Raw genomic sequence first — 55,355 nt, forward strand, 5'->3', positions numbered from 1 at the left:
GTGGTTGAACGCAAAAGCCCGGCTGATCAGGCCGGGCTTTTTTATTGGACTGCACTGGGGGAGTCGATTCAGGCGACGCGACGCTCGATCAGACGATCCGCACCACCTTCGGCCACTCGGCGTTCCATCAGACGATCAGAGCCACCTTCAGCAACGCGGCGTTCCATCAGACGATCCGAACCGCCTTCAGCCACTCGGCGTTCCATCAGACGATCAGAGCCACCTTCAGCCACACGGCGCTCCAGCAAACGATCCGAGCCACCTTCGGCCACACGGCGCTCCAGCAAACGATCAGAACCACCTTCAGCCAAACGGCTTTCAATCAACTTGTCCGAGCCGCCTTCAGCGACCAGGGTGTGAGCGGGTGTTGCTGCAAAAGCGTTAACTGCAAGAACCGAGAAAGCGATGCCGAGGATGGTTTGGCGTTTCATGATCGTGTGCTCCGGGGTGTAGTGGGTTTGTCTGGAGCCGATGTTACGCCGCGGATTTTTTATGAGAACTTCATTGGCGTGATGGTGACTATCGACGCCAGCAATGTGTGCCGCAACCCTTGGTTCAGGCGCCTGCAGCCCGAATACACAGCTCTCCGGTGGCACGGGTCAGGGCCAGATCGTGCAGGGCATCGTGGGTCAGACCCTGGCGCGCCTTGGCCAGCCAGGCCGGACAGTCGGGGTCGCGCCGATAGGGCACGAAGTCGGCGTACTGCTGCAGCAGGCGGCTTTGCAACTCGTCCAGCTGCGGGCGAATCTGTTTCGCCAGATCCGGTCGCGGCGTGTCCGGTGCACGACCTGCCGCCTGCCATTGCGCCAGCAGTCCGTACTGCACCAGTTTGTTGGCCTCCATTTGCGCGGCGATCAACTGGGCCACGTCTTCGGGATCGAGCTTGCGCTCGCTGGCCAGCGTCCGGGCATTGGCGATGACTTGCGCCTCGCGCGGGCTGTCCTGAATCGGCTTGCCGCTGTCCCATTTGGTCAGGGCCACGAGGTCGCCGATGTTCAGGCGTTCGTTCAGGGTGGTCAGCAAAGGACGCAACGTTTCGGCGGGCGCAGGAGCCTCGGCGGCGTGAGCCATGTGGCTGAAAAGAACCAGCAGGGAACAAGTCAGAGTATTTCGCAAAGGGGTCATGGGCAGGCGCGATCCACGGATAAGAGTGTCGCCATTTAAGCCTTGAGTGGACTCGATGTCGACCGACTTTAACCCGGCTATCTAGCGTAATATCCCTCGCATCTCCCACCCCGAGACGGATCCTCAATGCAAACCCCCACCGCCACCAAACCGCTGTGGCAAACCTACCTGCTGTTCCTCGCGCCGATGGTGCTGTCCAACTTTCTGCAATCGATGTCCGGCACGGTCAACAGCATCTACATCGGGCAGATGCTCGGTACGCAGGCGTTGGCGGCGGTGTCGGGGATGTTTCCGGTGATCTTTTTCTTTATCGCGCTGGTGATCGGGTTGGGGGCGGGCGCGGGGGTGTTGATCGGTCAGGCGTGGGGGGCGCGCGAGGCGCACATGGTCAAGGCGATTGCCGGAGCGACCTTGCTGTTGGGCGTGTTGATCGGCCTGGCGGCGGCGGTGCTCGGCAGCGTGTTTGCGCGCCAGGCGTTGCAGGGCTTGGGGACGCCGGCGGATGTGCTGGACGATGCGGTGGCGTATGCGCATGTGATGATGTGGATTCTGCCGTCGATGCTGGTGTTTGTGTTGTTCACGCAATTGCTGCGCGGGGTCAGCGACACCGTGTCGCCACTGTTGGCGTTGATGGTGTCGACGTGCGTCGGGCTGGCGCTGACGCCGGCGTTGATTCGCGGCTGGTTCGGTTTGCCGCAGTTGGGGATTCAGAGTGCGGCGTTCGCCGGGCTGGCGGGCAACCTGTCGGCGATGGCGTGGCTGGCGTGGCGGCTGATTCGCAAGCAGCATCCGCTGGCGCCGGATCGCGAGTTCTTCGCCGCGCTGCGGCTGGACGGTGCGATTCTCGGCAAGGTGCTGCGCATCGGCCTGCCGACCGGGGTGCAGATGATCGTGTTGTCACTCTCGGAACTGGTGATTCTGGCGCTGGTCAACCGGCACGGCTCGCAGGCCACGGCGGCGTATGGCGCGGTGACGCAGATCGTCAACTACGTGCAGTTCCCGGCGCTGTCGATTGCGATCACCGCGTCGATCCTTGGCGCCCAGGCCATCGGTGCCGGGCGCCTGGAACGCCTGGCGCCGATCCTGCGCACCGGGCTGTTGATCAACGTCTGCCTCACCGGCGGTTTGATTGTGCTCGGTTATCTGTTGTCGCACTGGCTGCTGGGCCTGTTCCTGACCGAAGATTCGACCCGGGCGATGGCGGAGCACTTGTTGCACATCATGCTCTGGAGTCTGTTGGTGTTCGGCTTCCAGGCAATCATCGGCGGCATCATGCGCGCCAGCGGCACGGTGCTGGTGCCGGTGGCGATCGCGATTATCTGTGTGGTTGGCGTGCAACTGCCGGCGGCTTACTGGCTGGATGGGCAGTACGGTTTGCAAGGCGTGTGGATGGCGTTTCCGGTGGCGTATCTGGGCATGCTGGTGCTGCAGACCCTGTATTACAAACTGGTCTGGCAGCATCAGAAGATCGAGCGTCTGGTCTGAAGAGGGCGAAGCAGGGCGGCCTGATGCACGTCGACGGTAAAATGACATGGCGTAACCGCGGGTTGTTTGCTTAAGTCAGTCGAGGCCTCGAAGGTTTGCCCTGTCCGGAGGATCCCATGCGTGCCCGATTCACCGCTGCGGCACTGTTTGCCTGCCTGTGCGTCATGAGTGCCGCGCAGGCCGCTGAATACACCCGCGTCAACACCACTGCCAGCCAGATCAGTTTCACCTACAACCAGATGGGCGCGCTGATGTACGGCACCTTCGGCAAGTTCGACGCGACGTTGCAGTTCGACAGCGACAACCTCGCCGGCGCCCACACCACGTTGCACATCGACCTCAACAGCATCGATGCCGGCAGCACCGACGCCAACACCGAGCTGGTGAAACCGGCGTGGTTCGACACCCAGCGCTTTCCCGTGGCGGTGTTCGAGTCCAGCCGGTTTACCCGGGTGATCGACAATCACTATCTGATCGCCGGCCAGCTCACCCTTAAAGGCATCACCCGCGAGGTGCAGGTGCCGGTCGAGCTGAAACCGGGCAGCGCGATCGGCATTTTCGACGGCGAACTGGTGCTCAAGCGTGATCAGTTCGGACTCGGTGCGGGGGAGTGGGCGGACACCGTGGTGTCGAATGACATCGCGATCAAGTTCAAGGTGGTGGCGCCACAGCAGTGACGCCAGTCGGGTGGGTCAGTAGGGGTGGGTCAGTAGGCCCGCCAGTGTCCCGGCACCCAGCGCCATTCATGGCCGCCCCAGCGGTAATGCCCGGCGACCCAGTGATAGCCCGGCGCAGGCATGACCGGTACGACTTCCACCGGTGGCGGTGGCCGATGCGGCCGGACCGGCTCGACGATGCAGCCGGACAGGGTGATGGCCACCAGCGAGGCGGCGAGCAAGGTTTTAATGCTTCTGGACATGGGCTGTTCCTGATAGATGAGGTGTACAGGTTGAAGGGAATTCAGCGCACCCAGTGCCCTTCAACCCAGAACCAGTTCGGCCCGCGCGCCTGCCAGTGCCCCGGCCGCCAATGCGCACCGTAGCGCACCGGTTGCCAGTGGCCGGGCAGCCACACGTAACCGCGTCCTTCCCAGCGCCAGTGGCCCTGATCCCAGGCATAACCGGAACGCGGCCCGGGCATCACTTCCATGCGCATTGGCGGTGGAGCTTGCTGAATGATCACCACCTGCTGGGCGAACACCGGCGCACTGGCCAGCGCCGCCAGCGCCATCGGCACCAGCAACAGGCTTTTGCGCCATTTGAACAGTGAACGCAAAACGTTCATGACAACTCCTCAAGGTCTGCGTGCAAAAGACAGCGCAGTTGAAGAATTGGACGCCAAATCGGCAAAAGATCCGGTCTGCGGAGGATGAAATTTTCTTCAGGGATGACCAGGTGTCTGGCGGGCTCGCCGAGCGCTAGGGCGCTTTCAGTTCACGGGTCAGTTCGGCCAGGAATGTGCGGACATCCGCTTCGTTGAGTTCGGCATTGATGCGTGTGCAATCACTTTCCGAAATCGGTGCGTGTGTCAGCCTGATCATCAGAGAAATGAGTCGGTAGTCTTGCTTGTTACCCAGTCCGGCATGGTTCTTGATGATCGAGGCGAGATCGTCGACTTTGCTCCGCTCTGCGGCGTGTTGCGCATCTTTGAGCGTGTCGAACAGGGCATGGATGTAAACATCGAACGTTCGGTAATTCTCGCCGGCATAGACGTCATCAGGGCTCTGGAATAACGCGAAGAGATGCCCATAGGCTTCGGGGTAGGCATGAGGCGCTTCAAGCGGTCCGTAGACATGTGCATAGCTATCGCCCAGCGCATGGATCAGGAAGCCGGTTTTCCAGTCCGACGTTGTGCCGGTCGCATACGAGGCAGCCACCAGTCTTTGCAGGCTGGATCGTCTGGCAGCGACGGCCTGGCTGTCGCCGCCATGCAACGAATGCAGCGAATTGACGATCTGGTGCCGCCAGGTTCGGTCGTAGAAGGTATTTTTGATCGAGACCGGAATCGCGTTGTAAGTGTTTATCGCGTCCGGCGCCTGAGAAAAACAAGTCAGTCTGTCGGCTCTGCTGCGTTCGACACCGGCCAGTTCGGCGATATAAGAAACGGTGTAGAAGTGTCCGCCCATTTGATAAAGCGGGATCAGATGAGCAGGAACCGCGAAGTGCTTCCGCAGAATCTCTGCTGTTGGGACATCCATGTGTGGCGCATTAAACGTAGGGCTGTCGGCAGCGGGGCAGATAGGCGCGACAAGGAACAGCAAGGCTGCCAACGAAAATCGAGGTCGTGTTTTCACTTCATGCTCCGAGCATCCTGATTGGCGCCACCCTGTGATAGCGGGAGCGGCCGTATCCCTCTCATCATGTTTGTAGTTCGCAATCTGCAAACACGCCAACGCGATACGGCATCAAAGGACGCACAGAGCATCAATAAAACCGGTCTTGCTCTTTCATGGCCTGAATCTGCCAGAACGTGCGGCCGGAGATCAGCAGGCACAGCAGCCCGAGCAGGAAGCCGCCGGTCATGATGTAGAAACCGGGACGATAGGTGTGAAGCTCGCTGGCCAGGGTGCTCTTGTCCGGTAGCCAGCGCGATACCAGCAGCGGCACCGGGCCGCCGATGTCGTATTGGGTGTGCTCGGCGTAACGCTCGTCCTGGTACTGGCCTTGGTGAATCTGGCCTTGAGTGTCGCTGTAGCGATAATGAATGATCATGCCGTTGTCGTTCATCATGATTTCTTCCAGCTCCGTGACGATGCCGCTGGTTTCTACGCCGTTGAAACTCAGTGCGCCATACAGAATGCCCTGCTGTCGCGCCATGCCGGCCAGCAGCAACACGACGCAGCAGGCGACGGTCATCATGACGATACGGTTGTAGAGGTGATCTCTTGCAGCTTCGCGGGGATAGAACATGACCTGATCCTTGGTAATGGCAGACGCCGGACGCCGCTGCATCGGCGCTGGAACCGGGAACTTTAGGCCCCGGTCGGGCCGGGCACGGTATGATGTCGCGGTTCGCCGGCAGCCCGACCGTCGGCAACATGTCTTTACCGCCGGAGTTCACCCGCCATGCCACGCATCACCCACTACAAATCCCCATGCCCTGAAAGCGTCAACAGCCAGATTCTGCAACTGGTGGTCGATTACCTGACCGACATCAGCGCGGTCGGACTCGGCCCGAGCAACCTGCTGTACAACGTCTATCAGTACGCGGTCGGCTATGAGGTGCATCTGTATCTGGAAGCGCTGAACGGCGAGAAGGGCACTGAGGTGGAATTGCTGGTTGCGACGGCCGAGGATGATCCGGAGCGAGTCATCGGTTTCCTCTTGTACCTGCCGGTGCAGGGCGATTGGGAGGCGTGCAGCGTCGCCTACATGGCCGTGCGTGAGGGGTATCGGCGACAAGGCGTGGCGCGGGCGATGATTGACGAGATGGTCACACGTTATCCGCATGCCGAACTGACCTGCAGTGTCGGCAAGGTGCCGTACTTCGAGGCGCTGGGCTTTGAGGTGATCGGCGCGCGCGAGACTCAGGTGCTGATGAGCACCCGGCATTACCGCAGCAACGGCTTGCGCGGCTTTATCGACACCACGCCGATCTACCGCTCGCTGGAGGTGCAGCAGATTCATACCTACCTGCTGCAGAAAAACGGCAAGCGCGCGATGCTCGATGCCGAGAAACAGCGTGACCGGCATCTGGATCAGACCACCCGTCACGTCGAGGCATTTGTCCGCCAGCGCCTGACGCTGCACTGATCGTTCGTCTGCCGCCAAAGCCCTTGTTGCGAGTTCCGCAGCAAGGGCTTTTTTGTGGCTATGAATTCAAGCCAGTTTCACGTTCATGGTGATCTGTGCCGTGAACACGTGTTTGCCTTCGGTATCGTGAATATCCACGGTGACGATCTTGTCGCCCTCGGTTTGCCAATCCACACCTTCGCCGCTGGCAACGGCCGTCACGTCGCTCTTGGCCTTGGCCAGGTATTGCACGGTCATGCCTTTGGGAATCCAGCGTGCGCCGGTCGGGATCGACACGTCGGTCATCATCCCGCCTGCGAGTTCAGCGGCATTGCACAGAGCAATTGCATGCACCGTGCCGAGGTGGTTGGTGATTTCGCGACAGAACGGCACTTGCACCGTTGCGGTATTGGCGCGCAGTTCGGATACCAGCGGGTTTATGGTGCTGAAGTACGGCGCAACCTGGCACGCCATCTGGCTGAATGCCTGGGGACCGGCGCTGTTGAACATGCTGAGAAACTGACTCATGGCGAAGCCTCATCGGGTGGTTTGCAGAATGATGTTCCGTTACAGAATAATATTCTGTAACGGAACGGTATTCTGTCTGCGGGAAATCTGTCAACCTGTGTCTGCTTTGATCAAGGGCACGAGGTGCCTTTTCCCATCCCATTTCAGCCTGTGAGCAGCATGGACACCGCCGATCTACTGGAACGCAGCTACCCCGGCCGCCGCGCCGAACTCAAGCGCGATATCTTTCGCAAGGCCCTGAGCCTGTTCAACGAACAGGGGATCGAAGCCACCACCATCGACATGATCCGCGCCGAGTGCGACACCAGCGTCGGCGCGATCTATCACCATTTCGGTAACAAGGAAGGGCTGGTGGCGGCATTGTTTTTCACCGCCCTGGAAGATCAGGCGCGCTTGCGTGACGCCTATCTGGACGCGGCGCAGACCACCGAGGAGGGCGTGCAGGCGCTGGTGTTCAGTTATGTTGACTGGGTCGAGCGTCAGCCGGAGTGGGCGCGGTTTCAGTACCACGCCCGGTTTGCCGTGACCAAGGGGCCGTTCAAGGACGAGCTGGCCGAGCGCAACAAGACACGCAATCTGCGTTTGCGCGACTGGCTGGCGGACTCCGGACGGGTTGCCGAACTCAAGGCATTGCCCGCCGAACTGCTGCCGTCGCTGATCATCGGCCAGGCCGACAGTTATTGCCGGGCGTGGTTGGCCGGGCGCGTGAAGGGGAGCCCGATGGCCTATCGCGAGTTGCTGGCGCAGGCGGCATGGCGCTCAATCCGTGGCGATGACGGCCCGGACAGCTGATTCGTGCAGACAAAAAAAGAGCCTCAAAGCTCTTTGATGGGGAGGAAGTAGAGCCCGTGAGGCTCAAGGTGCGCGTGAAACAAGGCGTGGGCTTGATTGGGGTTCAGAACACCCGCGCCTACGCAACGCTGGAAAAGCCAAGTCGCTGCGTAACTCCATCCTAGGAGTGCGTCGGGGTGGGCTCAAGTACCGTCAGTCGCACGGGCGGCGGCGCGTTCGACCATTGCAACGATGGTTGCGAACAACTCGTCGCTGGCCTCTGCAGCGCTGATTTCGCCATTGGCGGCGGCATGCGACAGCGCTTCGGCCGAGCCGAGCATGGCGCGCAATCCGGCCTGGGTGATCTGCCCGCCGTTGGCATAGGGCGCCAGATCACTGCGGCATTTTTCGAGGAAGATCGCCTCATAGTCACGCTTGATCCTCTCCAGCTCCGGGCTGCTTGCCAGCGCGGCAATCACCCCCGGAATCTCGTTGCCCTGCAGTAACACGCAATCGACATACGCCGAGGCAATCACCCGTGCAGTACCGGTCAATGTCGCCTCGGCATTGCCGATGGCCGCGTCCATCACCGCCGTCTGGCGAGTATCGAAATCCCGGTACAGCGCTGCGAGCAGGCCCGAGCGGGTGACGAAGTGGTCATAGACTACCGGTTTGGTCACGCCAGCCTGTTCTGCGAGATAGCCGAGGGTCAGGGCATCGGTGCCTTCGGCGCGGATGATCTGCCAGGCGACGTCGAGCAACTGACGGTTGCGGTCTTCGCGCGACAGGCGACGGCGCGGTTGGGCAGGGGAATCGGCTTCGGTCATTTCAGTGGTTGACATCGTTAATATACCAAACGTAACTTACTGTTCGTAACTTACCAAGAGTATATAGCCCTTGGTCAGGCAAACTTACAGGAGAATTCCCATGCATGCATTGATAGTTGTGGCGCATCACGAGCCTCGTTCGCTGACGCACAGCGTGGCGGCGCAGATTGCCGAGGGGCTGACCCGGGCTGATCCCGCCAATACCTGGGAAATCGCTGATTTGTACGCGGAAGGTTTCCAGCCGGTTTTCGCCGCGGCAGATTTCGCCGTGCATCACCGGGAAGCGCTACCGCCCGCCGATGTGCAGGCCGAGCACGCGCGGATCGACCGGGCCGACGCGCTGGTGCTGGTGTTTCCGGTGTACTGGTGGTCGATGCCGGCGCTGCTCAAGGGCTGGATCGACCGGGTATTCAGCAATGGCTGGGCATTTGATTTCGCTGGCGATCTCAAGCATGTGAAGAAACTGCAGCGCATGCGCGTGCATCTGGTTGGCCTAGCCGGTGCTGAAGAACGCGCCTACGAGCGCCACGGTTATGGCCCGGCGATGAAGGCGCAGATCGAGCACGGGATTTTCGATTACAGCGGGGCGACGGTGGTGAGTTCGACGCTGATGGTGGAATCGGAGATGCGTGATCCGCAGGAGCATTTGCAGACGGCGTATCACCTCGGCAGCCAGATGTTCAGCTGAAACATTGCAGGAGCTGCGGCGCGCTGCGATCTTTTGATTTTTAGAAGCAAGATCAAAAGATCGCAGCGTGCCGCAGCTCCTACAGGGTTTTGTGGTGTCAGCGGGCGCCGGGCCTGCCGGCCTTGGCGAGGGCCGCGAGCAAGGTGTCCTTGTCCAGTCCCGGTACCGAGTGGCCGTTGCCTGCGGTGCTGTCGCTGGCGAGCAGGGCGTTGATGATCGCTTCTTCTACCGCTTCGGTGGCAGCGAGGAACAGTTCGCTGATGTGGTCGTTGTTGACCATGCGCAAACCGTCGCAGGTGGGCGCCCCTTTGCCTTCGTATGCGGCCGGCGGGACGTGATCGTTACCGGTGGCGAAGGCGATGAAGATGTCACCGCTGTGGTCTTCGTTGCCGCCGCCGCTGCGCGCCAGGCCGAGGCTGGCCCGTTGCGCCAGACGCGTGCACTGGTGCGGCAGCAACGGCGCGTCGGTGGCCAGGCAGACCACGATCGAGCCCATCCCCGGGTGCGGCAGCGCCGCACGCAGGAACGGCGAATCCACCTGTTCCATGTAACGCCCCACCGGATAACCGTCGACCCGCAACTCGCTGCGAATCCCGTGGTTGGCCTGAACAATCGCGCCCACCGTCCAGCCCCCCTGTGCGCTGTTCAACCGGCGCGAAGCGCTGCCGATCCCGCCCTTGAACTCATGGCAGATCATGCCGCTGCCACCGCCTACTGCACCTTCTTCGACAGCACCGTCATGCGCGCAACCCAGCGCCTCGGCGACATGCTCGGGCTTGACGTGAAAACCATTGATGTCGTTGAGCAGACCATCGAACGTCTCCAGCACCACCGGCATGTTCCAGTAGAGGCGCCCGTCGTCCGGTTGCTGCTGACGATCCAGAGCGATCAACGCATCGCGCACCACGCCGAGGCTGTGGGTGTTGGTGAAGGCGATCGGACTGGTCAGCAGCCCGGCCTCGCGAATCCATTCAAGGCCAGTGGCATCGCCATTGCCATTGAGCACATGCACCCCGGCGAAACACGGTTGCTGGTTGGTCGAGCCGCGACGCGGTTCGATCACGGTGACGCCGGTGCAGATGTCGCGCCCGCCCGCGCTGCGCCCGCGCACATTACTGTGGCCGACGCGCACGCCGGGGACGTCGGTGATGGCGTTGAGCGGACCGGGTTGCAGCTGGCCGATGCGGATATTGAGGTCACGGGCACGGGGTTTCATCGATTGTCTCTCTATAAGGATCTGAAGGGTTCACGCCCTCTGTAGGAGTGAGCCTGCTCGCGATAGCGTCTCTGGATTCAACATCGCGATGACTGACTTACCGCATCGCGAGCAGGCACACTCCTACAGGGGAGTGTGCTGGGTTTACTGGCCGTTCTTGACCTTGCTCCACACCCGTGTGCGCACCCGTTCGGCGGCTTTGGGCAGCGGTTCAAGGGTGTACAACGTGGCCATCGCCGCAGCCGACGGATACACCGCCGGGTTGTCGCGCGTGGCCTCGGCCACCAGCGGCGTCGCGGCGCGATTGCCGTTTGGATACGACAGGTGATCACTGACCGGGGCGATCACTTCCGGGCGCAGCAGATAGTCGATGAACGCCAGACCCTGGGCGCGGTTCGGCGCGTCCTTGAGCAGCACCAGCGTGTCGAACCACACCGGCGCGCCTTCCTTGGGCAGGCTGTAGGCGATCTTCACGCCGTTGTGGGCCTGCTCGGCATTGGTCTTGGCTTCGAGCATCGCGCCGGACCAGCCCACGGCCACGCAGATGTTGCCGTTGGACAGGTCACTGATGAATTTCGACGAGTTGAAGTAGGCAATGTGCGGGCGCAGTTTGAGCAGCAGCGCTTCGGCTTTCTGGTAGTCCTCGGGGTGGGTGCTGTTGGGCGGCAGCCCGAGGTAGTGCAGGGCCACCGGGAGCATTTCCGACGGCGAATCGAGCATCGCCACCCCGCACTGGCCGAGCTTGGCGAGGTTCTCTTCCTTGAACACCAGGTCCCACGAATCCACCGGCGCCTTGTCGCCCAGCGCGGCGCGAACCTTGTCAACGTTGTAGCCGATGCCGTTGGTGCCCCACAGGTACGGTACGGCGTATTGATTAGCGGGATCGTTGTTGGCCAGTTTGGTCAGCAGGTCGTTGTCCAGATTCTTCCAGCCCGGCAGTTGATCGCGCGGCAGCGGGGCGAGGGCGCCGGCCTTGATCAGCGTCGGCAGGCTGTAGTTGCTCGCCACCACCACGTCGTAACCGCTGCGGCTGGTCATCAGTTTGCCTTCGAGCACTTCGGCACTGTCGAAGGTGTCGTAAACCGGTTGAATGCCGCTGTCGCGCTTGAAGTCAGCCAGGGTAGTGGGGCCGATGTAGTCGTACCAGTTGTAGACGTGCACGCTCGGCGCGTCGGCGGCACTGGCGGCGGATACGACGCCGAAACAGGCGAGCAGGCCCAGGTTGATATAGCCACGGTGACAACGCATGATGCGGCACTCCTGGCCTGCAGCAGGCCGGTGATGAACGGGAGTGCTCAGCCTATCGGCCCGGTCACGTCCGACCCATTCCCATCATGGGTTACTCAAAAGGGGTAGTGCGTGGACGCGTTGTTGCAGGAATTGCCGGTGCATCAAAGTCTGGCGCGGGTATTCGCGGCGGTCGGGCAGGACGGGTTCTGGCGGGCGCTGGTGGACACGCTGCGTCTGCTGGTGCCGCTGGACAACGCGCTGGTGGCGCTGATGCAGGCGGGGCAGGCGCCGCAATTGCTGATCGATTTCGACAGCAAGGGCCGGGCCGATGAGCAGGAAGAACTGGCCGGCTACAGCGCCGGCATGTACTTGCTCGACCCGTTTTATCAAACCGCCTCGACCGGCATCGCCGATGGCTTGCACAGCCTGGCCTCGGTAGCGCCGGACCAGTTTCTGCACAGCGAGTACTACCAGAGCTATTTTCGCTCGGTGGTTGGCGAGGACGAGTTGCAGTTCATGATCAACATCGAGGGCGGCGTACTGGGCCTGTCACTCGGGCGCTCGACGGCTTTCGATCTGGCCGAGCAGGGCCGCTTGCTGTGTGTGCGCGACTGGGTGCTGGCGGCGATGCGTCGCCATGTGCAGCTGTTGCCGCCGCAGGGCGCGGGCGCTGAACCGGTCGTGGGCGATCTGGCAACGCTGCTCGACCGCTTCGACGCCCGCCTGACTGCGCGTGAAGTCGACACTGCGCGGCTGATTCTGCAGGGCTTTTCCAGCAAGGCCATCGCCCAGCAGATGGGTATTTCGCCGGAGACGGTGAAGGTCCATCGGCGCAATCTTTATCACAAGCTCAATGTGAACGGGCATGGCGAGTTGTTTGCGCTGGTGCTGCGCCCATCCAACACCTGAACCACCAAAATCCCCTGTAGGCGTGAGCCTGCTCGCGATAGCGCCGGTTCATCCTGCACAGGGGGCGCTGACACACTGCTATCGCGAGCAGGCTCACTCCTACAGGGAGGGGCGTGTGTCAGATCAATCGAGGCGTTTGAAGACCAGGGCTTTCAGGCCGCTCTGCGGATCAACATCCGGAAACTCCGGCGGATTCTCCAGCCGCTGTTCAAAGCGCAAACTCGGTGCCTCTTGGGTCACGCCATCAATCAGGAAGTCCGGGCCAAACGACGGATCATTCATGCACGCCAGCACCGTGCCTTGCGCTGTCAGCAGCTCCGGCAAGCGGCGCAGCACGCGCTGGTAATCCTTGGTCAGCAGAAAGCTGCCTTTCTGGAACGACGGCGGGTCGATGATCACCAGGTCGTACGGGCCGCTGTTGATCACCTTGCCCCAGGACTTGAACAGGTCGTGGCCGAGAAAACTCACCTTGCTCAGGTCATGCCCGTTCAACCGGTGATTGTCGCGGCCACGGCTCAGGGCTGCGCGGGACATGTCGAGGTTGACCACATGGCTGGCGCCGCCTTCGATGGCCGCCACGGAAAACCCGCAGGTGTAGGCGAACAGGTTCAGCACCCGTTTGCCGGCAGCCTGCTCGCGCACCCAGTTGCGCCCGTAACGCATGTCGAGAAACAGCCCGGCGTTCTGCTTGCGGCCCAGATCGACGCGGTACTGCAAACCGCCCTCAACGATGCTCATCTCGTCAATCTCGTTGCCCAGCAGCCATTGCGCAGTGCTTTGCGGCAGGTAACGGTGTTGCACCAGCAAGGTGTGCGCCCCGGACTGTTGCCATTCGGCCGAGGTGCTGATGTCGAGCAGCAAGTGCTTGAGCGCGTCGAGCTGTTCCGGCGCCGGCTCCTTGAACAGCGAGACCAGCACCACGCCTTGCAGCCAGTCCACCGTCAGTTGTTCCAGTCCCGGCCAGCACCGCCCACGGCCATGGAACAGGCGACGGGTTTCGCTCGGTGCCGCGGCGAGTGCAGGCAGCAGATGGGCGCGGAGGGTGGCGAGGGCTTCTGGGTTCATCAGTCACGGTCGGCAAGCAAAAGGGCCGGCATTTTAACCACAAAATCTACCCGGTGAACGCCTGTCGCCAAGGGCCATTGACGACTGTTAAGAAAAGACCTGTATCAAAAATGAATTTATGCAGGGCGCGCTGCTCATACCAGATAAGCAGCGGATTCGAGCCGCTACATTGTTAATGCAATTCAGGGAGTGCCAGTTCATGAGTCCAACATCGACGGCGAGCGCGCACCTTCCTGGCGGGTTGATTCTGGTGGTTGAGGACGATCCGTTGATTCTGGAGTTTCTTTGCGAAATTCTTCAGGAGGAAGGGTTCAAGGTCGAGCCGCAGACCAGTGCTGATGCGGCGTCGCTGTATTTGGAAAAAAACGCGCCGGAAGTCGCGCTGCTGCTCACCGACATCACTATGCCGGGCATCCTCAATGGGGCCGATCTGGCCAACCTGGTCGGCGAGCGCTGGCCGGACAAACCGGTGATGGTCATGTCCGGTTATGAAACCCCGGAGACCTCCGGGGTCAAGCGCCCGGTGGCGTTCATCAAGAAGCCCTGGGCCATCGGCCAGTTGCTCGACTGCGTCGACAGCGCGTTCAAGTCCAAGGCCCCGCGCCTGCATTGAAGTACCGGGTCGAATCGCCGGGCAAAAATGCTACATTGCCCGGCCAACCCGCCCAGTCTTGTCAAAGGATGCGACCTTTTGTCTGCTCACGATAACGTCTTCGACCGCGCGTTCGGCGCGTTCCTGTTCGACATGGACGGCACCGTCCTCAACTCCATCGCCGCTGCCGAGCGGGTCTGGGCCGCGTGGGCTGAACGCCACGGCGTCGATGTCGAGACGTTCCTGCCGACCATTCACGGCGCCCGTGCCATCGACACCATCCGGCGCCTGAACCTGCCGGGGGTGGACGCCGAGGCGCAAGCGGCGTTCATCGCGCAGGCGGAGATCGAAGACGTGGAAGGGATCGTGCAGATTCCCGGGGCTGCGGTGTTTCTCGACAACCTGCCTGCCGAACGCTGGGCGATGGTGACGTCAGCGCCGCGGGATCTGGCGTTGCGGCGCATGGCAGCAGCGGGGATTGCCGAGCCTGCAGTGATGATCACGGCCGAAGATGTGACGGCGGGTAAACCGGATCCGGCCGGTTATCGTCTGGCGGCGAAACGCCTTGGGCTTGAACCTCGTGACTGCCTGATTTTCGAGGATGCCGCTGTCGGCATCCAGGCCGCTGAAGCGGCGGGCGCAGCGTTGATGATCATCACCACGACGCACCAGCATCCCCTCGAAACCACCCACGCAACCATCGACAGTTACGAAGCGCTCAGCGTCACCGTCAACAGCAACGGCCAGTTGCACCTGCAACCCAAATAAACCTGTAGGAGCTGCCGCAGGCTGCGATTTTTTGACTTTGATTGTGAAAAACAAGATCAAAAGATCGCAGCCTGCGGCAGCTCCTACAGGGGAATCAATAGATGCCGGGCAGGAGTCGCCAGCTGCGCGCGCAATAAGCATCGTACTCAGCGCCAAACTGCCCGCGCAGCAGCGCCTCTTCCGAATGGATGCGGGCGATCAGCGGGATCAGAGTCAACGCCGCCAGAATCAACCCGACGCTGGAACGAAACGCCAGCGCCCAACCCATCGCGTTGACCACCAGCCCCAGATAGCTCGGATTGCGCAGGCGCGTGTAAATGCCGTCAGTGACCAGGCGATGCCCCGGTTGAATCGCCACCAACCCGCTGAACCGCCGGCCCAGCACAAACACCGGCCACAGCCGCAGCGCGCCGCCGACGATAAACAGCAACGCGCCGAGCCAGCGCACGCCTTCACCGCCGAAGGTCCAGAAGTCGATGCGGTCGCAATAGGCCGGCAGAAAACCGCTGACCAGCCCGATCACCCCGAATGCCGGAATCACCCAGCGATTGGCCCGGTCCTCGCGCTCGCCGGAACTCATGTTCACGTCGGTGAACAGCGACGCCACCACCATCAGCACGGTGGCCAGCGCAATCACCACCAGTGCCCCATGGGCAAAGAACACCGCCGGCCCGCCAATGCCCCACACCGCAAGCCCCAGATAGGCGAGGGTGGTGAGCACCGCGACCACGGTCATTTGCGCCGACATTTTCATGGTGATCTCTTAACAGATGGCTGACATTTTCAGTGTAGAACGTCGCTGAACCCGTGAAGGCGTCGAGTCAATCAACACTGATGCTGGATGTACCGGCCACTTCGTGAGCAAGCTCACTCCCACCCTTGATCACGGCCAGCGCCAAGCTCTCCATCCACCGACTATCCCCTGTGTGCGGGCTTGCTCGCGAAGGCGTCGGATCTGTTGCCAAGGGCCTTCGGTAACGCCGGTCGTCGGTCGGCAAGACCTTCAACCGGCCAATATCGGGTCTACGCTGATCCATTCCTTCCAATTGCCCGAGACGGGTGGTTGTTCCGTGCATTGCCAATCGAAGAGGTGAACCCATGAAAATCGACTTGAGTGGAAAACTGGCCATCGTCAGCGGCAGCACGGGTGGCATCGGTCTGGGCATCAGCCAGTCGCTGGCCGAAGCCGGCGCCACGGTCGTCGTGATCGGCCGGGAAACGGCCAAGGTCGAACAGGCGCTGGCGAGCATTCGGCAGAAGGTGCCGGATGCGCAGTTACGTGGTCTGACGGCGGATCTCGGGACCGCCGAAGGCGCCGAAAAACTGTTCGCCGCCGAACCGCGTGCGGACATTCTGGTGAACAACCTCGGAATCTTCGACGCGGTGGATTTCTTCGACACGCCAGACAGCGAGTGGACGCGATTCTACGAGGTCAACGTGATTTCCGGCGTGCGCCTGTCGCGCCATTACGTGCCGGCGATGGTCGAGCAGGGCTGGGGCCGGGTGATTTTCCTGTCTTCGGAATCCGGTGTGGCGACGCCGGCCGACATGCTCAACTATGGCGTGACCAAAAGCGCCAACCTCGCGGTGTCCCATGGCCTGGCCAAACGTCTGGCTGGCACCGGGGTGACGGTCAATGCGATCCTGCCAGGGCCGACCTTTACCGGTGGCGTGGAACACATGCTCAAGGACGCTGCGGCCGAGTCCGGTCGTAACCTGCGCGAAGAGGCCGACGCCTTTGTGCGCAGGGCGCGCCCGACCTCGATCATCCAGCGCGTGGCCGATGTCGAAGAAGTCGCGCATCTGGTCACGTACATCGCTTCGCCGCTGTCCTCGGCCACCACCGGCGCAGCCTTGCGGGTCGATGGTGGTGTGGTCGACAGCATGGCGATCTGACCCCGAATTCTTCTGGAGAAACGTTAATTTATGGCAACTGCATCAGCAACGATCGACATCCCGGCCTCGGCCGATCAGGTCTGGCAATTGATCGGCGGCTTCAACACGCTGCCGGACTGGCTGCCGTTGATTGCCAAGAGTGAGCTGAGCGAAGGCGGGCGCGTGCGCACCCTGCAAACCGCCGATGGCGGTGTGGTGATCGAGCGTCTGCAAGCGTTCGACAACGCTGCCAGGACTTATAGCTATTCGATCGAACAGGCGCCGTTTCCGGCCACCGATTACCTGGCGACGATCAAGGTCGAAGCCCACGGGCAGGGCGCCCGGGTGACGTGGTCGGGCCGCTTTAGCGCCAAAGGTGTGAGCGATGAGGAAGTGGTGGCGTTGTTCAGTGGCATCTATCAGGGAGGCCTCGAGGCACTGCGGGCCAACTACCCAACCTGATTTGGCAAGGACCTAAATGTGAGCGTGCTTGCTCGCGAAGCGTTCGATCAATCAGCCTCTTCGCCGCCTGACACACCGCATTCGCGAGCAAGCCCGTTTCCACAGGGGGATCCATGTCATATCAGGAATTGGCGATCAAACGTTGCCGACAATCCAGCACCAGTTTCGCGCCCCCCAGCTCACTGCTGCCCACCTCAAGATTGAAGCCATGCAGGCTGACAATCGCCGCGACAATCGACAAGCCCAGGCCAAATCCGCTTTGCGGCTGCCCGCCCTCGGCCCGATAGAAACGCTGGAACACCGCCTCGCGCTCGGCCTCGGGAATCCCCGGCCCGGAATCGTGAACCTCGATTCGCGTGTGCCCACCGTCGTTCACACCGCGCAGGATCACCGTCCCGCCCGCCGGGGTGAACTTGATCGAGTTGCTCAACAGATTCGCCAGCGCCTCGAACAGCAGCGCCCGGTCACCATTCAAGGGTGGCAGGGTTTCCGGCATGTTCAGCACGAAGAGCAGTTCGCCTTCCTCGGCCAGCGGCAGGTAAAACTCATGCAGTTCTTCGAGCAATTTCACTGGATCGAGTTCGACAAACCCTGAGCGGCGCTGGCGGTCTTCCAGCTCGGAAATCCGCAGCAATCCGCGAAACCGCGCCATCAGCGTATCCGCTTCGGCCAGCACCAGGTCCAGTTGCGCCGCTTCCTGCGAACCTTCGCCGGCCTGCTGCTGCATGCGATACAACTGCGCGCGCAAACGCGTCAGCGGCGTGCGCAGGTCGTGGGCGATGTTGTCGCACACGCCTTTGACTTCATGCATCAGCCGTTCGATGCGGTCGAGCATGGCGTTGACGATGGCGGCCAGCATGTCCAGTTCATCGCGGCGGTTGGACAGCGGCAAGCGGTGGGTCAGGTCGCCGGCGACAATCGCCTGGGCGCTGTCCTGAATCGCGCGGATGCGGCGCATCGGTCGGCGACGCAGCAAATGCCAACCGGCAATCCCCGGCAGAATCGTCAGCGACACGCCCCAGAACAACGCATGCAGAATGATCCGCGTCACCGCGAACAGCGAGCCGTTGTCGCGCAACAACACCAGCCAGCGACCGTCGCGGGTCTGGGTCGCCACGGCGTCACAGCTGTCGGCGGGCAGGGTCGGGTCGTCGGAGTCGGCGCAGTCATCCAGCGTGTGGATCTTGCCGTCCAGCGGCAGGCCTTCGGGCAGTTGCTGCAAGGCGCCACCGAGGTACACGCCCCGGGCGTCGAACAGGCCATAGGCGTCGATGCCGCGGATGTCGAAGGTCATGCTGGCGGCGAGGGCTTCTTCCAGTTGCTCACCGCGAAAATGCGAAAACAGATGCTGACGTTGCATCAGCGAATGCTTGGCGAGGTTGTCGAGATAACTGGAGACCTCGAAATACATGACCCCCATGAGGATCGCGCTCCACGCCACGAACAGCGAACTGTACAGCGCCAGCAGACGACTGCTGGAAGAGCGCCAGCCGTCAGACGGGTTCGGCAATGACATAACCCGAGCCCCGTACCGTGCGAATCAGCGGAACATGGCCCGCGGCGTCGATCTTCTTGCGCAGACGACCGATGTGTACGTCGATCAGGTTGGTGCCCGGGTCGAAGTGATAACCCCAGACCTCTTCGAAAATCATCATCCGCGACAGGATCTGCCCACTGTTGCGCATGAGAAATTCCAGCAGCTTGTATTCGGTCGGCAGCAGCGTCAGCACCTGCTCGGCGCGGCGTGCTTCGTGGCTGATCAAATCCAGTTCGAGGTCGGCCACCTGCAACGTGGTGGCCTGAGTGGCGACGCTGTTCTGGCGGCGCAGCAGCACTTCCACGCGCGCGGCCATCTCGTCGGTGGCGAACGGCTTGGTCAGGTAGTCATCACCCCCGGCACGCAGGCCGCGCACGCGCTCATCGACATCGGAGAGGGCGCTGATCATCAGAATCGGCGTGGCCACGCCCATGGTACGCAGGGTAGTGACGATGGCCAGGCCATCGAGCTCCGGCAGCATGCGGTCGAGGGTGATCAGGTCGTAGTTGCCGCTGACGGCGCGGTCCAGGCCTTCACGGCCATTGTCGACCCAATCCACTTCCAGGCCGTGGCTGCTGAGTTCGGCGACGATTTCACGGGCGGTCACGGCATCGTCTTCGATGGTCAAAATACGAGTCATAGAGCAGGCCTTGATCGGTTCAAACGGAATGGCAGCATTTTGCCAAGTATTTTCCGGCGCGCTTTAAATTAACTTTCATGTATAGCCTGTCACCCACGCAAATTCGGGTAGCGCTGCCGATTTTCCGTCAATGCAGAAAACCCGCTGCTTTCAGTCCATTGTTGCAAATTGCAATGAGTGGAGAAGTTCAGTCTTTTTAACCTGTTGAAATTTAACGAATTATTTAGTGTTGTCGAATGGCACGGTCGCTGCAATTCCTCTGCTGACGAGTTGTAACACCATTTTTCATGCCTGGAGCACTACAACAATGAATAGATCCTCAGATGGGTTTTATCCTGCCTTCGAAGGAGAGTCGAGCAACGTGTCAGGCGTGTCCTGGGGCGCGATTTTCGCGGGCGCAGCGGCGGCCGCAGCATTGTCGATGATTTTGGTGCTGCTCGGCTTCGGTTTGGGATTCTCTGCCGTTTCACCTTGGGCCGGCGAGGGCGTCAGCGCCAAGAGCCTGGGGATTTCCACGATTGTCTGGCTGGCGTTGACGCAAATCATCGCTTCGGGTCTTGGGGGATACATCGCCGGCCGCCTGCGGGTGAAGTGGGCCAACATGCACGGTGATGAAGTGTATTTCCGTGATACCGCCCATGGCTTCCTCGCCTGGTGCGTGGCCACGTTGGTGACTGCGGTGCTGGTGGTGGGCTCGGTCAGCAGTGTGATCAGTGGCGGTGTGCAGGCCGGTGCCAGTGTCGCTGGTGGTGCAGCGGCTGCCGCGACACAGGCGGCCGGTACTGCCGCCGCGAACACCAACAGTGACCAGTACGGCTACTTCGTCGACAGCCTGTTCCGCGATGACCGTCCAGCATCGGTCAGCGATGACGCTGCCCATGGCGCGGTGACCCGGATCTTCGCCCAGAGCCTGGCCAACGGCCAACTCAGCCCTGAAGACCGTACCTACCTTGCGCAACTGGTCGCCCAGCGCACCAACCTGAGTCAGGCCGATGCCGAACGTCGTGTCGATGAGGTCTACGCCCGCACTCAGAAAGCCATTGCCGACGCCAAAGTGAAAGCCCGGCAGGCGACTGATACCGCCGCCAAAGTCGCTGCCTGGACCTCGCTGTGGATGTTCATCGCGCTGCTGGCCGGTGCGTTCTTCGCCAGCCTCGCCGCTACTTTCGGCGGTCGTCGCCGGGATGCGGTCGAGTACGTTGAAGTCCAAACCTATGCCACTACGACCACTGTTCGTTAACGCTCAATAAGGAGAATCGCCATGCGCTCACTACTGCTGTTTTTCCTCGGTGTCCCGATCCCGATCATCATCCTGATTGCGCTGTTCGTACACTGATCCAAATGCTCCATTGAGGCCCATGCCTCGGCCGCTTTCACTTCACGGTGCAAGCGGCTTTTTGCTTTCCGGGGTTCAACAAGGCGAGAATCGGCGGCTGGAGCGCAACGCTCCATCCCCGGATCTCTCTACTTAAGGAAAAGCACGTTGGACAAGAAGGAAATCAAACGTCAGGCAATGCAGATGCTGGAGGCCGGGCGCTCGAAAACCGAGACCTTCAAGGCGTTGTCCGGTGGTGCGGTCAAGGACAAGGTCCTGGCCTACTGGATCGGCTCGCGCCCGGACCCGCAATTGCTTGAGCGGCATGCCGGCAAGATCAAGATATTGCTCGCACTGATCTACGTGCAGGCGTTGTCCGGACTGGTGGGCGGTTATTTCCTGGGGCTGACGATCAGCGACGGTTTTGCAATCGTCCTCGGATTGCTGGCCGGGGGGATTGCGCTATTGTTCGCCTGGGGTTTCCATCGCCACTCTGCGCAGACCTACACCGTATACATGCTGCTTTCGATCAGCCAGATGCCACGGCTGTTCGAGGATTACGCCGAAGACCCGGTGTCGGTGATCATCGGTGTGGTGACGACGCTGGCGATGGTGTTTTTCGTGGCGTGGGTGAAAAACCTGCTGTTTCCCGACCTCGGCTTCATGGGCTCGAAAAAGATCAAAGGGCAGTTCGTCTTCTCCAACTGAGATCGTTGAACAATCCGACTGCTTTCACTGGCCTGGATCAATATTTCGTCGGGCGACTTCGCCTAACGTAAATGATCCAGGCCTTTGCTGAGGTATGAACTACAGTGCTTCTCGCGCATCTTGTTGCGCTGACGAAGTAGCCGCGCCGACGTCTCCAATCAAAGCAATAACAGCGTCGACACGGTGTAGTGCAGCAAGGAGCTGACACCACCTCAACCGAACCTTCACGGATGAACATTGCAATGCACTGCCTAGAAAGAACCTTCGATATCCAGCCCCTGACCCAGGCGGATATGACCGTCCACATCAACGGCCAGCCGGTCACCGCTGCTATTGGCGAAACCGTGCTCAGCGTTATCCAGTCCCTCGGCGTGCGCCAGGTCGCACGCAATGATCATGACCTGATCAGCGGAGCCTACTGCGGCATGGGCGTGTGCCAGTGCTGCCTGGTGAAAATCAACGGCCGCCACAAGCGCCGCGCCTGCCAGACCGTGGTGCGCGACGGCATGCAGATTGAAACCCGGGTCAATCGCATCAACGAGCAGGAGGTCGTATGAGCCAGCAACCGGTGATCGTCGGCGGCGGTCCGGCGGGGATGGCAGCGGCCATCGAACTGGCGCGCCACGGGGTGCGTTGCACCGTGCTCGAAGAAGCTTCGCGCCTCGGCGGGGTGGTCTATCGCGGGCCGCTGCGTGACGGCGTGCAGCTGGATTATCTGGGGCCTCGTTATTCCGAGGCGCTGGGCAAACTGCACGGTGACTTCCAGGAACAGGCCGGGTTGATCGACGTGCGCCTGAACCATCGCGTGGTCGGCGCCGAAGGCACTCGCGCACTGGTAGTGCTGGATGGCGACGAGCAACTGCACGAAATCCATTACCCGCAATTGCTGTTGGCCGCCGGATGCCACGAACGCAGCGTGCCGTTCCCGGGCTGGACGTTGCCGGGGGTGATCATGCTGGGCGGTCTGCAACTGCAAATCAAAAGTGGCGTGGTCAAGCCGCAGGGGCCGGTGATCATCGCCGGCACCGGGCCGTTGCTGCCGCTGGTGGCGACCCAGCTGCACGCGTCCGGCGTCAAAGTCGCGGGCGTGTATGAGGCCTGCGCATTCGGCAAGATCGCCCGCGAAAGTCTGGCGCTGCTGAACAAGCCGCAGCTGTTCCTCGACGGTTTGAGCATGCTCGCCTACCTGAAACTGCACGGCATCCCGATGAACTACGGCTGGGGCGTGGTCGAAGCGCACGGCGACGGCGAGCTGAAAAGCGTCACGGTGGCACCGTACTCGGCCACCTGGGAGCCGGACCTGACACGCATCGAGCGCTTCGAAGTCCAGACCCTGGCCGTTGGCTACGGCTTCATTCCGCGCACCCAGCTCAGTCAGCAGATGGGCCTGGATCACGGCTTCAGTGACGACGGCTACCTGCGCGCCAACTCGAACACCTGGCAGCAAAGCAACGAGCCGCACGTGCACCTGGCCGGCGACATGGGCGGGATTCGCGGTGGTGAGGCGGCGATGCTCGCCGGCAAGATCGCCGCGACCTCGATCCTGCTGCAACGCGGGATTATCGAAGAAGATCTGGCGCGGGTGCGTCGCGACCGCTTCCTGAGCAAACTGAAAACCATCGTGCGCTTTCGTGCAGCGGTGGACCGCTACACCGAACGCGGCGTCGGCCAGACCGCGCTGCCGGCCGCGGACACAGTGATCTGCCGCTGCGAACACGCCACCCGCGCCGACATCGATCGGGCGCTGGAGCAGGGCGTGCAAGACATCGCCAGCCTGAAGATGCGCACCCGGGTGAGCATGGGCGATTGTCAGGGGCGGATGTGCGTCGGCTACTGCAGCGACCGCCTGCGTCAGGCCACCGGCCGCAAGGACGTCGGCTGGCTGCGTCCGCGCTTCCCGATCGATCCGATTCCTTTTTCTGCGTTTCAGTCCGTCGGCACGGAGGCCGCTTCCCATGAGTAAGTTCTACGACGTGATCATTGCCGGTGGCGGCGTGATCGGGGCGTCCTGCGCCTATCAATTGTCCAAGCGCCAGGGCCTCAAGGTCGCGCTGATCGATGCCAAGCGTCCGGGCAACGCAACGCGCGCCTCGGCTGGCGGCTTGTGGGCCATCGGCGAGTCGGTGGGACTGGGTTGCGGGGTGATTTTCTTCCGCATGATGTCGGCCAACCGCAAGCGCGAAACCCAGGGTGCGGCGGTGGCGGTGGACGCCAGCACGCCGCACATCCTGCCGGAGTCGTTCTTCGATTTCGCCTTGCAGTCCAACGCGCTGTACCCGGCGCTGCACCGTGAGCTGAAAGACAATCACGGGATGGATTTCAAGTTCGAAAAGACCGGGTTGAAATTCGTCATTTATGACGACGAAGACCGGCTCTACGCCGAGCACATTGTTGGCTGCATTCCGCACCTGGCCGATCAGGTGCGCTGGCTCGATCAGGCCGCACTGCGTGAGTCAGAGCCGAGTGTCAGCCACGAAGCACGCGGGGCGCTGGAGTTTCTTTGCGACCACCAGGTCAGCCCGTTCCGCCTCGCCGATGCCTACATGGAAGGCGCGCGGCAAAATGGCGTGGACATCTTCGTCAACACCAACGTCACGGGTGTGTTGCATCACGGCAGCCGTGTGACCGGTGTGCAAACGGCCGAGCAGGGCGTGTTCCACTGCAAGACGCTGATCAACGCCGGTGGTGCCTGGGCGGCGGACTTGAGCGAGTGGGCGACGGGTATTCGTATCCCGGTGAAACCGGTCAAGGGCCAGATCCTGCTGACCGAGCGCATGCCGAAGATCCTCAACGGCTGCCTGACCACCAGCGATTGCTATGTGGCGCAGAAGGACAACGGCGAGATCCTGATCGGTAGCACCACCGAAGACAAAGGCTTCGACGTTACCACCACCTACCCGGAAATCGCCGGGCTGGTGCAGGGCGCGGTGCGCTGTCTGCCGGAGCTCAAGGACGTCAACCTCAAACGCACCTGGGCCGGCCTGCGCCCGGGCTCGCCGGATGAGCTGCCGATCCTCGGGCCGATGCGTGGGGTGGAGGGTTACCTGAATGCCTGCGGACACTTCCGCACCGGCATCCTGACCTCGGCGATCACCGGGGTGCTGCTGGACAAACTGGTCAATGATGAGCCGCTGCCACTGGATATCACACCGTTCCTGGCGGACCGGTTTGAGACTGCTCCGGTCAAGCAAGAGCGCGAGCTGGAACTGGCTTAATCTCACCCACAATCCCTGTAGGAGTGAGCCCGCTCGCGATGGCGGTCTTTCAGAGAAAGAGGTATCTGCTGATAGATTGCAATCGCGAGCAGGCTCACTCCTACAGTAGTCGAGTCGTACCGGTCATTTGCGCACTACACCGAACCTTGTGGGAGTGAGCCTGCTCGCGATGGCGGTCTTTCAGAGAAAGAGGTATCTGCTGATAGATTGCAAACGCGAGCAGGCTCACTCCTACAGTAGTCGAGTCGTACCGGTCATTTGCGCACTACACCGAACCTTGTAGGAGTGAGCCTGCTCGCGATGGCGGTCTTTCAGTGAAAGAGGTATCTGCTGATAGATTGCAATCGCGAGCAGGCTCACTCCTGCAATTGGAATTGTGCTGAAGTCAGGACTGGCGTGATTCCTCTTCCAGTTGATCCGATTCGAACAACCGCGCCAGTTCCGCCCGGGCTTCCTGGGCGGTCTGCAGGACTTTGGCCGCGTCGTCGTAAACCGCGTGCTGGGCTTCCAGTACCTGTTCGTCGTGGTGTTTGAAGCGCTTGATCCGCGCATCGGCCTGGGCCTGGGTCAGACCGAGTCCGACCAGCGTGCGGCGGCTCATTTCCAGACTGGAGTAATAGGTCTCTCGAATCGGATCGGCGCCGACATCGACCAAACGGTGTACGTGCTGACGGTTACGCGCCCGGGCGATGATTTTCATGTGCGGATACAGCTTGCGCACGATCTCGGCGGTCTTGATGTTGGTCTCCGGATCGTCCGTGGCGATGACAAAGTATTCTGCCTCGCCGACCTTGGCCGCATTGAGAATTTCCGGGCGCATCGGGTCGCCGTAAAATACCGGCACACCGCCGAAGCTGCGCGACAGTTCGATGGTTTCCACCGAGGTGTCCAGCGCCACGAACTTGATGTTCTGCGCCCGCAGAATCCGCGCCACGATCTGGCCCATCCGGCCCATGCCGGCGATCACCACTCGCGGCGCCTCGGTGTCGATTTCGCGGAATTTCTCCGGGACCTCCACCGGCTGCACTTTCGGGCTGACCAGTCGCGCACAGATCAACAGCAGCAACGGCGTCAACGCCATCGACAGGGTGATGGTCAGCACCAGCAGGTCATACAGACGCGGTTCGAACAGGCCCTGATCGCGACCGATCTTGAACACCACAAAGGCAAATTCACCACCGGCCGCGAGCACGATGCCCAGGCGAATCGCACTGACTTTATTCAGCCCGCCGGCCAAACGCCCGACCACAAACAGCAGCGGCAACTTCAGACCGATCAGCAACAGCGTCAGGCCCAGCACGGTGATCGGTGCACTCAGCAGCAGGCTCAGGTTCGCGCCCATGCCGACACTGATGAAAAACAGCCCCAGCAGCAGGCCTTTGAACGGCTCGATCTGCGCTTCCAGTTCATGGCGATATTCCGAATCCGCCAGCAGCAGGCCGGCGAGAAACGCCCCGAGTGCCATCGACACCCCGACCAGATCCATCAGCCACGCGGTGCCGATCACCACCAGCAATGCGGTGGCGGTGGACACCTCCGGCAGACCGGTTTTTGCCACCACGCGAAACACCGGACGCAACAGATAACGCCCGCCGACCACCACCACGGCGATCCCGCCGAGTACCTGCAAACCATGATTCAGGCTGCCCGCGCTGCTGGTGTCGTGAGCGCCACCGGCGAGCATCGGCACCAGCGCGATCAACGGGATCGCCGCGATGTCCTGAAACAGCAGAATCGCAAACGCCAGTCGCCCATGAGGGCTGGTCAGTTCCTTGCGTTCGGCCAGGCTTTGCAGGCCGAATGCGGTGGACGACAGCGCCAGGCCCAGGCCGAGCACAATGGCACTATTGAGCGGCTGACCGAACACGTACAACGCCAGCACGCCGATCACCGCAGCGGTCAGCAGCACCTGCGCCAGCCCGACACCGAACACCGATTTGCGCATCACCCACAACCGGCGTGGCGACAGTTCAAGGCCGATGATGAACAGCAGCAACACCACACCCAGTTCCGAGATGTGCGCAACGCTTTGCGGATTGCCGATCAGGCCAAGCACCGACGGGCCGATGATCACCCCCGCCAGCAGATAACCGAGCACGGCGCCCAATTGCAGACGTTTGGCCAAGGGCACGGTGAGCACCGCGGCGAACAGAAACACGACAGCGGCTTGTAACAGGTTGCCTTCATGGGGCATGGGTTTACTCCTGACAGCGGTACGGCGGGGGCGTCAAGGATAAAGGCTGATTCCCTGTCACACCACAGGCGCTCGGGGCAGCGATTTTCCACCAGGACCTTTTCAGATCGGTGAAAGTTTTATGCCAATAACGTTAGGCAACTTAAAAGTTGTCGCATTGCCATCATCGAGTTACGGATGCTTTGACAGTTCACGGGCGATGTGAAGTTATACTTTTGTCTTGGGTGATGTGGCGGTGATATTGCCGAGCAATTGCCTGATAACTCGATAATCGCTGGCGATGGGCGAAGTTCCCAGTGTGAGAGTTCGATGGAGGGTTGCGTGTACCAGATAGTTCATGGCATGCGATTTACCATTAAATGTTTGTTACAAGGATTGACAAGGCGAGGGCTCCGAACCTACTATTTTTCACCCAAGATGCTGGCTGTTTATAACGGCCGTAATGAAAGCGACCAGGATGGCCGCGCGAAGTTTTCATAAGGAATTGAAACTTGTATCTGGATTCCATTGGATCGGAACCCCTGCGATTTCAGCTCGATCAGCTCATTTCCTGTTTTTTCCAGGGTGTGGCACATGATCGTGCACAGACTGACATCGTGGCGTCATTGTCACGTCGCCAAATTCATGACAATCACTTGGCAGAGTCCCGGAGAAGCGCGGATTCAGCCGGGTTCATCATTTCAAAAAACCGAAAGGTCCCTGTGCAGCAGCTTGCTCTTCAAGCCGCAGGTGATGCCTTCTTGAACGGTTCATAACCTCAGCAACTTCAGTTAAACCGGATCGCCGCGAGCCGTCGCACGCTTATAAAAGCGTCACTCTCGCCTGAGCGAATTCGCCAGTCTGAAGTTATGTTCGCCGAGGCGAGAAAGTACATCTATTTAAAGTAAAGTTTTCATAAGGAATTGAAAATTTGTACCTGGATTTCTTGCTGTCTGTTTAAAAAGACTGAATTAACTTGATGTGCTCCCGAGAAATCGCGGAGCCGTACGAGTGTGTCTTACCAGGAGGCCCGCAGGTACTTGTTTCCCCCCGAGTTTCCGTCGTTCAGCGGTCGAAAGTTTTGATGCGACCTCTGCTGTAGTGCGCAAATAAGCATATTTAATGTGAAGTTTTCATAAGGATTTGAAACTGTGTACTTGGATACCATTGATTCAGAACATCAACGCCTGCAACCCGACAAATTGGCGACTGATGAAGCTCAGGCGGCATTGGCGCGAATCGAGCAATATGACAGTCGCTCGATGTATTGCCGGGAACACGCGCAGCCCAACGAACGGATCTTTTTGAGCGGTCAACAGGCGCTGGTGAGATTGCTGCTGTCGCAGGCTGAACTTGATCGATCCAACGGCGTTCGCACGGCGGGATTCGTCAGTGGTTATCGCGGCTCGCCGCTGGGTGGCGTGGACCGCGAGCTGGTCAAGGCCAAGGCCGTCCTGGAGAACGCGAACATCCGCTTTCTGCCGGCGATCAACGAAGACCTGGCGGCCACGGCCCTGATCGGCACCCAGCGTGTGGAAAGCGATCCGCAGCGTTTGTATGACGGCGTGTTCGGTATGTGGTACGGCAAGGGGCCGGGGGTTGACCGTTCCGGTGACGCGATCAAACACGGCAGTTCCTATGGTTCGTCGCCCAACGGCGGCGTGCTGGTGGTCACCGGCGACGATCACGGCTGTGTATCGTCATCGATCTCGCATCAGTCCGACCGCACGCTGATCGCCTGGGGCTTGCCGGTGATTCACCCGGCGGGGCTGGCCGATTATGAACGCTGCGGCCTGTGGGGCTGGGCGTTATCCCGGGCCTCCGGGTTATGGGTGGGTTTCAAGGCGATCACCGAGACCGTCGAGGCCACCAGTTCTGTCGAGTCGATCCCGCTCCCCGAGTTCGTCACCCCGCAGATCGATCCGGGCCCGGACGGCCTGCATTGGCGCTGGCCGGACCTGCCGGGCATGCAGATCGAGCGCCGGACCGCGTTCAAGTTCGACGCCGCCCGGGCGTTTGCCCTGGCCAACCCGATCGACACCGCCGTCACTACGCCTGCGCAACCGGCGCTGGTCATCGCAGCAGTCGGCAAGGCTTATGGCGATGTGCGCCAGGCCTTGCAGCAATGCGGCATCTCCCTTGAACAACTGGAAAACGCCGGCGTTGCGCTGCTGAAGATCAACCTGGTCTATCCGCTGTCACCGGTGCTGGAGGCCTGGACCCAGCGCGCCGGCAAGGTGCTGATCATCGAAGAGAAGCAGGCGATCGTCGAAGAACAGCTCAAACAGAGGTACTACAACGCAGCGCATGATCAGCGTGCGGTGATTATCGGCAAGACCGACGAACACGGCCAACCGCTGATCTCGGATCATGAGGAGCTGCGCCCGTCGCGCATCGCCGCATTGCTCCAGCAGCGCCTGCAAGGCCTGGGCATCGACTTGAGCCTGCCGGATTTCTGGTGCGTGCCCAGCGTCTCGCGGGCCGAAGACTGGATCCGGCGCACGCCCTATCTATGCTCCGGTTGCCCGCACAACACCTCGACTCAGGTGCCCAAGGGCAGTGAAGCGCGGCTCGGCATCGGCTGCCACGCGATGGCCGCGCGCATGCCGGAACGCTCGACCACCGGCAGCGTGCAGATGGGCGGGGAAGGGGTCGACTGGCTGGGCCAGGCACCGTTCGTGCAGACCCCGCACATCTTCCAGAACATCGGCGACGGGACCTTTTTCCACTCCGGATTCCTTGCCGTGCGTCAGGCCATCGCGGCCGGCGCGACCCTCACCTACAAGCTGCTCTACAACGACGCGGTGGCCATGACCGGCGGCCAACCGATCGACGGCAAGCTCACGGTGAAGAAGGCCGTTGAGCTGCTCAAAGCCGAAGGCGCGCAGCGGATTGTGGTGGTGGCCGACGACCTGCAGCGCTATCAGGCGCATGACAGCCTGCCCCAGGGCATCGAAGTGTTTCACCGTGAAAAGCTGGAAGACGTGCAGTTGCAACTGCGCGACACCCGTGGCGTCAGCGTGCTGATTTTCGATCAGGTCTGCGCCGTCGAAGGGCGTCGGCGCAAGAAGCAACTGCCGGCACCCGTGGTGAAGACTGAAGTGGTGATCAACGAGGCGGTCTGTGAAGGCTGCGGCGACTGCCAGGTCAAATCCAATTGCCTGTCGGTGATCCCGGTGGAGACGCCGTTCGGCGCCAAACGCCGGATCGATCCACACTCGTGCAACACCGATCTGTCGTGCATCAAGGGGTTCTGCCCAAGCTTCGTGACAGTGACCGGCAAACCACGGCGACTTCCGCGCAAACTGGCCGACAGCGCCCAGGTGCTGGCGCGGGCCGAAGCGCTGGCGCTGCCGTCCGTACAGCGTTCGCTCGACGTGCCGTATGAAATGCTGCTGGTGGGGGTTGGCGGCACCGGTGTGGTGACCGTGGCGCGGGCAATTGCCATGGCTGCCCACCTGGATGGGCGTGCGGTCAGCGTGCTCGACTTCACCGGTTTCGCGCAAAAGGGCGGCGCGGTGTTGAGCCACGTGCGTCTGGCCGGCGATGCCGATGCGTTGCACCAACACCGCATCGACATCGGTGGTGCCGACCTGCTGCTCGCTGCCGATCTGGTAGTGGCCAGCGAAGACGATGCGCTGGCAACGCTGCGACCGAACAAAACCGTGGTCATCGCCAACAGCGCCCTGACCCAGACCGGCGCGATGCTGCGCAATACCCAACTGGGTGTTGAAACCGACGCGATTCAAGCGTTCCTGAAGCAGAAGGTCGGCGCCGGGCACTTCCACAGCCTCGATGCCGGCGAGTTGGCGAACACCCTGGTCAGCCCGATGCAAGCCAACATGCTGTTGCTCGGTTACGCCTGGCAGAAGGGCACGGTGCCGGTGTCGCTGCCCGCGCTGAAAAAGGCCATCGACCTGGCCGGCAGCGCCGCCGCCAACCATCTGGCCTTCGCCTGGGGCCGGTTGTGGGCGCAGGACTCAGCCTTCGTTGCGCCTTATCTGGATCAGCCAGTGGATGCCGTGTCGACGATTGCGATCCGCGACATCAGCGACATGCGCGGCCGCCGCGAAAGCCTCGAACAACTGATCAACAACCGCAGTGAGTTCCTCACCGACTACCAGAACGCAGCGTATGCGGCGCGTTATCGCAAGCTCATCGAGCAACTGCGCACGCTGCCGGCGGCCGGTGATGACAGCGCGCTGACCCACGCGGTGGCACGCAACCTGTTCAAGCTGATGGCCTACAAGGACGAGTACGAAGTTGCACGGCTGCTCACCACTCGCCGCTTTACCGACTCGCTGAAAGCCCGGTTCGACGGCGGTATTCGCCTGAAATTCCACTTTGCCCTGCCGCTGCTGCGCAAGAACCAGGAAAGCACTGGCGAGCCGAAAAAGATCGCCTTCTCCGGCTGGATCCTGCCGCTGTTGAAGGTCCTGGCCAAGGGCCGCGTGTTGCGCCACACCCGGTTCGATCCGCTGGGTTATTCCGCCGAGCGTCGCGAAGAGCGCCGCTTGCTCAGTGATTACGAACAAACCTTGCAACGCCTGCTGCCGAAATTGAACTCGGAGAGTCTGCCGGCGTTCGTTGCCTGGGCGAGCCTGCCGGATTCGATTCGCGGTTACGGCCACGTCAAGGATCGTTCGATCGCGGCGGCCCGTCTGCGCGAGAAAGACCTTATCGAGCAGATTCTGGCAGACAAACCGGTCATTCACGGTGTCGAGTCATGGCATCCATCCACCGTCATCGCCAGGCAACGGAGCGCAGAGGAACGCGACGTGATGGAAGCCTCCTGACCGGAGGCGATCGCCAGTCCCGCACAACAAGAAATACAACAACTACCGAGATGAGCTGACCACGATGAATAACGACAGCATTTCCCCCGACCTCCTGCACAAGGGTTCGGCTGACGACGTTTTGATTGGCGCCCCCAGAGACGCGCTACCGCTGTATGTGAACGAAGCCCTGATCGAGGCCAACGGGCATAACCCGTTGGTGCGCAACTATGTCTCCTGCGCCACCCCGCAGCGCCGCTTCGAGATTGCGCCCGACCTGCAGAAGAAGAGCCGGATGGACGGCGTGGGCGCCGACGATGAATGGAACCGGGTGAGGGCGCTGCCTTACCAGAGCGTTGCCGCGCAATTGCAGTCGGCTGACGCCGGGATCGACAACCTGGAGTTTGCCGTCGCCGCCCTGTGCGAATCGATTCCGCCGATTCGCCGCGCCAGTTCGTTCCGCTTCATCAATAACGCTGACAACTACTTTTTCTACCGCAAGGCGCATGAACATGTGCCGGGGACGATGTTCATCGAAGCGGCGCGCCAGGCGGTCTATCACCACCTGTACCACCACACCGACCATGCGCGCGGCGCCGTCACCGTCAGCGTCAATGAGCTGAACGCGAGCTTCTTCGCCTACGCCGAGCTGATGTACCCGATCGAACTGGTGGTCGACAACATGACCCCGAGCGATGCCACGTCGCCGAAGAAAATCCATCTGCGGGTCGCGTTCTATCAGCGCCAGACGCTGTTCGCCACGGTCGACACCAAAGCCACCGTGATCGATATGCCGCTGTTCGAAAAGACCCGCAATATCTTCATTTACTCCAACGACTGGTTTGCACCGCTGCAGCCATCGAAGCTGGCCTGCACGATCAGCGACGCCAAGGGGCACAAGGTGCCGGTGCAGCTGTTGGGTCTGGGCAAGAGCGGTTGCGTGACGACCACGGCGGATCTACCCGACCCGGTGACCCTGAATATCGTCTACGAAGGCAAATTGAGTTTCACCACCCACGTGCGCCGCGCCGGGCAGGGCACACAGGCGGCGTGGGACTTTGCCGAGGTGGATTTCAATGGCCTGCAGGTGATCAGCGACATGATCAAGCGTGGCTTCGTCCACCTCGATGAGCCGGCCCTCGCGGCGCTGAAACAATGATCGTGGACAACCACAGCTTCCCGGCGGCCACGCAGGCGCTGCATTTCGGCGCGCAGGTGGTGGCGAAGAATCGGCTGTATTTTTCCTCGCTCGGCATGGACCTGTGTGACGAACACGGCTTCCCGCTGCCGGCGTTTTTCTCGGTCTATCAAGCCTTGATGGACGGCGGCGCCGGTTTTGGTTTTCTCGGCAATGCCAGCGTCGACGCCGATGCGCGCTACAACAGCCGAGGTCTGCGTCTGACCTCGGCGGCCCACGCGCAGGCCCTGCGTCCGTTGTTTGAAGCGGCGCGGGCGCGGGGTTTCCCGTTGGGAGTGCAACTGCAGCATTACGGGCCGCAGTCCCTGCCGTCGAAGCAGGGGATTATTCTGACCCCCAGCGCCATCGCGTCCCCGACCATCCTCAGCGCCTATCCCGAGGCACGGGCGGTGGCGATGACGGACGCGCAGATCCAGCGCTGCATCGAACAGTTCTGTGTCGCCGCCCGCTACGCGCAGCAGGCCGGCGCCACATTGATCCAGTTGCAGGCGTCCAACGGCTATTTGATCAGCAGCTTCCTATCGCCCAAGACCAACCAGCGCGAGGACGACTGGGGCGGCACGCCGCTCAAGCGCGCCAGGCTGTTGCTGGCGATTGTCGACGGCATTCGCCAGGCCACCGACCACAAGGTCGCGGTCACCGTGCGCCTGGGCATGGACGACGGCCTCGGCGCGCAAGGGCAGCACGCCGCGTTGCTGGGTGATGTCGTCGCCGCGCTGGAGGCCAGCGGGGTGGCGGCGATTACCTGTTCGCTGGGCATCAGCGAGACCTTCCGCTTCTTTTTCAAAAACACCGAACAGGCCCTGGCCATGTCGCGCGACGGCTGCCGCTATCTGAAGCGTTTCGTGCGAATTCCGCTGGGGTTTACCGGCTCGGTCGCGGACGTGGCGCAAGCCGATGAAATCATCGCCAGCGGCGATGCCGATTTCGTCGGGTTCGGCCGCGCCATGCTCGCCGACAACCACTTTGTTGCCAAGCAACTGGCGGGCCGAGCGGATCAGGTCAACCGCTGCCGAGGCGATGCCTTTTGCTTCCGCGACAAAAAAGACCCCATGGCCGAGCGCGTGTACTGCTGCGTCAATCCTGACTACCGACGGCCCGAACAACTACAACAGCACTATGAGGAAACCCTGAAATGAACTTCAACGCCAAGATCGCCCTCGTTGTCGGCGGCACACGCGGGATCGGTTTCGATGTCAGCCAGAAGCTGATCGACGCCGGCTGCATCTGCTACATCACCGGCCGCAACGAAGACGATGGCCTGACCGCGCAAAGTCGTCTCGGCGAAAACTGCACATTCATCAAAAGCGACGTCACCGATGAAGCCTCGGTGATCGAGCTGTTCCGCATCATCAATGACAAGCACGGTCGCCTTGATCTGGCCGTCAACAATGCCGGCGTTACGTCCAGGCATGCGCCGATCCGCGACATGGATTTCCCTGACTGGAAGCGCGTGCTGGAGATCAATCTGCTGGGCCCGCTGCTGTTGCTCAAGCACGAGACCAACCTGATCTCCAGACATGCCGGCGGCTCGATTGTGAACGTCTCGTCCTGCGCCGGTCTACTTGGGGTTGCCAAGCAAAGCGCTTACTCCACCAGCAAGGCGGCGCTGAACATGCTGACCCAGGTCTGCGCGATTGAATGCGCCGAAGAAGCCTTGCCTGAACGGCATTCGATTCGGGTCAACGCCGTGTGCCCCGGCCCGACGCTGGGCGGCATGAACTCCGAAGAGCGGCTGAAGGCCAACCCGGAATCGACCAAGCACAAGTTGCAGGTGACGGCGATGAAGCGTTTCGCCAATCCGGGCGAGATTTCCGCTGCGATCCTGTGGCTGTTGAGCGATGCGTCTTCGTTTGTCACCGGCACCGTGATGCCGGTCGACGGCGGTTTTTCCGCCGGTAAATTCTGATGCACACGGTCAAGCGCAATCCAGGCACGGGATCCCGCGAGAAGGGCAGGCAGCGGGTGTTCATCACCGGCGTGAGCAGCGGCATCGGCGAGGCGCTGGCGCAACTGCATCTGCACAACGGCCACACGGTTTTCGGTACTTCGCGGCGTCAGCCCTATGGCCTGATGGATCATCCGAATTTCCATTTTCGGCCGTTCGATCTCTCCCGGCCGAGCGAGATGGGCGAGCTGTTCAAGGACAACCTGGCCAGCGTTCTGGAGCAGGGCGTCGACAGAGTTTTCTTGAATGCCGGAGTCAGCGGAAACGTGCCGGGGCGTGGCGGGGAGTTTTCGCTGGACGAATTGCAGCATGTGCTCAACGTCAACGTGCTGGCCAACAAAGCCATTCTTGACCTGATGCTGTCGGCAGCACAGCGGCCGGCGACCTGCGTGCTGTCGGCCTCGATGGCCGGCGTGCGCTTTCGTGCGGGCACGTTGCCGTACAGCCTGTCGAAAGCCGCGTTGGCGGCATTGGCCGGCGTTTATGCCGAGGAGAATCCGGAAGTCTTCTTCGCCGTGCTCGGCCTGTGCAATGTCGACACCGGTCTGTCGCGGCAGGTGAGTTTCAGCCAGCGCACCGCCGACTTCGCCGACCTCAAGTCGCTGCAGCAACGGGCCCTGGCGCCCGGCTACATGGTCTCGCCGGCGCAACGTGCAAAAGACATTCTGGCGGTGATTGACGCGCCGGATGCCTACGGGATCAAGAGCGGGATATTCGTCGACATGCGCACGGCGCTGGCCGATCACCAGAAAGCCAATCAGCCATTGTCTCAAGCGTAGTGAACGCAGGGACCTGCATCAGCCAATAAAGGAATGTTGGAATGTTCAATCAAGTCAAAGCGCTGACCGAGTCAGCCGTTCGGCAACAGGATCTGTTGTTGAACACCCCGATCGATCTGTCCCGTGGCGAAGACAGCCGCCTCTACGGCGTGGACGGCAGCATCGACTCCCTGACCCTGGTATCGATCATCGTCGATGTCGAGGAAAAGCTGCGCAGTCAGCTGGGCGTCGACGTGCGTCTGGCCGACACCACCGACCTGCCCGAATCAGCCACGCCGTTTGCCACACTGGGCACGCTGATCGCCTACATCATGGACCGGTTGTCTGCAGCGCAAGCTCAGGCGCAAGCCGTTTGATCGAACGACGGGGGTTGGATATGCAAGTAGCAGCATTTATGGCTCATCTGAAAAGCGCCGGCAACCCACTGGCGATCGTCAGCGATGAGGGGCGTTTTACCTATGACCAGTTGCACGCGCAAATAACCGCGTACGGCGCGGAGCTGGCGGCAAAGTCCGTCCGCGATTCGTGCGTGCTGCTGGTCGACAACTACAGCTTCAACAGCGTCTGCATGTTGTTCGCGTTGTGGCTGCACAACAACGTGGTGGCGCTGTCGGTGCCCAAGGGCGAGGAGCAGCTGGCGCAATTGTCGGGTGCGGCGGGCGCGCGGTTTTCCGTTATCGGCGGGATGCCGGAGTTTGCGGTTATCCAGCACGCCAACAGTTTCGTGCCGACGACCGTAGACGGCCTGTTGTCGCAGCATCAGGCCGGCTTCATTGTGTTTTCTTCAGGCTCGACCGGCCCGGCCAAAGGCGTGGTACACAGCATCGCGCCGTTCTTCGAGCGCTACCTGGGTGCCGAGCGTTGCGGCGCGATTCTGGCGTTTCTGTTGTTCGATCACATCGGTGGGCTGGTCACTGTGCTGCAAGCGCTGGCGACCCATGGCACGTTGATCCTGCCCCAAGAGCGTTCGCCGCAAGAGGTCGGTCGCTGTATCGAGGCGTTCAACGTGCAAACCCTGCATGTGTCGCCGACGCTGCTGAATCTGGCGACGATCACCGGGGTCTTCCAGAAGTGGAACACCACCAGCCTGCAGCGCATCTACTTCGGCTCCGAACCGAGTTCGCCTGAGGCCATCCAACGTATCGCCAACCTCATGCCGCACGTGCAATTGCAGCAGCTGTACGGGATGTCGGAGATCGGCGTGCTGCCGTGCCGCAGCAAGGACGGCGACAGCGCGTGGATGAAGGTCGACGATCCGAAGTACAGCCTGCGGGTCGTCGACGGCATTTTGCAGGTGCGCGGGGCGACCAACATGCTCGGCTATCTGGGCAACGACGGTGACCTGTCGAGCGACGGCTACCTGATCACCCATGACCTGGCCGAAGAACACGAGGGCTACTTCCGGGTCACGGGGCGGGCAGTCGACCTGATCAATGTCGGCGGCAAGAAGGTGTTTCCGTCGCACGTGGAAAGCGTGCTGATGGGCCTGGAAAACGTCTCTGACGTGGTGGTCTACGCGCAGCCCAACCCGTTGCTCGGGCAGATCGTTGCGGCGCGGTTCACGCTGTTCGAGCCGGAAACGCTGGAGGCCTTCAAGGTCCGCTTGTATCAACACGTTCGCGGCGTACTGGCGCAGGAGCAACTGCCACGGGTGATCTCCATTGCCGAGACCCCGCTGTACACCAGCCGCTTCAAGAAAATGCGTCACCCCGGCGTTCTCGCCCAGTCGTGAGACCGGTTTACTCATCACGTTATAAGGAAATGACAAATGGTTGATCTGGTAAAAATGCGCGCAAGCATCGCTGAAATCCTGTTCATTCCACTGGCCGAGCTGCGCGGTGAAACCGTGCTGGAAAACAGTGACAACTGGGACTCGATGGCGCGAATCGGGATCGTCGCCCTGGTCTTCGAACAAACCGGCGTGAGCGTGTCGGGCGAAGAGATCGAGCGCGTGGTCACGGTGCAGGATCTGTTCGATCTGATCGACCGCAAAATCAAGGACGCCGCATGAGCCTGCTGACCATTGAAGGCGTCGCCATCCGTGCGGTCACGGCGGCGTTGCCTGAGCGCCGGGTGACCGAAGAGGACTTCGCCGAACTGTTCGGCGCCAAGGAAGTCGCGCGTATCGCCAAAAGCACCGGTATCCAGTCGATCCGCGAAACCAAAACCCTGCACACCTCCGACCTGATCATCGCCGCGTGCCGCAACCTGCTCGATCAAGGGCATGCTGCGGCAGCGGATATCGATGGCCTGATCGTGGTGACCCAGACTCCGGATTCGTGGGTGCCGGGCGTCGGGTTCATGGTGCAGCAGGCCCTCGGCCTGCCGCAGCATTGCCTGGTGCTGAATGTGGCGGCTGGCTGCTCCGGCTACATCAGTGCGCTGGTGCAAGCGGGCGCGCTGATTTCATCCGGGGCCTGCAAGAAGATCCTGCTGTGCACCGGCGACGTCACCACGCGAATCCTCGACGAGCGCGACCGCCACGTGAAAATGCTCTTTGGCGACGCCGCTTCGGCAACCTTGCTGGAGCCGGGTGCGGGCAAGTTCGAGTTCATCTGCGGCGCCGATGGCAGCGGCGGTGCGGCGCTGCAGTCCGACATCGCCTACGCCCGGGAGGAGGGCAGCCACGTCTGCGCGACCATCCAGCGCTTGCAGATGGACGGCACGGCGGTGATGAACTTTGCCCTGAACCGGGTCCCGCAGACCGTCAAGGCCTTGCTCGACGCCACAGGCTCGAGTGCTGCTACGCTGGACTTGCTGGTGCTGCACCAGGCGAATGAGTTCATGCTCAATTACCTGCGACGGATGATTGGTGTGGCGGCGGAAAAAATGCCGGTGGACATTGATGGCGTCGGCAACACCAGTTCCACCTCGATTCCGATCGTGTTGTCGCGCCATGCCACAATCGGCACGCCGCAGGCCGAGCACGTTGTGTTGTGCGGGTTCGGCGCCGGGTTGTCGTGGGGCGCGTTGAAGGTTGATCTGCGCCAGACGACCGCTGTGGCACGCTGCGAAGTACCTGAGAAAACCGCGCTGGCGGACACTCCGGCATCGATTGCCGGTGAGCGTTTGCAGGCCTGACCGCGACTGAACGGCGTTACACGGCACCTTTGCGGCGATGCCCGCATCGACCCGCAAAGGTGCCGCGCCCTGGTGCAAATCGTCTGATCACACGGAACCGCTGCTTCATGAACCGCACATTCTGCAAAGCCATTGGCATCATCGGGCGCAGGGATCATCGGCTGTGGGAATATCCTTCGCCATTTCTGCCGCTGTTCCAGTTTCACGAGTGCCACGAATCCGGTGCGATCCGTGCGCAGCCCGAAGACATCATCGCCGCCGTTTGCGCGCTGGACATGCGCGAGGACCGCGTGGTCGATGCGCTGCTATCGCTGCGCGAACTGCCGGGAAAACTACTGCGCAAGATCGGCAGCGGCGCGCCGCAGCAGGACACCGCGCCTTTCGGGTTTGACGCTTTCACCTTACTTGAACGCACGTCGTCCGAGGTGTCCCTGGGCCTGACCGGACGCTTCTGGCGCCCGGACCTGAAGACTGGCCACATCGCTGACGCGCAAGCGTTCAAGGCACTGGAAGACCCCAGCGCGGCGAAACTGGTGCTGCGTTTTCAGGTTATCGAACATCCCCGGAACGTCCGCACGTTGCGCACCGAAACCTTCGTCTATTGCGCCACCACGCGGACGAAAATGCTGTTTACCCCGTACTGGCTGCTGATCCGCCTGGCCAGCGGCTGGATCCGGCGGCGCAACCTTGCCTCCATCCAGCGGCAACTCTCTACGGGACGCACGGTGTAAAAACTCGCATCAATTGGTTACATTGATAACCTTTGCGAATCAGTCTCTGCGAGTTCCGCCATGGCCATCAACTTCGACCTCAACGACCTGCAAGCCTTTCGCGCTGTGGTCGAGCAGGGCAGTTTCCGCAAGGCCGCCGACACCGTGCGCCTGTCGCAACCGGCCCTGAGCCGACGCATCGAAAAGCTCGAAGACGCCCTCGGCGTGAAGCTGTTCGAACGCACCACGCGCAAGGTCAGCCTGACCCAGGCCGGGCGCGGTTTCATGCCCAGCGTCGAGCGTTTGCTCGATGATCTGGACGTGGCGCTGCTGGGCATCAGCGAAGTCGCTTCGACCCGGATGGGTCACGTCACCGTGGCCTGCGTGCCGTCGGCGGCGTACTACTTCATGCCGCGGGTGGTCGCCCGTTATCACCAGCAATTCCCGCGAATCAAAGTCAAAGTCCTCGATTCCAGCGCCCACGATGTGCTCAGCGCAGTGGTCAATGGCGAGGCGGATTTCGGTTTGAGTTTCATGGGCACCCAAGAGGTCAAAGTCGAATTCGAACCGCTGGTGCAGGAAAGCTATGTGGTCGCCTGCCGTCGCGATCATCCGTTGGCCGGACGCAGCAGCGTGACCTGGGACGAGTTCTATCAGCAGGATTACATCTCGCTGGACAAGACCTCGGGCAATCGTTTTCTGTTGGATCAGGCCTTGAGCAGTGTGGTGCCGCAGCGCTCGAGCATCTGCGAGACGCGGCATGTGACGACGATGATTGGTCTGGTGGAGGCGGGGTTGGGGGTGGCGGCCGTGCCGCTGATGGCGATGCCGGGGCCGGATCATCCGATCCTGACGCGGGTGCCGCTGACCGATCCGCAAGTGATGCGCAGTGTCGGCATCATCAAGCGCCGGGGTCGCACCTTGACCCCGGCGGCATTGGAACTGGAGCGGCTGGTGGTGGAAATGAAAGTCCAGCCGCCAACGATCAGCGCTTGATCGAGTCCAGACCGGTGGCCTGCACATCCGCCTGGGCGGCGGGTGCAGCGAGGTAGTCGAGCAGGGCCTTGGCCTCTTTTGGATGCTGCGCGACCACCGGGATGCCGGCGGCGAAGCGCGTCACCGACTGCACCGATTCCGGAATCTTCCCGACAAAACTCACTCCCGGCACTGGCAGCAATTCGCTGACCTGCTGGAAGCCCAGTTGATAGTCACCCGTGGCAACCACCGAACCGACCGGGACTTTCGGGACCATCTTCGCCTTAGGTTTCAGCTGATCTTCGACACCGAGTTTCTTGAACAACTGCTGCTCGATGTACACGCCGCTGGCGCTGTCGGAGTAGGCCACCGACTGGGCGTCGAGCAGGGTTTTCTTCAGGCCGTCGACGCTGCTGATGTCCGGTTTCGGCGCGCCTTCACGCACCACCAGGCCGATCCGTGAATCCGCCAGTTCGACCCGCGAGGCCGGGTCGACCTTGCCTTGCTTGATCAGATCATCGAGGGCGTAACCGACCATGATCACCACGTCGGCGTGCTCGCCGCGTGCCAAGCGGTTGGGGATCGCCTCCGGCGCCTTGCCCATCGACGGCCCGAGTTGGGTGTCGAGGGTGTTGCCGGTGGCCGCGGCGAATTTCGGACCGAGGATTTTATAGGCGGCGGTGAAGCCGCCCGAGGTCATCACGTTCAGTTGCTCCGCGTGGGCCAGGGCGCTGAAAGCGAAGAGGGCGACGGCGCTGAGATTGATCAGTTTTTTCAAGGTGATTGCTCCTTATGCGGCAACCGGTTGCAAACGGCCGCCTGCGCGACGGTACAGGTACAGCGTGGCGCACAACGCACACAGCGCGCCGACGCTCATCCAGTAACCGGGCGCGGCTTTGTCACCGGTGTACTGGATCAGGAAGGTCGACATCGCCGGGGTGAAACCGCCGAAAACCGCGGTCGCCAGGCTGTACGCGAGGGAGAATCCGGCCACCCGCACTTCCACCGGCATGATCTCGGTCAGCGCCGGAATCATCGCACCGTTGTACATGCCGTAGATGAACGACAGCCACAGCAGCGACAGCAACATGTGGCTGAAGCTGGGCGCCTGCACCAGGTACGACAGCGCCGGATAGGTAGTGGCCAGGGCCAGTAGCGACATGGCAATCAGCACCGGGCGACGACCGATGCGGTCGGACAACGCACCGCCAATCGGCAGCCAGAAGAAGTTCGACACGCCCACCAGCAAGGTCACCAGCAGTGCATCGGAGGTGCTCAGGTGCAGCACGGTTTTGCCGAAGGTCGGTGCGTACACGGTGATCAGGTAAAACGCAGTGGTGGTCAGCGCGACCATCAGCATCCCGCCGAGTACCACGCCCCAGTTCTGGCCGAGGGTGCGGAACACTTCGCGCATGCTCGGACGGTGTTTGCGTGCGGCGAATTCTTCGGTTTCCGCCAGGTTACGGCGCAGCACAAAGATGAACGGCACGATCAGGCAGCCGACGAAAAACGGAATCCGCCAGCCCCAATCGGCCACTACGCTCGGCGCCATCCATGCGTTCAGCGCGTAGCCCAAAGCAGCGGCGACGATGATCGCCACTTGCTGACTGGCCGACTGCCAGGCGGTGAAGAAACCCTTGCGGCCCGGGGTGGCGATCTCGGACAAATACACCGAAACCCCGCCCAGCTCCGCACCGGCAGAGAAGCCCTGCAACAGCCGCCCGACCAACACCAGCGCGGGTGCAAACAGACCAATGGTTTCGTATCCGGGCACCAGCACAATCAGGATCGTGCCGCTGGCCATGATCGACAGGGTGACGATCAACCCTTTGCGCCGACCGACATCATCGATGTACGCACCGAGCACGATCGCCCCCAGCGGACGCATCAGAAAGCCTGCGCCGAACACGGCAAACGTCATCATCAGGGAGGCGAACTCACTGCTCGCCGGGAAGAACACCGCCGCGATCTGCGTGGCGTAGAAGCCGAACAGAAAGAAGTCGAACTGTTCGAGGAAGTTGCCCGAGGTGACCCGGAAGATAGCGCCGGCCCGCGAGCCGCCATGTGGGATTGAGGCTGTCATAGAAAAGAACTCCACCGCTTTTATGACGTGCGCGACGTGGAAGCGGCGCACGGTTGTTATTGCGGTGGATGGTGGCGCAGGTGTAACTGGATGTTAATTGCATTATTGGCATGCATTGATGTGTAAAGCGGATCAATCCTGAAAACACCGCCTAACCTGTGTGAGCGAGCCTGCTCGCGAAGGCGTTGTGTCAGATAAAGCCATGCTGGAAGTGCCGGCCCTTTAGCCTGCACTCTCATTCAGGCTCGTTCCCGTGTCGGGCTCTGTGACCAGAAAGGGTGGCAGCGGGCAATCGAGCAGATCCGCCACCGCACGAAACAACTCGGCTTCCGCCACAGTGATCACCCCGTCATGCATCACACAGCGGGTCATGGCATTGAGCAGGGCGGGGCGCTCTTCCGGCATCAAATGGCGCAGGCGTTTGATGGCGGCTTCGAGCCCTTGCAGATCCTCAAGTTCGACCGGTAACTCCAGCGGTCGCTCGAACGGCAATCCCTCCCAGGCAAAGTGCAGCGCCTGCAACGCCACTGGCTGATTCTGCTGACCGGCGCGCGCCATCGCATTCAGCAGCACCAGCAGTTGTTCGGCGCACTGGAACAAACCGAACTTGAACTGAACCGCTGGCGCGCCCTCGACATTGCGTTCGACGATGCGCAGCAGTGTCCACTCCAGCAGCTCGGTTTCGTTGTCGGCGTCAATCAGCAGGTTCATGGTCTGCTTCATTTTCGCAAAAGGCTTTTTGCCCAGGCGTTTCAGGCTGGGAATCAGCAGATCCAGCAACGGCAGGCGCAGGCCCGGATTGAGTCGTGACAACGGCTCGCACAGGGTGTTGAGGGTGTTGAACAGCGTACGGTCGAGGCTCGACTCCAGCAGAGATAATTGCAGCGCCCGCAGCGAGTCGGAGCGCGACAACAACAGGCCGTATACCAACGCTTGAGCGCTGTCGGTACTGCGTGCCGCAAGTTTGAGCTTTTGTGGAATATGCTCCAGCACCCGGCGCGCTTCGATCAGATGTTCGGCGCGTGGCGCACCGATAGCGGCCACGGATGCCTGCACGGCGTTCATGTCGTACACCACGGACATCGCGGTGTCCGGCACGCCGCTGAAGGCATCCGACACCGGCAGCACGGTTCTGGCCACCATCGAGTCTTGTGGCGCAGCGGCAATTTTCACGAACGTGCCATCCCAGCCGGCGTCGATACGCCGGATTCGCTCGCTCAGATCCGGATGGCTGGACATCAAGTCAAAGCTTGAAGTGCCCGAACCGAAATACAGATGGCTGAACTCGGCGGCGCGCGCGGCGTTGATCTTCGCGCCCAACGCGTAGCCGCCGATCTTCTTCAGCGCACCGGCAATGCTTTGTGGATCACGGGTGTACTGCACCGCCGTTGCATCGGCGAGGAATTCGCGTTGCCGGCTGACCGCCGCTTTGATCAGATTGCCGAACACTGTCCCGCCATACCCGACGATGCACAGCACGGTTCCAAACATCACGGTGAGGATGGCAGGTTGAGTGCGATTGGCAGGGGAACGACGCACGTCATCCATGCCACGCAAAATGAAGCTGCCTGTGAGGCCGATCACCAGAATGCCGTGGACGACGGCGACCAGGCGGGTGTTCAAGCGCATGTCACCGTTGTAGATGTGACTGAACTCGTGGGCGATTACGCCTTGCAGTTCATCACGCGACAGCAGGGTGATGGCGCCCTGCGTCACACCGATGACCGCGTCTTGCGCGGTAAAACCTGCGGCGAATGCGTTGATGCCCAAGTCGGGCAGCAGATAGACCGAAGGCACGACGGTGCCGGACGCCAGAGCCATTTCCTCCACCACATTCACCAGGCGCTGCTCTTCGAGGGTCTGCGCGCTGTGATTGATCAACCGACCGCCCAGACGGCGTGCGACCACTTTGCCGCCGGCTGATAATTCGCCGTATTTCACCAGGCCGCCGACCAGCACAATGCTCGTCACCACCAGCGAAACGGTGGCGAACATTTGCCAGTTCAACTCAAGGTCCATGATCGTATTGCCGTCACCGTCGGAAACCGGCAGCGTCATCAGCAAGCACGACATGAGGATCAGGCTGAGCACGGCGAGGCCCATCAAAAAAACGAGCAGCACCGAGCGGCGCTTGGCCTGGCGCTGTTGCTGGAAGAAATTCATCGTAATGTCCGGAAGATGTCGGGTGCGCCTGTCGCATCGCGTTCAGGCGTGCTGGCGGTTACTGCGCGGACGGCACAGTAAACTGGCCGTCCCATTGCGGATCGATCCGCCGGATACGTACGCTCAGATCGGGATGGGTAGCGAACATGCGACTCAGCGTGGTCGAGACGCCTGTGCTGAAGTACAAATGACTGTACTCACCGGCCCGGGCAGCGCTGATTGACGAACCTTGAGCGCCGATTTTTTTCAGGGCGCCGATGAGCGCCTGAGGGTTGCGTGTGAATTGCACCGCACTGGCATCGGCCAGGAACTCGCGCTGGCGACTCACGCCAGCCTTGACCAGATTGCCAAAAAGATTGCCGATGAAACCGGCCAGACACAGCAAAAAGCCAGCGAACAACGCCAGCAGCATCAAGCGCACGTCGCGCTTTCCACCCTTGAGCAGGCTTGCCATCAACAGGCCGCCGGAAAGCCCTAGCACCAGAAGGCCGTGTACCACTGCCACGAGTTGCGTGTTCAGGCGCATATCGCCATTGAAGATGTGGCTGAACTCATGGGCAATCACCCCTTGCAGCTCTTCGCGAGTCAGCTGGGTGACTGCCCCCTGGGTCACGCCGATGACCGCGTCCTCAGGCGTAAACCCTGCGGCGAAGGCGTTGATACTTTGATCCGGTAACAGGTACACCGCTGGCATTACGCTGCCAGAGGCAATAGCCATTTCCTCGACAACGTTCATCAGCCGTTTCTCGCCCGGCGTCATCGCAAATCCGTTGAGCCAACGTCCGCCAAGCTTCTCGGCCACCACTTTGCCGCCCGCCCGTAACTCCCGGTATTTCAGGAGGCCGCCGATCACCACGATGCCGCCGACGATTGTTGCGATAACCCCCAGCGCCATAAAGGCATCCAGCAGGCTCCCGGTACCGCTCAGATAATCCTCAAAACCACTGAAGACGAAAGGCAGGCTCGTCAGACCGATCAACATGACAATGGACAGGATCATCATGTTGATCAGGCGCGCGGTCTGGTTTTTCGCCTGGCGTTGTTGTTCGAAGAAGTTCATCGGGCCTTCCGTGGGCAAGGGGGGTTAGAAAGAAACGTTGGGAGCCGTCTTGATCGCCAGAGTGTCGGCAAATTTGAGCGGTGCAGCATCATCGCGATGGCCGAAGCTGGGGGCTAACAACACGGTCGGAAAACTCTGCTTGAGGGTGTTGTAGGTCATCACCGCATCGTTGTAAGCCTGGCGGGCAAAACTCACTCTGTTTTCAGTACTGCTCAACTCTTCACTCAACTGCAGCATGTTCTGCGAGGCCTTGAGATCGGGATAAGCCTCCAGCGTGACATTCAGACGATCCACGGCGGTATTGAGCGCGCTGTCGGCCTGACCCAGATGTTCGATGTTTTGCGCGTTACCCGGTTGTGCCTGCGCGGCCTCAAGTACGGCCACCGCGGCATTGCGTGCCGCGATCACGGCTTCAAGGGTTTCGCGTTCGTGGGCCAGAGCGCCCTTGGCAATGGCAACCAGATTGGGGATCAGGTCGTAGCGGCGCTTGAGCTGGACTTCGACTTGCGCGAAGGCGTTCTTGATTTCGTTGCGGCGTGCGACCAGCGAGTTGAATACGCGCACCGCGTAGAGGGCGCAAAGACCGAGCAAAACCAGATTGACGACAAGATAGGTATTCACGGTGATGTCCTTGTTCACTCGGCGGGATTTTGCGCGGCATATTAGCGCAAAAGCACGCGTTGAGCCCGAATCCTGTAGGAGTGAGCCCGCTCGCGAAGGCGGTCTGCCTGCCAACGACAATCCCCGGGCAGCCCAGGCAAAAAAACAAGGAATGATTGCGTGACGTCGCAGTCGGAGTTCAGGTATCACCCATTTGAAGGAGGTTCACCGATGAACAGCAAAACCCTAATCGCCAGCCTGGCCCTCGTTGCCGGTATCGCCGGGCTCAGCCCACTTGTTCAAGCGGCGCAAACCTCAAGCGAACCTGCCGTCCAGTCCCCGACCAGCAACCGTGAATTGAAGGTCAACGACCGGGCGCCAGACATTTATCAGCGCAGCGACAAAGCCTTGAAAAACTGGAAACAGAAAGGCTTGAAAGCACCGATCGAACAGGCGCAGTGGGTGCAAATCAACGACAAGTACGTGATGGTCATGATCACCAACGGCACCATCGTCGAGATGCAACCTGTCGAGCGTTAAGCCCCGATTCAAAGGCCCTGCGCATGCACCCGTGCAGGGCTCTCACCCCCCAGCCGATACTGATTATTCCCACTGCGCTTGGCCTCGTACATCGCCAGATCGGCAATGTGCAGCAGCCGGTCCATGGTCGGCGCATGATCGGGAAACACCGCCACCCCCAGACTGGTGCCGATGTGGCGCTGGTCGTTACCGATGCTGATCGGTGGGGACAGTTCGATGAAAATTTTCTGGCAGATGCTGCGCGCTTCATCCTGCAGGTTGAGGCTCGGGGCCAGGCCTTGCAGGATCACCACGAACTCATCGCCGCCGATGCGCGCGACGGTGTCAGTGGCGCGCAGGATGCGTTTGAGGCGGGTGGCGGTGGTGATCAATACGCGGTCGCCGGCGGCGTGGCCGTAGTGGTCGTTGATGTTTTTGAAACCGTTGAGGTCGACGAACACCAGCGCCACCCGGGTATTGGTTTGTCGCGCCTGATCCAGGGCTTCGGACAAGCGCTCCTCCAGCACCAGACGATTGGGCAGGCCGGTCAACGGGTCGTAGTGGGCGAGGTGTTGGAGGTAACTGGCCGAGGCCTTTTCTTCGGTGATGTCGCGCACCACGCCCATCATCTTGATCACCGCGTCGTGGTCGTTGCGCACCACGTTGCCGGTCTCGCGCAACCAGCGAATCGTGCCGTCGGGCCAGACCACGCGGTATTCCTCATCGTGGTTTTCGCCGGTCTCCAGGCAACGCAGTTCACCTTCACGTACGCGTATGCGGTCGTCCGGATGCACGCAGGAGCAGAACAGCGCATAGGACGGGGTGATCTCGCCGATCTTGAACCCGAACATGCCGTAGATCGCGTCAGACCAGTACAGCCGATCGGTGTCGACTTCCCAATCCCAGGTGCCGATGCGCGCAAAGTACTGACTGCGCTTGAAGCGCTCGGCGTCGTTGTCCTGATGGATGCTCCGGCCTTCGGCGGCGCGCGCCAGCAGCTCACGGTATTCCGCCAACTGACGGCGCAAATCACGCTCGCGCAAAACCAGCACGACAATCACCGCAAGCATGACCACACCAACGGCAAGGCCGATCCACAGTTGAATCATTGGGGCGTTGCCAGCATGACGAGTCGATCCGTGAAGTAATGGCGGTTGGCTATGTTAATTCTTCGTCACTCACTTCGGATACAGCGTTGATCTGCGTCTGCGGGTTGCCAATCACGAACAATTCTGGGAAAACGGCCGCCAGCTGAACAATAGAGTGAATGTCATGAATGATGAACTGCAGGTAATCGATCTCCAGACGGGCGAGGGCAAAGCCGCCGTCAAAGGCGCGCTGATCACCACCCATTACACCGGTTGGCTGGAAGACGGTACAGAGTTCGATTCTTCCCACAGCCGTGGCAAACCTTTTCAGTGCGTGATCGGCACCGGTCGGGTAATCAAGGGCTGGGATCAGGGGCTGATGGGCATGCAAGTGGGCGGCAAGCGCAAACTGCGGGTGCCGGCGCATCTGGGGTATGGCGAGCGGACGATGGGCAAGATTCCGCCGAATTCGAATCTGGTGTTCGAGATTGAGTTGCTGGAGGTTTTGACGCGGGAGGATTGAGGGGGGTAAACACCGATCAATCAATTTCCATGTAACCTGTGGCGAGGGGATTTATCCCCGATAGACTGCGCAGCAGGCCTTTTTGGGGCATCGCGCCGCGATCCATCAACCCCTCGCCATTTTTACTCAGGCAACCATAGCAATCTCGTCCAGCGTGTCAGCCACAGTCCTTTCAAGTGACGGAAACCGCCGTTTTACTCGGTGCAGCGCGGGCAGCACAGCCTCCATCTCAAGCTCATCGAGTTTCCCGAGAGCGGCCAACGCCGAGGCCACAATTGTTTCTCGCTCGCTTTCAAACAACACCAGGCATGCGTTCTGCGCCCAGCGGCGATCTCGTTCGTTGAGGCCCATGGCGACTAATGCGGCGACGACGTGGGTATCTGGTTTATTGGCCATGTGAAATTCTCCTTTGCGCCGCTTGCCTTGTGGCGAGGGAGCTTGCTCCCGCGGGGTTGCGAAGCGACCCAAGCCCCATCGATCCGATTCGGATCCGGATTTTCGACTGCCGTGCAGCCGAGCGGGAGCAAGCTCCCTCGCCACAGGTGAGCGTTTTAATTTCTGGTGGAGGGTTCGAGGTTGTCGAGGGCGCGGTTGATGTAGCCTGCTGGATGATGCCGAAATGATGCTGCGTTTTTCAGCCCGACATCGCCAGCAGGCTGGCTCCCGCAGGGGATTTGTGTCGGGCGCGGAACCTGGCAACGCCGCCGAACACCTGTAGGAGTGAGCCTGCTCGCGATGGGGCCGGCACCTCCAGCATCTATGTCATCAGCCACACCGCTATCGCGAGCAGGCTCACTCCTGCAAGGGGATTGAAGTCGCTGGCAGAATCCCGTTCATCCCTTAAAGACCAAGCCGCGCTTGCGATTGCCGAAGCCATCGGCGACCATGCGCGCCATATAGGGGTAGGGGGTATAGGTATGTCGCACATTCACGAACACAAAGACGAGTTGCTCAACCGCGTCCGGCGCATTGCCGGGCAAGTGCAGGCCGTTGAGAAAGCACTTGAGGGCGATGCCGATTGTGCCAAGACCTTGCACCTGGTGGCGGCGATTCGCGGGGCGGTCAATGGTTTGATGGAACAGTTCATCGAGGCTCACACCCGCGAGCACGTGGCTCATCCCGACCTCAGCGACGAACAGCGCGCCCAGGGCGCTGAAGATCTGCTGCAAGCCATCCGCCGTTATTCCAAATAGAGCATGAGCATCATGAGCCTGACCCCAAGCGCTGAACGTTTCAGCCACGATCACCAGTTTCTCGGTGCGTCTCACGATGAAAACGCCCGCCGCACGTTGTGGGTGGTGGTGCTGACATTCGTGATGATGATCGGCGAGATCGCCGCCGGTTACATCACCGGTTCCATGGCCCTGCTGGCCGACGGTTTCCACATGGCGACCCATGCCGGCGCGTTGAGCATTGCCGCAGCGGCCTACGGTTTCGCCCGGCGCAATGCCAACAACCGCCGCTACAGTTTCGGCACCGGCAAGGTCGGCGATCTGGCCGGTTTCGCCTCGGCGATGGTGCTGGGGCTGGTGTCGCTGGGCATTGCCGGCGAATCGATTTTTCGTTTGTTCGAACCCACCACCGTGGCGTTTGGCGAAGCGACGCTGATTGCGATTGTCGGACTGGGCGTGAATATCCTCAGCGCCTTTCTGCTGATGGGCCATCACGGCCACGACCATGGTCATCATCATGACCACACGCACGACCATCATCACCATCATGACAACAACCTGCGCTCGGCCTACGTCCACGTGCTGGCTGATGCCCTGACCTCAGTGCTGGCGATTGCCGCGTTGCTGGCCGGGCGTTATCTCGGCTGGGTATGGCTGGACCCGGCGATGGGCATTGTCGGCGCGATCGTTATCGCCAAGTGGGCCTACAACTTGATGCGCGACAGCGCGGCGGTGTTGCTCGACACCACCGACGAACCGGTGGCGGCGGAGATCCGCGAGCTGCTGGAAACCTCGGACGATGTGCGTATCAGCGACCTGCACGTCTGGCAGGTCGGCCCGCAGGCGCGGGCGGCGATTGTCAGTGTGGTGGCAGCGGCGGGTGTGACGGCCGAGGCAATCCGCGAACGGCTGGCGCCGGTGCATGAGCTGTCGCACCTGACCATCGAACTGCACAACGCTTAAGGCTGTACTGCGCTGAACAGCGGAATCCGCCCATTCAGCGATGGGCGGTAATGCCAGGCCAGTTGTTGCAGATTCATACCCTGATCAAGGATTTCTCTGACAGTCGCGGCGGTAATGCTCAGCGCCAGCGCTTGCCCCGGACACTGATGCCGCCCGCTGCCGAAACTGAAGCTGCGCCGATTCGGGCGATCAAGCAGAAATCGCTCAGGCTGCTCATTCAATAACGGGTCGCGGTTGGCGGAAGCGAGCAGCACCAGAATCACCTCGCCAGCCTCGACCCGCACGCCATCGATCTCACAAGATTGTGCGACAAAACGCCGGGTGTTCTGCACCGACGGATCAAAGCGCTGAACCTCGGCCAGCAGCGCGTCCATCGAGGCGTCGCGCAACTCAGGCAGGCGCCGCAGCGCCACCAAGGCATTGCCGATCAGCCCGGCAGTCGCTTCAAACGTCTGCGAACAGAGGCCGATCAGGTTGGCGATCAGGGTTTCTTCATCGCCTGCAAATCGCTGGCCGATGGCTTTGAGCAAATCGCTCGGCGGCTCCGCCAGCAACTCGATGAAATAACCGCGCAATTGCTCAGCGGCAGCATGGGCCGACGCCAGTTGCAGGTCATTGCTCAGCGGTGACAGGCAAGCAACGAAATCTGCCGTCAGCTCACTGATCGCCCGACCCTGCGCCGGGCTGAAACCCAGCAGCGCCGCGATCACGCACACCGGGCCGCGAAACATCGCCTTATATAAGCCGTCGGCATCCGCTGTAATCAATCGCGCCGCCACCAGCGCACGGACCTGGCTGTCATCGAACAGCTGCAGTGCGGGTTCGACCGCAGCGCGTGGACAGCGCTGACGCTCGCCATCGTTCATCCGCATCAGTTGGCCGAACACCTTGCCAGCCATGCCGCCGGCTATCGCTTTCGGCACTGGCTCCTGCGCCGGCCGCACCCGGCAATCGGCGTGCGCCAACACCGCACACACCGCCCGGGCGCTGCTGGCGACCCACAGTTTCAATTCGTGATGAAAGGTCAATCCGCCCTGAGCACGCAATTCGGCGTAGTAAGGGTAGGGATCGGCCTGCGTCGCAGCGATGATCGGGTCCATGGTTCACAGCCTTGTCGTCGGGAAAGTGAAGCGAGTATCTTCAGTTCGCAGCGACGACGATTCGTCGGGGAGCGAAATATGCACGCAGAACATCAAGACATCGGCGTCTCGCAAGTGGCCGCCGCCATCGCCGAACCGGCGCGCACCAAAATCCTCTGCTCGCTGATGGACGGCCACGCCCGTACCAGCACCGAGCTGGCGGCCGTCGCTGAAGTCAGCGCCTCGACCGCCAGCGCGCACCTGAGCAAACTCAAGGATCTGGCCTTGGTGCGTCTGCACGTGCAGGGTCGCCATCGTTATTACAGCCTCGCCGATCAACGCGTGGCCCAGGCGCTGGAAGCGTTGATGGTGATCGGCCAGAACGCTGCGCCGAGCTTCAAACCGCACACCCCGGATCGCCTGCAATTCGCCCGCACCTGCTACGACCACATGGCCGGGACGCTGGCGGTATTGCTACATGACCGCTTGCTGGCGGCGGGGTGGCTGGTGGCAACCGATGAGCAGGCCTATCGCTTGAGCGACAGCGGCGCGGCATTGTTCGAGGGCTTGGGCATCGAGGTGCAGGACTTGAGTACCTTGCGCCGCAAGTTTGCCTGCCCGTGCCTGGACTGGAGCATGCGCCGCCCGCATCTGGGGGGCTCGCTGGGGGCGGCGTTGTTACAAACGGCATTGAAGCGCAAGTGGGTGACGCAGGATCTGGACAGTCGGGCGCTGGCGTTGACGGCGTTGGGGCGCAGGGAGATCGGGGTGCGGTTCGGGGTTGAGTTGCCTTTAGACGCGAAGAGCAAAAGATCGCAGCCTGCGGCAGCTCCTACAGGGAATATGCACATCTGATAAACGTCGGCTGTAGCGGATTAATGTAGGAGCTGCCGAAGGCTGCGATCTTTTGATCCGGTTTTGCACCTTGTGCCAATCCAATAGACTCGATACTGTATGCATAACCAGTATAGAGTCTTCGCCATGCAACTCATCGACAAGCTCAGCATCCTCGCCGACGCCGCCAAGTACGACGCCTCCTGCGCCAGCAGCGGTGCGCCCAAGCGCAGTTCCGAGGGCAAGAGCGGGCTGGGTTCGACCGATGGCATGGGCATTTGCCACAGCTACACGCCAGACGGGCGCTGCGTTTCGTTGCTCAAGGTGCTACTGACCAATTTCTGCCTTTACGACTGCCAGTACTGCGTCAACCGCCGCTCCAGCGATGTGCCGCGCGCCCGCTTCACCCCCGAGGAAGTGGTCACGCTGACCCTGGATTTCTACCGGCGCAACTGTGTCAGCGGGCTGTTTCTCAGCTCGGGGATCATCCGCTCGGCGGACTACACCATGGAGCAACTGGTGCGGGTGGCGAAACTGTTGCGTGAAGAGCACGAGTTTCGCGGCTACATCCACCTCAAGACCATTCCCGAGGCGGATCCGGCGCTGATCGAAGAGGCCGGGCGCTTCGCCGATCGCCTCAGCGTGAACATCGAATTGCCCACCGACGCCAGCCTGCAAACCCTGGCGCCGGAGAAGCAGATCGGTTCGATCAAGCAGGCGATGAACACCATCTATACCGGCGTGCAAACGGTGCTCAACGAACCGCGTTCGGCGAAGTTCGCCCCGGCCGGGCAGAGTACGCAAATGATCGTCGGCGCCGATGACACCGACGACAGCACGATTTTGCACAGCGCTCAGTCGCTGTATGGCAACTACCGCTTGCGGCGTGTCTACTATTCGGCTTTCAGCCCGATCCCCGACAGCCCGAAAAGCGTACCGTTGGCCGCGCCGCCATTGATGCGCGAACACCGCTTGTATCAGGCCGACTTCCTCTTGCGCAGCTATGGCTACAGTGCCGGTGAGTTGCTCAGGGGCCCGGGAAATCTGGCCTTGGACATCGACCCGAAGCTGGCCTGGGCGCTGCAGAATCGCGAAGTGTTTCCGCTGGACCTGAATCGCGCCGAACCGTCGCTGATCGCGCGCATTCCGGGCATTGGCCTGCGCACCACCGAACGTCTGGTGCAATTGCGCCAGCAACGGCGCATTCGCTACGAAGATGTGGCGCGCATGCGCTGCGTGCTGGCCAAGGCCAAGCCGTTCATCATCACCAGCGACTACCACCCGCAACAGGCGGAAGTCACCAGCCAGATGCTTTATCAGCAACTTCGCGACCGGCCGATGCCGCAGCAGATGGGGTTGTGGGGATGATCAATCTCGATTGCGATGACCTGTTCGACACCTGGCGGCAACAGGCGCGCTGGTTGCTCAGTCATGAAATCGACCCGAGTCTGGTGAGCTGGGCGTCGGAAGGGGTGGGTGACCTGTTTGCCAGTGACGTGCAGGTGCCCGATGGCCAGGGGCCTTTTCAAGCGCGCATTCCCCGTGCATTGCTCGATACCCTGGAACAGGCCGCCCGCTACCGTGGCGAGCAGCGCTGGAGTCTGCTGTACGAAGTACTGTGGCGAGTCAGCCACGGCGACCGCACGGCGATGATGGCTGGTGACAAACTCGGCAGTGAGTTGCAGCGGCGGATCAAGCAGGTGCAGCGCGAAGCGCACCATTTGCATGCCTTCGTGCGTTTCATCGAGCGCCCGCAGAATCAGCCAGGCCCGCAATACGTGGCGTGGCACGAACCCGCTCACGACATCCTGCACAGCGCCAGCGAACACTTCGTCAGGCGTATGGGCCGGCAGCGCTGGTTGATCGCAACGCCCCGCGACGGGGTTTATTACGATGGCGAGCAATTGATTCATCAACGCCAATGCCCGATGGAATGGCAGCAACTGGCACAGAACATCGATGACCCCCATGGCGATCTCTGGCTGACTTATTACAGCCACATCTTCAACCCGGCGCGGTTGAACGAAAAGGTCATGCAGGGGCATCTGCCGGCGCGGTTCTGGAAGAACCTGCCGGAAGGCGAGCTGATTCCCGGGTTGATCACTCAGGCGCGGATGGGCAAGCAGCAGAACGGGCAGGCCAGCGGGATAGCCGCGCGAGCCGGCAAGCGGATTGCGTTGAAGTAGAAATCAAAAGATCAAAAGATCGCAGCCTGCGGCAGCTCCTACATGGGTATCGCGTTCCACTTGTAGGAGCTGCCGCAGGCTGCGATCTTTTGATCTTGCTGTCCAACAAATGAAAAGCCCCCATCAATCACTCGATGGGGGCTTTTGTGCATCAGCAGTCGTCAGATCAAACCTTGACGATCCAGCCCGCTGGCGCTTCGATGTCGCCGGTCTGCACGCCGGTCAGCTCTTTGTAGAGCTTCTGGGTGACCGGGCCGACTTCGGTTTCGCTGTGGAACACGTGCAGGTGGTCGTTGTAGCTGATGCCGCCGATCGGGGTGATCACCGCAGCAGTACCGCAAGCGCCGGCTTCCTTGAAGTCCGACAGCTTGTCGATCAGCACGTCGCCTTCAACCACTTCCAGGCCAAGACGGGTCTTGGCCAGTTCGATCAGCGACAGGCGGGTGATACCTGGCAGGACCGACGGCGAGTTCGGGGTGACGAACTTGTTGTCGTGGGTGATCCCGAAGAAGTTGGCCGAACCGACTTCCTCGATCTTGGTGTGGGTCATCGGATCCAGGTAGATCGCGTCGGCGAAGTTGGCTTTCTTCGCTTTCGAGCCTGGCATCAGGCTGGCGGCATAGTTGCCACCGACCTTGGCCGCGCCGGTGCCTTGCGGGGCAGCACGGTCGTAGCTGGAGATCTGGAAGTTGTGCGGGGTCAGGCCACCCTTGAAGTAAGCACCAACCGGAATGCAGAAAATCGAGAAGATGAACTCGG

The 55,355-nt window shown here is 61.2% G+C and carries 57 protein-coding genes (1 of these 57 running past the window's edge); 33 read left to right on the top strand and 24 right to left on the bottom strand.

The genetic code is table 11. The features are described from left to right. Nucleotides 1-68: 68 nt before the first annotated feature. Together NN484_RS20970 and NN484_RS20975 are read right to left on the bottom strand one after the other, a co-directional pair. Nucleotides 69-431: a hypothetical protein gene (locus tag NN484_RS20970; RefSeq protein ID WP_215500906.1), complete on the bottom strand. Its 363-nt coding sequence runs from the start codon at nt 429-431 to the stop codon at nt 69-71. 124 nt (nt 432-555) lie between these two features. Then, on the bottom strand, nt 556-1,125 hold the full coding sequence (locus tag NN484_RS20975; RefSeq protein ID WP_215500905.1) for a chorismate mutase: 570 nt from the start codon (nt 1,123-1,125) through the stop codon (nt 556-558). Nucleotides 1,126-1,251: 126 nt separating this feature from the next. On the opposite strand from NN484_RS20975, the gene NN484_RS20980 reads away from it, so the two are divergent. Together NN484_RS20980 and NN484_RS20985 are read left to right on the top strand one after the other, a co-directional pair. Next, nucleotides 1,252-2,610 (top strand): MATE family efflux transporter, encoded by a 1,359-nt coding sequence (locus tag NN484_RS20980; protein WP_215500904.1) that lies wholly within the window; start codon nt 1,252-1,254, stop codon nt 2,608-2,610. 116 nt (nt 2,611-2,726) lie between these two features. Further along, nucleotides 2,727-3,287, top strand: coding sequence for a YceI family protein (locus tag NN484_RS20985; protein WP_127650984.1), 561 nt, complete (start codon nt 2,727-2,729; stop codon nt 3,285-3,287). Between the two features lie 29 nt (nt 3,288-3,316). Here the strand turns inward: NN484_RS20985 and NN484_RS20990 are convergent, their stop codons facing one another. From NN484_RS20990 to NN484_RS21005, 4 genes are all read right to left on the bottom strand, one after another. After that, nucleotides 3,317-3,529, bottom strand: a complete 213-nt coding sequence (locus NN484_RS20990; RefSeq protein WP_127650983.1) for a YXWGXW repeat-containing protein — start codon at nt 3,527-3,529, stop codon at nt 3,317-3,319. Nucleotides 3,530-3,570: 41 nt separating this feature from the next. Further along, nucleotides 3,571-3,894 carry a YXWGXW repeat-containing protein gene (locus NN484_RS20995; protein ID WP_274657770.1) on the bottom strand — a complete coding sequence of 108 codons (324 nt, stop codon included), beginning with the start codon at nt 3,892-3,894 and terminating at the stop codon, nt 3,571-3,573. Between the two features lie 133 nt (nt 3,895-4,027). Continuing rightward, nucleotides 4,028-4,903, bottom strand: a complete 876-nt coding sequence (locus tag NN484_RS21000; RefSeq protein ID WP_274657771.1) for a hypothetical protein — start codon at nt 4,901-4,903, stop codon at nt 4,028-4,030. Nucleotides 4,904-5,033: 130 nt separating this feature from the next. Further along, complete coding sequence (locus tag NN484_RS21005; protein ID WP_127650980.1) at nt 5,034-5,519, bottom strand: DUF3592 domain-containing protein; 486 nt, start codon at nt 5,517-5,519, stop codon at nt 5,034-5,036. A 156-nt stretch (nt 5,520-5,675) separates the two neighbouring features. Here NN484_RS21005 and NN484_RS21010 point away from each other — a divergent pair, with 156 nt between their 5' ends. Then, on the top strand, nt 5,676-6,362 hold the full coding sequence (locus tag NN484_RS21010) for a GNAT family N-acetyltransferase (RefSeq protein ID WP_274657772.1): 687 nt from the start codon (nt 5,676-5,678) through the stop codon (nt 6,360-6,362). A 66-nt stretch (nt 6,363-6,428) separates the two neighbouring features. On the opposite strand, the gene NN484_RS21015 is transcribed toward NN484_RS21010, so the two are convergent. Then, nucleotides 6,429-6,869, bottom strand: a complete 441-nt coding sequence (locus tag NN484_RS21015) for a hotdog fold domain-containing protein (protein WP_127650978.1) — start codon at nt 6,867-6,869, stop codon at nt 6,429-6,431. 159 nt (nt 6,870-7,028) lie between these two features. Between NN484_RS21015 and NN484_RS21020 the strand changes: the two genes are divergently transcribed. Further along, nucleotides 7,029-7,661 (top strand): TetR/AcrR family transcriptional regulator, encoded by a 633-nt coding sequence (locus tag NN484_RS21020; protein WP_274657773.1) that lies wholly within the window; start codon nt 7,029-7,031, stop codon nt 7,659-7,661. Nucleotides 7,662-7,843: 182 nt separating this feature from the next. Here the strand turns inward: NN484_RS21020 and NN484_RS21025 are convergent, their stop codons facing one another. Further along, nucleotides 7,844-8,482 (bottom strand): TetR/AcrR family transcriptional regulator, encoded by a 639-nt coding sequence (locus NN484_RS21025; RefSeq protein ID WP_274657774.1) that lies wholly within the window; start codon nt 8,480-8,482, stop codon nt 7,844-7,846. Between the two features lie 85 nt (nt 8,483-8,567). Between NN484_RS21025 and NN484_RS21030 the strand changes: the two genes are divergently transcribed. Continuing rightward, nucleotides 8,568-9,155 (top strand): NAD(P)H-dependent oxidoreductase, encoded by a 588-nt coding sequence (locus tag NN484_RS21030; RefSeq protein ID WP_215500898.1) that lies wholly within the window; start codon nt 8,568-8,570, stop codon nt 9,153-9,155. 97 nt (nt 9,156-9,252) lie between these two features. Here the strand turns inward: NN484_RS21030 and NN484_RS21035 are convergent, their stop codons facing one another. Beyond that, on the bottom strand, nt 9,253-10,371 hold the full coding sequence (locus tag NN484_RS21035; RefSeq protein WP_274657775.1) for a DmpA family aminopeptidase: 1,119 nt from the start codon (nt 10,369-10,371) through the stop codon (nt 9,253-9,255). Between the two features lie 144 nt (nt 10,372-10,515). Beyond that, entirely contained in the window at nt 10,516-11,619 is a 1,104-nt protein-coding gene (locus NN484_RS21040; RefSeq protein ID WP_127650973.1) for a polyamine ABC transporter substrate-binding protein, read from the bottom strand. A gap of 111 nt (nt 11,620-11,730) precedes the next feature. Here NN484_RS21040 and NN484_RS21045 point away from each other — a divergent pair, with 111 nt between their 5' ends. After that, entirely contained in the window at nt 11,731-12,510 is a 780-nt protein-coding gene (locus NN484_RS21045) for a helix-turn-helix transcriptional regulator (RefSeq protein WP_127650972.1), read from the top strand. 123 nt (nt 12,511-12,633) lie between these two features. On the opposite strand, the gene NN484_RS21050 is transcribed toward NN484_RS21045, so the two are convergent. After that, nucleotides 12,634-13,575 (bottom strand): class I SAM-dependent methyltransferase, encoded by a 942-nt coding sequence (locus NN484_RS21050; RefSeq protein WP_274657776.1) that lies wholly within the window; start codon nt 13,573-13,575, stop codon nt 12,634-12,636. A 199-nt stretch (nt 13,576-13,774) separates the two neighbouring features. Here NN484_RS21050 and NN484_RS21055 point away from each other — a divergent pair, with 199 nt between their 5' ends. Then, a complete protein-coding gene (locus NN484_RS21055; RefSeq protein ID WP_127650970.1) occupies nt 13,775-14,188 on the top strand; it encodes a response regulator in 414 nt (137 codons plus the stop codon). A 78-nt stretch (nt 14,189-14,266) separates the two neighbouring features. Next, on the top strand, nt 14,267-14,935 hold the full coding sequence (locus NN484_RS21060) for an HAD-IA family hydrolase (RefSeq protein ID WP_274657777.1): 669 nt from the start codon (nt 14,267-14,269) through the stop codon (nt 14,933-14,935). Nucleotides 14,936-15,029: 94 nt separating this feature from the next. On the opposite strand, the gene NN484_RS21065 is transcribed toward NN484_RS21060, so the two are convergent. Beyond that, a complete protein-coding gene (locus NN484_RS21065; protein WP_127650968.1) occupies nt 15,030-15,689 on the bottom strand; it encodes a methyltransferase family protein in 660 nt (219 codons plus the stop codon). A gap of 344 nt (nt 15,690-16,033) precedes the next feature. Here NN484_RS21065 and NN484_RS21070 point away from each other — a divergent pair, with 344 nt between their 5' ends. Further along, nucleotides 16,034-16,831: an SDR family NAD(P)-dependent oxidoreductase gene (locus NN484_RS21070; protein ID WP_127650967.1), complete on the top strand. Its 798-nt coding sequence runs from the start codon at nt 16,034-16,036 to the stop codon at nt 16,829-16,831. A gap of 30 nt (nt 16,832-16,861) precedes the next feature. Next, nucleotides 16,862-17,272 carry an SRPBCC family protein gene (locus tag NN484_RS21075; RefSeq protein ID WP_127650966.1) on the top strand — a complete coding sequence of 137 codons (411 nt, stop codon included), beginning with the start codon at nt 16,862-16,864 and terminating at the stop codon, nt 17,270-17,272. A gap of 121 nt (nt 17,273-17,393) precedes the next feature. Here the strand turns inward: NN484_RS21075 and NN484_RS21080 are convergent, their stop codons facing one another. Together NN484_RS21080 and NN484_RS21085 are read right to left on the bottom strand one after the other, a co-directional pair. Next, nucleotides 17,394-18,788: a sensor histidine kinase gene (locus NN484_RS21080; protein ID WP_274657778.1), complete on the bottom strand. Its 1,395-nt coding sequence runs from the start codon at nt 18,786-18,788 to the stop codon at nt 17,394-17,396. After that, nucleotides 18,766-19,449, bottom strand: a complete 684-nt coding sequence (locus tag NN484_RS21085) for a response regulator transcription factor (protein WP_127650964.1) — start codon at nt 19,447-19,449, stop codon at nt 18,766-18,768. The genes NN484_RS21080 and NN484_RS21085 overlap by 23 nt, the downstream gene beginning before the upstream one ends. 307 nt (nt 19,450-19,756) lie before the next feature. Between NN484_RS21085 and NN484_RS21090 the strand changes: the two genes are divergently transcribed. The 5 genes from NN484_RS21090 (at nt 19,757) to hcnC (ending at nt 24,687) form a co-directional block, all read left to right on the top strand. After that, on the top strand, nt 19,757-20,689 hold the full coding sequence (locus tag NN484_RS21090) for a hypothetical protein (protein ID WP_215500892.1): 933 nt from the start codon (nt 19,757-19,759) through the stop codon (nt 20,687-20,689). A gap of 243 nt (nt 20,690-20,932) precedes the next feature. Beyond that, nucleotides 20,933-21,472, top strand: coding sequence for a hypothetical protein (locus NN484_RS21095; protein ID WP_274657779.1), 540 nt, complete (start codon nt 20,933-20,935; stop codon nt 21,470-21,472). Between the two features lie 242 nt (nt 21,473-21,714). Further along, entirely contained in the window at nt 21,715-22,029 is a 315-nt protein-coding gene (gene hcnA / locus NN484_RS21100; RefSeq protein ID WP_274657780.1) for a cyanide-forming glycine dehydrogenase subunit HcnA, read from the top strand. Then, nucleotides 22,026-23,435 carry a cyanide-forming glycine dehydrogenase subunit HcnB gene (hcnB, locus tag NN484_RS21105; protein WP_274657781.1) on the top strand — a complete coding sequence of 470 codons (1,410 nt, stop codon included), beginning with the start codon at nt 22,026-22,028 and terminating at the stop codon, nt 23,433-23,435. Before hcnA ends, hcnB begins: the two co-directional genes overlap by 4 nt. Further along, nucleotides 23,428-24,687 carry a cyanide-forming glycine dehydrogenase subunit HcnC gene (hcnC, locus tag NN484_RS21110; RefSeq protein WP_274657782.1) on the top strand — a complete coding sequence of 420 codons (1,260 nt, stop codon included), beginning with the start codon at nt 23,428-23,430 and terminating at the stop codon, nt 24,685-24,687. The genes hcnB and hcnC overlap by 8 nt, the downstream gene beginning before the upstream one ends. A gap of 385 nt (nt 24,688-25,072) precedes the next feature. On the opposite strand, the gene NN484_RS21115 is transcribed toward hcnC, so the two are convergent. Continuing rightward, nucleotides 25,073-26,881, bottom strand: coding sequence for a monovalent cation:proton antiporter-2 (CPA2) family protein (locus tag NN484_RS21115; protein WP_127650957.1), 1,809 nt, complete (start codon nt 26,879-26,881; stop codon nt 25,073-25,075). A 1,130-nt stretch (nt 26,882-28,011) separates the two neighbouring features. Between NN484_RS21115 and NN484_RS21120 the strand changes: the two genes are divergently transcribed. The 11 genes from NN484_RS21120 to NN484_RS21170 all read left to right on the top strand — a co-directional run bounded on the left by NN484_RS21120 (nt 28,012) and on the right by NN484_RS21170 (nt 40,347). After that, nucleotides 28,012-31,656, top strand: coding sequence for an indolepyruvate ferredoxin oxidoreductase family protein (locus NN484_RS21120; RefSeq protein WP_274657783.1), 3,645 nt, complete (start codon nt 28,012-28,014; stop codon nt 31,654-31,656). Nucleotides 31,657-31,720: 64 nt separating this feature from the next. After that, entirely contained in the window at nt 31,721-32,794 is a 1,074-nt protein-coding gene (locus tag NN484_RS21125) for an AfsA-related hotdog domain-containing protein (RefSeq protein ID WP_274657784.1), read from the top strand. Then, nucleotides 32,791-33,972 (top strand): oxidoreductase, encoded by a 1,182-nt coding sequence (locus tag NN484_RS21130; RefSeq protein ID WP_274657786.1) that lies wholly within the window; start codon nt 32,791-32,793, stop codon nt 33,970-33,972. The genes NN484_RS21125 and NN484_RS21130 overlap by 4 nt, the downstream gene beginning before the upstream one ends. Then, complete coding sequence (locus NN484_RS21135) at nt 33,969-34,742, top strand: SDR family NAD(P)-dependent oxidoreductase (protein ID WP_274657787.1); 774 nt, start codon at nt 33,969-33,971, stop codon at nt 34,740-34,742. Before NN484_RS21130 ends, NN484_RS21135 begins: the two co-directional genes overlap by 4 nt. Then, nucleotides 34,742-35,560 carry an SDR family oxidoreductase gene (locus NN484_RS21140; protein WP_127650952.1) on the top strand — a complete coding sequence of 273 codons (819 nt, stop codon included), beginning with the start codon at nt 34,742-34,744 and terminating at the stop codon, nt 35,558-35,560. The genes NN484_RS21135 and NN484_RS21140 overlap by 1 nt, the downstream gene beginning before the upstream one ends. Nucleotides 35,561-35,601: 41 nt before the next feature. Then, nucleotides 35,602-35,916: a hypothetical protein gene (locus NN484_RS21145; protein ID WP_127650951.1), complete on the top strand. Its 315-nt coding sequence runs from the start codon at nt 35,602-35,604 to the stop codon at nt 35,914-35,916. A 38-nt stretch (nt 35,917-35,954) separates the two neighbouring features. After that, complete coding sequence (locus tag NN484_RS21150) at nt 35,955-37,292, top strand: class I adenylate-forming enzyme family protein (RefSeq protein ID WP_274657788.1); 1,338 nt, start codon at nt 35,955-35,957, stop codon at nt 37,290-37,292. Between the two features lie 36 nt (nt 37,293-37,328). Next, nucleotides 37,329-37,571 carry an acyl carrier protein gene (locus tag NN484_RS21155; RefSeq protein WP_274657789.1) on the top strand — a complete coding sequence of 81 codons (243 nt, stop codon included), beginning with the start codon at nt 37,329-37,331 and terminating at the stop codon, nt 37,569-37,571. Then, on the top strand, nt 37,568-38,641 hold the full coding sequence (locus NN484_RS21160) for a 3-oxoacyl-ACP synthase III family protein (RefSeq protein WP_215500881.1): 1,074 nt from the start codon (nt 37,568-37,570) through the stop codon (nt 38,639-38,641). Before NN484_RS21155 ends, NN484_RS21160 begins: the two co-directional genes overlap by 4 nt. A 107-nt stretch (nt 38,642-38,748) precedes the next feature. Beyond that, on the top strand, nt 38,749-39,372 hold the full coding sequence (locus tag NN484_RS21165) for a hypothetical protein (RefSeq protein ID WP_215500880.1): 624 nt from the start codon (nt 38,749-38,751) through the stop codon (nt 39,370-39,372). Nucleotides 39,373-39,432: 60 nt separating this feature from the next. Next, nucleotides 39,433-40,347: a LysR family transcriptional regulator gene (locus NN484_RS21170; RefSeq protein ID WP_215500879.1), complete on the top strand. Its 915-nt coding sequence runs from the start codon at nt 39,433-39,435 to the stop codon at nt 40,345-40,347. Here NN484_RS21170 and NN484_RS21175 read toward each other — a convergent pair. From NN484_RS21175 to NN484_RS21195, 5 genes are all read right to left on the bottom strand, one after another. Continuing rightward, entirely contained in the window at nt 40,337-41,104 is a 768-nt protein-coding gene (locus tag NN484_RS21175; RefSeq protein WP_274657790.1) for a substrate-binding domain-containing protein, read from the bottom strand. The two genes, NN484_RS21170 and NN484_RS21175, sit on opposite strands and share 11 nt — an antisense overlap. Before the next feature lie 12 nt (nt 41,105-41,116). Continuing rightward, complete coding sequence (gene tcuC / locus NN484_RS21180) at nt 41,117-42,409, bottom strand: MFS transporter (protein ID WP_127650944.1); 1,293 nt, start codon at nt 42,407-42,409, stop codon at nt 41,117-41,119. 222 nt (nt 42,410-42,631) lie between these two features. Continuing rightward, on the bottom strand, nt 42,632-44,572 hold the full coding sequence (locus tag NN484_RS21185) for a M48 family metallopeptidase (RefSeq protein ID WP_274657791.1): 1,941 nt from the start codon (nt 44,570-44,572) through the stop codon (nt 42,632-42,634). A gap of 58 nt (nt 44,573-44,630) precedes the next feature. After that, nucleotides 44,631-45,632, bottom strand: coding sequence for a M48 family metalloprotease (locus NN484_RS21190; protein ID WP_215500875.1), 1,002 nt, complete (start codon nt 45,630-45,632; stop codon nt 44,631-44,633). Between the two features lie 24 nt (nt 45,633-45,656). After that, the gene (locus tag NN484_RS21195; RefSeq protein WP_425518793.1) at nt 45,657-46,253 is read right to left on the bottom strand and encodes a LemA family protein; all 597 of its coding nucleotides are present in this window, start codon (nt 46,251-46,253) and stop codon (nt 45,657-45,659) included. Nucleotides 46,254-46,463: 210 nt separating this feature from the next. Here NN484_RS21195 and NN484_RS21200 point away from each other — a divergent pair, with 210 nt between their 5' ends. Beyond that, entirely contained in the window at nt 46,464-46,772 is a 309-nt protein-coding gene (locus tag NN484_RS21200; protein WP_274657792.1) for an RcnB family protein, read from the top strand. Nucleotides 46,773-46,780: 8 nt separating this feature from the next. Here the strand turns inward: NN484_RS21200 and NN484_RS21205 are convergent, their stop codons facing one another. Further along, nucleotides 46,781-47,860, bottom strand: coding sequence for a sensor domain-containing diguanylate cyclase (locus tag NN484_RS21205; RefSeq protein WP_274657793.1), 1,080 nt, complete (start codon nt 47,858-47,860; stop codon nt 46,781-46,783). Between the two features lie 163 nt (nt 47,861-48,023). Between NN484_RS21205 and NN484_RS21210 the strand changes: the two genes are divergently transcribed. After that, a complete protein-coding gene (locus NN484_RS21210; RefSeq protein WP_215500873.1) occupies nt 48,024-48,362 on the top strand; it encodes an FKBP-type peptidyl-prolyl cis-trans isomerase in 339 nt (112 codons plus the stop codon). 126 nt (nt 48,363-48,488) lie between these two features. On the opposite strand, the gene NN484_RS21215 is transcribed toward NN484_RS21210, so the two are convergent. Continuing rightward, nucleotides 48,489-48,758 carry a hypothetical protein gene (locus NN484_RS21215; RefSeq protein ID WP_274657794.1) on the bottom strand — a complete coding sequence of 90 codons (270 nt, stop codon included), beginning with the start codon at nt 48,756-48,758 and terminating at the stop codon, nt 48,489-48,491. A 521-nt stretch (nt 48,759-49,279) separates the two neighbouring features. On the opposite strand from NN484_RS21215, the gene NN484_RS21220 reads away from it, so the two are divergent. Both NN484_RS21220 and dmeF read left to right on the top strand, forming a co-directional pair. Further along, a complete protein-coding gene (locus NN484_RS21220) occupies nt 49,280-49,555 on the top strand; it encodes a metal/formaldehyde-sensitive transcriptional repressor (protein ID WP_102357456.1) in 276 nt (91 codons plus the stop codon). Between the two features lie 12 nt (nt 49,556-49,567). Continuing rightward, nucleotides 49,568-50,497 (top strand): CDF family Co(II)/Ni(II) efflux transporter DmeF, encoded by a 930-nt coding sequence (dmeF, locus tag NN484_RS21225; protein ID WP_274657795.1) that lies wholly within the window; start codon nt 49,568-49,570, stop codon nt 50,495-50,497. Here the strand turns inward: dmeF and NN484_RS21230 are convergent. Further along, nucleotides 50,494-51,597: a cytochrome P450 gene (locus NN484_RS21230; RefSeq protein WP_274657796.1), complete on the bottom strand. Its 1,104-nt coding sequence runs from the start codon at nt 51,595-51,597 to the stop codon at nt 50,494-50,496. The genes dmeF and NN484_RS21230 overlap by 4 nt on opposite strands. A 78-nt stretch (nt 51,598-51,675) precedes the next feature. On the opposite strand from NN484_RS21230, the gene NN484_RS21235 reads away from it, so the two are divergent. The 3 genes from NN484_RS21235 (at nt 51,676) to NN484_RS21245 (ending at nt 54,596) form a co-directional block, all read left to right on the top strand. Next, entirely contained in the window at nt 51,676-52,431 is a 756-nt protein-coding gene (locus NN484_RS21235; RefSeq protein WP_274657797.1) for an ArsR/SmtB family transcription factor, read from the top strand. A 126-nt stretch (nt 52,432-52,557) separates the two neighbouring features. Beyond that, complete coding sequence (locus tag NN484_RS21240; protein WP_274657798.1) at nt 52,558-53,778, top strand: putative DNA modification/repair radical SAM protein; 1,221 nt, start codon at nt 52,558-52,560, stop codon at nt 53,776-53,778. Next, nucleotides 53,775-54,596, top strand: coding sequence for a TIGR03915 family putative DNA repair protein (locus NN484_RS21245; RefSeq protein WP_274657799.1), 822 nt, complete (start codon nt 53,775-53,777; stop codon nt 54,594-54,596). Before NN484_RS21240 ends, NN484_RS21245 begins: the two co-directional genes overlap by 4 nt. 166 nt (nt 54,597-54,762) lie before the next feature. On the opposite strand, the gene NN484_RS21250 is transcribed toward NN484_RS21245, so the two are convergent. Next, nucleotides 54,763-55,355, bottom strand: the 3' portion of a protein-coding gene (locus NN484_RS21250) for a branched-chain amino acid aminotransferase (RefSeq protein ID WP_127650931.1). 427 nt of this gene lie beyond the right edge of the window; 593 of the gene's 1,020 nt are visible here — the last part of the coding sequence; its start codon lies off the right edge, out of view; its stop codon occupies nt 54,763-54,765.

This window comes from Pseudomonas serboccidentalis (genome assembly GCF_028830055.1).
Lineage (GTDB): Bacteria > Pseudomonadota > Gammaproteobacteria > Pseudomonadales > Pseudomonadaceae > Aquipseudomonas > Aquipseudomonas serboccidentalis.

Excerpts from the sequence above, each read along its gene's own strand:
- hcnA (WP_274657780.1), top strand. The coding sequence starts at position 21,715 with ATGCACTGCCTAGAAAGAACCTTCGATATCCAGCCCCTGACCCAGGCG.
- NN484_RS21020 (WP_274657773.1), top strand. The coding sequence starts at position 7,029 with ATGGACACCGCCGATCTACTGGAACGCAGCTACCCCGGCCGCCGCGCC.
- NN484_RS21065 (WP_127650968.1), bottom strand. The coding sequence starts at position 15,689 with ATGAAAATGTCGGCGCAAATGACCGTGGTCGCGGTGCTCACCACCCTC.
- NN484_RS21215 (WP_274657794.1), bottom strand. The coding sequence starts at position 48,758 with ATGGCCAATAAACCAGATACCCACGTCGTCGCCGCATTAGTCGCCATG.
- NN484_RS21245 (WP_274657799.1), top strand. The coding sequence starts at position 53,775 with ATGATCAATCTCGATTGCGATGACCTGTTCGACACCTGGCGGCAACAG.
- dmeF (WP_274657795.1), top strand. The coding sequence starts at position 49,568 with ATGAGCCTGACCCCAAGCGCTGAACGTTTCAGCCACGATCACCAGTTT.
- NN484_RS20980 (WP_215500904.1), top strand. The coding sequence starts at position 1,252 with ATGCAAACCCCCACCGCCACCAAACCGCTGTGGCAAACCTACCTGCTG.
- NN484_RS21035 (WP_274657775.1), bottom strand. The coding sequence starts at position 10,371 with ATGAAACCCCGTGCCCGTGACCTCAATATCCGCATCGGCCAGCTGCAA.
- NN484_RS21080 (WP_274657778.1), bottom strand. The coding sequence starts at position 18,788 with ATGTCATTGCCGAACCCGTCTGACGGCTGGCGCTCTTCCAGCAGTCGT.
- NN484_RS21055 (WP_127650970.1), top strand. The coding sequence starts at position 13,775 with ATGAGTCCAACATCGACGGCGAGCGCGCACCTTCCTGGCGGGTTGATT.
- NN484_RS20990 (WP_127650983.1), bottom strand. The coding sequence starts at position 3,529 with ATGTCCAGAAGCATTAAAACCTTGCTCGCCGCCTCGCTGGTGGCCATC.
- NN484_RS21125 (WP_274657784.1), top strand. The coding sequence starts at position 31,721 with ATGAATAACGACAGCATTTCCCCCGACCTCCTGCACAAGGGTTCGGCT.
- NN484_RS21235 (WP_274657797.1), top strand. The coding sequence starts at position 51,676 with ATGCACGCAGAACATCAAGACATCGGCGTCTCGCAAGTGGCCGCCGCC.
- NN484_RS20970 (WP_215500906.1), bottom strand. The coding sequence starts at position 431 with ATGAAACGCCAAACCATCCTCGGCATCGCTTTCTCGGTTCTTGCAGTT.
- NN484_RS21145 (WP_127650951.1), top strand. The coding sequence starts at position 35,602 with ATGTTCAATCAAGTCAAAGCGCTGACCGAGTCAGCCGTTCGGCAACAG.
- NN484_RS20985 (WP_127650984.1), top strand. The coding sequence starts at position 2,727 with ATGCGTGCCCGATTCACCGCTGCGGCACTGTTTGCCTGCCTGTGCGTC.
- NN484_RS21150 (WP_274657788.1), top strand. The coding sequence starts at position 35,955 with ATGGCTCATCTGAAAAGCGCCGGCAACCCACTGGCGATCGTCAGCGAT.
- NN484_RS21165 (WP_215500880.1), top strand. The coding sequence starts at position 38,749 with ATGAACCGCACATTCTGCAAAGCCATTGGCATCATCGGGCGCAGGGAT.
- NN484_RS21210 (WP_215500873.1), top strand. The coding sequence starts at position 48,024 with ATGAATGATGAACTGCAGGTAATCGATCTCCAGACGGGCGAGGGCAAA.
- tcuC (WP_127650944.1), bottom strand. The coding sequence starts at position 42,409 with ATGACAGCCTCAATCCCACATGGCGGCTCGCGGGCCGGCGCTATCTTC.
- NN484_RS21135 (WP_274657787.1), top strand. The coding sequence starts at position 33,969 with ATGAACTTCAACGCCAAGATCGCCCTCGTTGTCGGCGGCACACGCGGG.
- NN484_RS21240 (WP_274657798.1), top strand. The coding sequence starts at position 52,558 with ATGCAACTCATCGACAAGCTCAGCATCCTCGCCGACGCCGCCAAGTAC.
- NN484_RS20975 (WP_215500905.1), bottom strand. The coding sequence starts at position 1,125 with ATGACCCCTTTGCGAAATACTCTGACTTGTTCCCTGCTGGTTCTTTTC.
- NN484_RS21075 (WP_127650966.1), top strand. The coding sequence starts at position 16,862 with ATGGCAACTGCATCAGCAACGATCGACATCCCGGCCTCGGCCGATCAG.
- NN484_RS21115 (WP_127650957.1), bottom strand. The coding sequence starts at position 26,881 with ATGCCCCATGAAGGCAACCTGTTACAAGCCGCTGTCGTGTTTCTGTTC.
- NN484_RS21025 (WP_274657774.1), bottom strand. The coding sequence starts at position 8,482 with ATGTCAACCACTGAAATGACCGAAGCCGATTCCCCTGCCCAACCGCGC.
- NN484_RS21050 (WP_274657776.1), bottom strand. The coding sequence starts at position 13,575 with ATGAACCCAGAAGCCCTCGCCACCCTCCGCGCCCATCTGCTGCCTGCA.
- NN484_RS21090 (WP_215500892.1), top strand. The coding sequence starts at position 19,757 with ATGAATAGATCCTCAGATGGGTTTTATCCTGCCTTCGAAGGAGAGTCG.
- NN484_RS21040 (WP_127650973.1), bottom strand. The coding sequence starts at position 11,619 with ATGCGTTGTCACCGTGGCTATATCAACCTGGGCCTGCTCGCCTGTTTC.
- NN484_RS21220 (WP_102357456.1), top strand. The coding sequence starts at position 49,280 with ATGTCGCACATTCACGAACACAAAGACGAGTTGCTCAACCGCGTCCGG.
- NN484_RS21085 (WP_127650964.1), bottom strand. The coding sequence starts at position 19,449 with ATGACTCGTATTTTGACCATCGAAGACGATGCCGTGACCGCCCGTGAA.
- NN484_RS21200 (WP_274657792.1), top strand. The coding sequence starts at position 46,464 with ATGAACAGCAAAACCCTAATCGCCAGCCTGGCCCTCGTTGCCGGTATC.
- NN484_RS21190 (WP_215500875.1), bottom strand. The coding sequence starts at position 45,632 with ATGAACTTCTTCGAACAACAACGCCAGGCGAAAAACCAGACCGCGCGC.
- NN484_RS20995 (WP_274657770.1), bottom strand. The coding sequence starts at position 3,894 with ATGAACGTTTTGCGTTCACTGTTCAAATGGCGCAAAAGCCTGTTGCTG.
- NN484_RS21015 (WP_127650978.1), bottom strand. The coding sequence starts at position 6,869 with ATGAGTCAGTTTCTCAGCATGTTCAACAGCGCCGGTCCCCAGGCATTC.
- NN484_RS21005 (WP_127650980.1), bottom strand. The coding sequence starts at position 5,519 with ATGTTCTATCCCCGCGAAGCTGCAAGAGATCACCTCTACAACCGTATC.
- NN484_RS21070 (WP_127650967.1), top strand. The coding sequence starts at position 16,034 with ATGAAAATCGACTTGAGTGGAAAACTGGCCATCGTCAGCGGCAGCACG.
- hcnB (WP_274657781.1), top strand. The coding sequence starts at position 22,026 with ATGAGCCAGCAACCGGTGATCGTCGGCGGCGGTCCGGCGGGGATGGCA.
- NN484_RS21205 (WP_274657793.1), bottom strand. The coding sequence starts at position 47,860 with ATGATTCAACTGTGGATCGGCCTTGCCGTTGGTGTGGTCATGCTTGCG.
- NN484_RS21010 (WP_274657772.1), top strand. The coding sequence starts at position 5,676 with ATGCCACGCATCACCCACTACAAATCCCCATGCCCTGAAAGCGTCAAC.
- NN484_RS21030 (WP_215500898.1), top strand. The coding sequence starts at position 8,568 with ATGCATGCATTGATAGTTGTGGCGCATCACGAGCCTCGTTCGCTGACG.
- NN484_RS21130 (WP_274657786.1), top strand. The coding sequence starts at position 32,791 with ATGATCGTGGACAACCACAGCTTCCCGGCGGCCACGCAGGCGCTGCAT.
- NN484_RS21185 (WP_274657791.1), bottom strand. The coding sequence starts at position 44,572 with ATGAATTTCTTCCAGCAACAGCGCCAGGCCAAGCGCCGCTCGGTGCTG.
- NN484_RS21170 (WP_215500879.1), top strand. The coding sequence starts at position 39,433 with ATGGCCATCAACTTCGACCTCAACGACCTGCAAGCCTTTCGCGCTGTG.
- NN484_RS21160 (WP_215500881.1), top strand. The coding sequence starts at position 37,568 with ATGAGCCTGCTGACCATTGAAGGCGTCGCCATCCGTGCGGTCACGGCG.
- hcnC (WP_274657782.1), top strand. The coding sequence starts at position 23,428 with ATGAGTAAGTTCTACGACGTGATCATTGCCGGTGGCGGCGTGATCGGG.
- NN484_RS21155 (WP_274657789.1), top strand. The coding sequence starts at position 37,329 with ATGGTTGATCTGGTAAAAATGCGCGCAAGCATCGCTGAAATCCTGTTC.
- NN484_RS21230 (WP_274657796.1), bottom strand. The coding sequence starts at position 51,597 with ATGGACCCGATCATCGCTGCGACGCAGGCCGATCCCTACCCTTACTAC.
- NN484_RS21140 (WP_127650952.1), top strand. The coding sequence starts at position 34,742 with ATGCACACGGTCAAGCGCAATCCAGGCACGGGATCCCGCGAGAAGGGC.